The organism is Cupriavidus sp. 05N40 (genome assembly GCF_056397305.1).
The window spans coordinates 1-43,164 of record NZ_JBFTND010000035.1; the positions used below are offsets into that span (position 1 = coordinate 1).

The 43,164-nt window shown below is 67.4% G+C and carries 39 protein-coding genes and 1 tRNA gene; 21 read left to right on the forward strand and 19 right to left on the reverse strand.

Annotation, left to right across the window (positions count from 1 at the left end; all coding sequences use genetic code 11):
* The first annotated feature begins 2 nt into the window (after nucleotides 1-2).
* On the forward strand, nucleotides 3-263 hold the full coding sequence (locus AC1DO7_RS10600) for a hypothetical protein (RefSeq protein WP_477116075.1): 261 nt from the start codon (nucleotides 3-5) through the stop codon (nucleotides 261-263).
* Nucleotides 264-275: 12 nt separating this feature from the next.
* Here AC1DO7_RS10600 and pgeF read toward each other — a convergent pair whose 3' ends face one another.
* Nucleotides 276-1,070 carry a peptidoglycan editing factor PgeF gene (gene pgeF / locus AC1DO7_RS10605; RefSeq protein WP_441616038.1) on the reverse strand — a complete coding sequence of 265 codons (795 nt, stop codon included), beginning with the start codon at nucleotides 1,068-1,070 and terminating at the stop codon, nucleotides 276-278.
* Complete coding sequence (locus AC1DO7_RS10610) at nucleotides 1,060-2,277, reverse strand: RluA family pseudouridine synthase (RefSeq protein WP_477116076.1); 1,218 nt, start codon at nucleotides 2,275-2,277, stop codon at nucleotides 1,060-1,062. Before AC1DO7_RS10610 ends, pgeF begins: the two co-directional genes overlap by 11 nt.
* 16 nt (nucleotides 2,278-2,293) lie before the next feature.
* On the opposite strand from AC1DO7_RS10610, the gene AC1DO7_RS10615 reads away from it, so the two are divergent.
* A complete protein-coding gene (locus tag AC1DO7_RS10615) occupies nucleotides 2,294-3,124 on the forward strand; it encodes an outer membrane protein assembly factor BamD (protein WP_441616041.1) in 831 nt (276 codons plus the stop codon).
* 71 nt (nucleotides 3,125-3,195) lie between these two features.
* On the opposite strand, the gene AC1DO7_RS10620 is transcribed toward AC1DO7_RS10615, so the two are convergent.
* The 3 genes from AC1DO7_RS10620 to AC1DO7_RS10630 form a co-directional block, all read right to left on the reverse strand.
* A complete protein-coding gene (locus tag AC1DO7_RS10620) occupies nucleotides 3,196-5,403 on the reverse strand; it encodes an ATP-dependent DNA helicase (protein ID WP_477116077.1) in 2,208 nt (735 codons plus the stop codon).
* 67 nt (nucleotides 5,404-5,470) lie between these two features.
* Nucleotides 5,471-5,674 carry a YdcH family protein gene (locus AC1DO7_RS10625; protein ID WP_441616045.1) on the reverse strand — a complete coding sequence of 68 codons (204 nt, stop codon included), beginning with the start codon at nucleotides 5,672-5,674 and terminating at the stop codon, nucleotides 5,471-5,473.
* Between the two features lie 125 nt (nucleotides 5,675-5,799).
* Nucleotides 5,800-6,519 carry a hypothetical protein gene (locus AC1DO7_RS10630; RefSeq protein ID WP_441616047.1) on the reverse strand — a complete coding sequence of 240 codons (720 nt, stop codon included), beginning with the start codon at nucleotides 6,517-6,519 and terminating at the stop codon, nucleotides 5,800-5,802.
* A 260-nt stretch (nucleotides 6,520-6,779) separates the two neighbouring features.
* Between AC1DO7_RS10630 and AC1DO7_RS10635 the strand changes: the two genes are divergently transcribed.
* On the forward strand, nucleotides 6,780-9,131 hold the full coding sequence (locus tag AC1DO7_RS10635; RefSeq protein ID WP_477116078.1) for a Tex family protein: 2,352 nt from the start codon (nucleotides 6,780-6,782) through the stop codon (nucleotides 9,129-9,131).
* Between the two features lie 11 nt (nucleotides 9,132-9,142).
* Here the strand turns inward: AC1DO7_RS10635 and AC1DO7_RS10640 are convergent, their stop codons facing one another.
* The 10 genes from AC1DO7_RS10640 to AC1DO7_RS10685 form a co-directional block, all read right to left on the reverse strand.
* A complete protein-coding gene (locus AC1DO7_RS10640; protein WP_441616051.1) occupies nucleotides 9,143-10,486 on the reverse strand; it encodes a type II toxin-antitoxin system HipA family toxin in 1,344 nt (447 codons plus the stop codon).
* A 10-nt stretch (nucleotides 10,487-10,496) separates the two neighbouring features.
* Nucleotides 10,497-10,757 carry a helix-turn-helix domain-containing protein gene (locus AC1DO7_RS10645; RefSeq protein ID WP_441616053.1) on the reverse strand — a complete coding sequence of 87 codons (261 nt, stop codon included), beginning with the start codon at nucleotides 10,755-10,757 and terminating at the stop codon, nucleotides 10,497-10,499.
* Nucleotides 10,758-10,922: 165 nt separating this feature from the next.
* Complete coding sequence (locus AC1DO7_RS10650) at nucleotides 10,923-12,821, reverse strand: potassium transporter Kup (protein WP_441616055.1); 1,899 nt, start codon at nucleotides 12,819-12,821, stop codon at nucleotides 10,923-10,925.
* Nucleotides 12,822-13,181: 360 nt separating this feature from the next.
* Nucleotides 13,182-13,892: an ABC transporter ATP-binding protein gene (locus tag AC1DO7_RS10655; protein WP_441616057.1), complete on the reverse strand. Its 711-nt coding sequence runs from the start codon at nucleotides 13,890-13,892 to the stop codon at nucleotides 13,182-13,184.
* Nucleotides 13,889-14,698, reverse strand: a complete 810-nt coding sequence (locus tag AC1DO7_RS10660) for an ABC transporter ATP-binding protein (protein WP_441616059.1) — start codon at nucleotides 14,696-14,698, stop codon at nucleotides 13,889-13,891. The genes AC1DO7_RS10655 and AC1DO7_RS10660 overlap by 4 nt, the downstream gene beginning before the upstream one ends.
* Nucleotides 14,695-15,639 carry a branched-chain amino acid ABC transporter permease gene (locus tag AC1DO7_RS10665; RefSeq protein WP_441616506.1) on the reverse strand — a complete coding sequence of 315 codons (945 nt, stop codon included), beginning with the start codon at nucleotides 15,637-15,639 and terminating at the stop codon, nucleotides 14,695-14,697. The genes AC1DO7_RS10660 and AC1DO7_RS10665 overlap by 4 nt, the downstream gene beginning before the upstream one ends.
* Nucleotides 15,640-15,726: 87 nt before the next feature.
* On the reverse strand, nucleotides 15,727-16,593 hold the full coding sequence (locus tag AC1DO7_RS10670; RefSeq protein ID WP_477116079.1) for a branched-chain amino acid ABC transporter permease: 867 nt from the start codon (nucleotides 16,591-16,593) through the stop codon (nucleotides 15,727-15,729).
* 146 nt (nucleotides 16,594-16,739) lie between these two features.
* The gene (locus AC1DO7_RS10675) at nucleotides 16,740-17,921 is read right to left on the reverse strand and encodes an ABC transporter substrate-binding protein (RefSeq protein WP_441616062.1); all 1,182 of its coding nucleotides are present in this window, start codon (nucleotides 17,919-17,921) and stop codon (nucleotides 16,740-16,742) included.
* 154 nt (nucleotides 17,922-18,075) lie between these two features.
* Complete coding sequence (locus tag AC1DO7_RS10680) at nucleotides 18,076-18,891, reverse strand: alpha/beta fold hydrolase (RefSeq protein WP_441616064.1); 816 nt, start codon at nucleotides 18,889-18,891, stop codon at nucleotides 18,076-18,078.
* A 127-nt stretch (nucleotides 18,892-19,018) separates the two neighbouring features.
* Nucleotides 19,019-20,668, reverse strand: a complete 1,650-nt coding sequence (locus AC1DO7_RS10685) for a benzoate-CoA ligase family protein (RefSeq protein ID WP_441616066.1) — start codon at nucleotides 20,666-20,668, stop codon at nucleotides 19,019-19,021.
* A gap of 225 nt (nucleotides 20,669-20,893) precedes the next feature.
* On the opposite strand from AC1DO7_RS10685, the gene AC1DO7_RS10690 reads away from it, so the two are divergent.
* From AC1DO7_RS10690 to AC1DO7_RS10760, 15 genes are all read left to right on the forward strand, one after another.
* The gene (locus AC1DO7_RS10690) at nucleotides 20,894-21,832 is read left to right on the forward strand and encodes a helix-turn-helix transcriptional regulator (protein WP_441616068.1); all 939 of its coding nucleotides are present in this window, start codon (nucleotides 20,894-20,896) and stop codon (nucleotides 21,830-21,832) included.
* Nucleotides 21,833-21,945: 113 nt separating this feature from the next.
* Nucleotides 21,946-23,637: a 2,3-epoxybenzoyl-CoA dihydrolase gene (gene boxC, locus AC1DO7_RS10695; RefSeq protein WP_441616070.1), complete on the forward strand. Its 1,692-nt coding sequence runs from the start codon at nucleotides 21,946-21,948 to the stop codon at nucleotides 23,635-23,637.
* Between the two features lie 48 nt (nucleotides 23,638-23,685).
* Nucleotides 23,686-25,122: a benzoyl-CoA 2,3-epoxidase subunit BoxB gene (gene boxB / locus AC1DO7_RS10700; RefSeq protein ID WP_477116080.1), complete on the forward strand. Its 1,437-nt coding sequence runs from the start codon at nucleotides 23,686-23,688 to the stop codon at nucleotides 25,120-25,122.
* A gap of 95 nt (nucleotides 25,123-25,217) precedes the next feature.
* Nucleotides 25,218-26,465, forward strand: coding sequence for a benzoyl-CoA 2,3-epoxidase subunit BoxA (gene boxA, locus AC1DO7_RS10705; protein WP_477116081.1), 1,248 nt, complete (start codon nucleotides 25,218-25,220; stop codon nucleotides 26,463-26,465).
* Between the two features lie 134 nt (nucleotides 26,466-26,599).
* Nucleotides 26,600-27,013: an MbcA/ParS/Xre antitoxin family protein gene (locus AC1DO7_RS10710; protein ID WP_441616076.1), complete on the forward strand. Its 414-nt coding sequence runs from the start codon at nucleotides 26,600-26,602 to the stop codon at nucleotides 27,011-27,013.
* Nucleotides 26,973-27,725 carry an RES family NAD+ phosphorylase gene (locus AC1DO7_RS10715; RefSeq protein WP_477116082.1) on the forward strand — a complete coding sequence of 251 codons (753 nt, stop codon included), beginning with the start codon at nucleotides 26,973-26,975 and terminating at the stop codon, nucleotides 27,723-27,725. Before AC1DO7_RS10710 ends, AC1DO7_RS10715 begins: the two co-directional genes overlap by 41 nt.
* Before the next feature lie 127 nt (nucleotides 27,726-27,852).
* Nucleotides 27,853-27,928, forward strand: a tRNA-Met gene (locus tag AC1DO7_RS10720).
* A gap of 193 nt (nucleotides 27,929-28,121) precedes the next feature.
* Nucleotides 28,122-28,706 (forward strand): NUDIX hydrolase, encoded by a 585-nt coding sequence (locus tag AC1DO7_RS10725; protein WP_441616080.1) that lies wholly within the window; start codon nucleotides 28,122-28,124, stop codon nucleotides 28,704-28,706.
* A 58-nt stretch (nucleotides 28,707-28,764) separates the two neighbouring features.
* Entirely contained in the window at nucleotides 28,765-29,517 is a 753-nt protein-coding gene (gene aat, locus AC1DO7_RS10730; RefSeq protein WP_441616082.1) for a leucyl/phenylalanyl-tRNA--protein transferase, read from the forward strand.
* A gap of 91 nt (nucleotides 29,518-29,608) precedes the next feature.
* On the forward strand, nucleotides 29,609-30,451 hold the full coding sequence (locus AC1DO7_RS10735; protein WP_441616084.1) for an arginyltransferase: 843 nt from the start codon (nucleotides 29,609-29,611) through the stop codon (nucleotides 30,449-30,451).
* A 107-nt stretch (nucleotides 30,452-30,558) separates the two neighbouring features.
* Nucleotides 30,559-31,593: a quinone-dependent dihydroorotate dehydrogenase gene (locus tag AC1DO7_RS10740; protein ID WP_441616086.1), complete on the forward strand. Its 1,035-nt coding sequence runs from the start codon at nucleotides 30,559-30,561 to the stop codon at nucleotides 31,591-31,593.
* 90 nt (nucleotides 31,594-31,683) lie between these two features.
* Complete coding sequence (locus tag AC1DO7_RS10745) at nucleotides 31,684-32,742, forward strand: aldo/keto reductase (RefSeq protein ID WP_441616088.1); 1,059 nt, start codon at nucleotides 31,684-31,686, stop codon at nucleotides 32,740-32,742.
* 282 nt (nucleotides 32,743-33,024) lie between these two features.
* Nucleotides 33,025-33,996 (forward strand): ABC transporter substrate-binding protein, encoded by a 972-nt coding sequence (locus AC1DO7_RS10750; RefSeq protein WP_441616090.1) that lies wholly within the window; start codon nucleotides 33,025-33,027, stop codon nucleotides 33,994-33,996.
* Nucleotides 33,997-34,157: 161 nt separating this feature from the next.
* Nucleotides 34,158-35,051: an ABC transporter permease gene (locus tag AC1DO7_RS10755; protein ID WP_477116083.1), complete on the forward strand. Its 894-nt coding sequence runs from the start codon at nucleotides 34,158-34,160 to the stop codon at nucleotides 35,049-35,051.
* Nucleotide 35,052: 1 nt separating this feature from the next.
* Entirely contained in the window at nucleotides 35,053-35,847 is a 795-nt protein-coding gene (locus tag AC1DO7_RS10760) for an ABC transporter ATP-binding protein (RefSeq protein ID WP_441616094.1), read from the forward strand.
* Between the two features lie 102 nt (nucleotides 35,848-35,949).
* Here the strand turns inward: AC1DO7_RS10760 and AC1DO7_RS10765 are convergent, their stop codons facing one another.
* The 3 genes from AC1DO7_RS10765 to AC1DO7_RS10775 all read right to left on the reverse strand — a co-directional run bounded on the left by AC1DO7_RS10765 (nucleotide 35,950) and on the right by AC1DO7_RS10775 (nucleotide 38,433).
* Nucleotides 35,950-36,225: a hypothetical protein gene (locus AC1DO7_RS10765; RefSeq protein ID WP_441616095.1), complete on the reverse strand. Its 276-nt coding sequence runs from the start codon at nucleotides 36,223-36,225 to the stop codon at nucleotides 35,950-35,952.
* Nucleotides 36,222-37,634, reverse strand: a complete 1,413-nt coding sequence (locus AC1DO7_RS10770) for a LutB/LldF family L-lactate oxidation iron-sulfur protein (protein ID WP_441616097.1) — start codon at nucleotides 37,632-37,634, stop codon at nucleotides 36,222-36,224. Before AC1DO7_RS10770 ends, AC1DO7_RS10765 begins: the two co-directional genes overlap by 4 nt.
* Nucleotides 37,635-37,707: 73 nt before the next feature.
* A complete protein-coding gene (locus AC1DO7_RS10775) occupies nucleotides 37,708-38,433 on the reverse strand; it encodes a (Fe-S)-binding protein (RefSeq protein ID WP_441616099.1) in 726 nt (241 codons plus the stop codon).
* A 239-nt stretch (nucleotides 38,434-38,672) separates the two neighbouring features.
* On the opposite strand from AC1DO7_RS10775, the gene AC1DO7_RS10780 reads away from it, so the two are divergent.
* The 3 genes from AC1DO7_RS10780 to AC1DO7_RS10790 all read left to right on the forward strand — a co-directional run bounded on the left by AC1DO7_RS10780 (nucleotide 38,673) and on the right by AC1DO7_RS10790 (nucleotide 41,810).
* Entirely contained in the window at nucleotides 38,673-39,458 is a 786-nt protein-coding gene (locus AC1DO7_RS10780) for an IclR family transcriptional regulator (RefSeq protein ID WP_477116084.1), read from the forward strand.
* Between the two features lie 181 nt (nucleotides 39,459-39,639).
* Complete coding sequence (locus tag AC1DO7_RS10785; RefSeq protein ID WP_441616103.1) at nucleotides 39,640-40,368, forward strand: FadR/GntR family transcriptional regulator; 729 nt, start codon at nucleotides 39,640-39,642, stop codon at nucleotides 40,366-40,368.
* 29 nt (nucleotides 40,369-40,397) lie between these two features.
* Nucleotides 40,398-41,810, forward strand: a complete 1,413-nt coding sequence (locus AC1DO7_RS10790) for an FAD-binding oxidoreductase (protein ID WP_477116085.1) — start codon at nucleotides 40,398-40,400, stop codon at nucleotides 41,808-41,810.
* Nucleotides 41,811-41,931: 121 nt separating this feature from the next.
* Here AC1DO7_RS10790 and pbpG read toward each other — a convergent pair whose 3' ends face one another.
* A complete protein-coding gene (gene pbpG, locus AC1DO7_RS10795) occupies nucleotides 41,932-43,140 on the reverse strand; it encodes a D-alanyl-D-alanine endopeptidase (protein ID WP_441616107.1) in 1,209 nt (402 codons plus the stop codon).
* Nucleotides 43,141-43,164 lie beyond the last annotated feature (24 nt).

Sequence of the window (43,164 nt, forward strand, 5' to 3'; positions counted from 1 at the left end):
CCATTACCGAGCACACCGTGGTCGCGGGCGTGGCCACCTTCGTCTTTTACGGCCTGGGGCCGGTCGCCATCCTGATGTACATCATGGGCACGCCGGGCCGCCGGCGGCGGCGCAAGGCCGAAGAAGCGAGACAAGAGCAGGCGGCAGTGCAAGCGCAGGCGCGGCCCACGCCGCCGGCTGGCGAGGCAGCGGAGGCAGCGGAGGCAGCAGCAGGCGCGGCGCCGCCCGCCAGCGCAGAGGGCCGCCCCGCTGCCCGCGAGTAAACCCGGCAGGCCTCAGGCGGCCAGCCAGACAAGGCTGGCCATGCGGCCGGTGACGCCGTCCCGGCGGTAGGAATAGAAGCGCTGCGCGTCGGTGACGGTGCAGGTATCGCCGCCATGCACGTCGGCGCAGCCGGCACGGGCCAGCCGGGTCCGGGCCAGGCCATAGATGTCGGCAAAGTATTTCCCGGGCGCGCCGGGACGGAAAGCCGCCTCGACGGCAGCCATCTCCTGCGGCAGTGCCGCGGCCAGGAAAGCCTGGCGCACTTCCGCCCCCACCTCGAACGCTTGCGGCCCGATGGCCGGCCCAAGCCACGCCAGCCACCGCGCCTGCGGTCCGGCCCGGGTGCTCATGCCTGCCAGCGTGGCCTCGATCACGCCCGCGCACAGCCCGCGCCAGCCGGCATGCGCCGCGCCCACCACGGTGCCGGCACGGTCGCATAGCAGCACCGGCAGGCAGTCGGCGGTCATCACAGCGCAAACGCGGCCCGGCGTCGTGGCGATGCTTGCGTCAGCCTTCGGCACCACGGCATCGCCGCCGGCGAATTCGTCCCCGCTCGCGACGGCGCAGCCATGCACCTGCTCCAGCCATGCCGGCGCGCTGGGCAGCCGCGCCGCCAGGCGCGCACGGTTGCCGGCCACGGCCGCGGGGTCGTCGCCCACATGCGTGCCCAGGTTCAGCCCGCCCTGGCTGCCGTCCGCCAGGCCATAGGGGCTGACGCTCAGGCCACCCTGGCGCGTGGTCGACAGCGCGCGCACGCGCGCGGGCGCCGGCCAGTCRGGCACCAGCCAGGCGGGGTCAGTCGTCATCGCCGTACACCCACACGCCGTCTTCGCCCTCCACCCAGCCATCGTCCTCATCGTCGGCATCGTCGCCTTCGAAGTCGAGGACGTCGATAAGCGCCTGCAGGTCGTCGGGCGGCGGCGCCTCCCACGAAATGTCCTTGCCCGTGACTGGGTGCACCAGCCCGAGCCGGAATGCGTGCAGGGCCTGACGGCCCAGCGGCACGGGCAGCGGCGCCTTGATGGCCGGACGCTGGCCGCGCCGCGTGGCGGCGCGGTGATAGACCGTGTCGCCGAGCAGCGGGTGGCCGATGGATTCGAAATGCACGCGGATCTGGTGGGTACGTCCGGTCTCGAGCTGGCACATGACCATGGAGACATTGCCGCGTCCAAGCGGCACCGTGCCCAGCGTGCGGAAATGCGTGCGCGAAGGCTTGCCGCTGTTGGTCAATACCACGCCCATGCGTGTGCGCTCGCGCGGATCGCGGCCGATCGGCGCGTCGATGGTGCCGGAGTCGGGCGTCGTGCCCCACACCAGCGCCAGGTAGCGGCGCTTGACGGTGCGCGCCTGCAACTGCCGCACCAGGTCCGTCTGCGCGGTCAGCGTGCGCGCCACCACCATCAGCCCCGTGGTTTCCTTGTCGAGCCGGTGGACGATGCCCGCACGCGGCAGTCCCACCGCCTCGGGATAGCGATGCAGCAGGCCGTTGAGCACGGTCCCGCTCCAGTTGCCGGCAGCCGGATGGACAACCAGGCCGGCGGACTTGTTGATGACCAGCAGCGTGGCGTCTTCGTACACCACGTCCAGTTCGACGTCTTCCGGCACGAAGGCGCGCGATTCGGGCGCGACCTGGGGCCGGACCTCGATGCGCTCGCCCATCTGCACGGCATCGCGCGAACGGCGCGCGGTGCCGTTGACCAGCACCGAGCCGCCTTCGATCCATTGCTGCAGGCGGCTGCGCGAGAAGCCGCTGAGATGGCGGGCCAGCAGCTTGTCGAGGCGCTCTCCATGTGAGGCACTATCGACATCGAACGACACCGGCTGCATTTCGGTCTCGATCGGCGACAGCTGCGCGCCGGCCGGCAGGCCGTCCAGCGCGGCCACGTCGACCAGGTCTTCGAGATCCYCCACCTCGTTCAAGGTGTCGGCAAGATCCTCGGCTTGCTGTGTGGGGCCCTTGGCCGCGGTTTCGGGCAAGGGGCTTGGGCTATAATGCTTGATGCTATTTTTCATCCGGGATACGTTGCCCATGCAATTGATGAGCATGAAGCGCGCCAGCTGGCGCGCAAGAATTGGAGCGATTCTGCTCGCAGGCGGCTGCGTCATGCTGTCGGCATGCGGCCTGCTGTCGGATCAACCAGACGAGACTGCCGGCTGGTCGGCTAACAAATTATATTCTGAAGCCAAGGAAGCCCTCGATTCAGGTGACTTTACCCGCGCAGTCAAGCTGTACGAAAAGCTCGAAAGCCGCTACCCGTTCGGCCGTTTCGCGCAGCAGGCACAGATCGATACCGCCTATGCCAACTACAAGGATGGCGAGACCGCCGCGGCACTGGCTTCGGTCGATCGCTTCATCCAGCTGCACCCGAGCCACCCGAATATCGATTACGCCTACTACCTCAAGGGCCTGATCAACTTCAACGACAACCTGGGATGGCTGGGCCGCTTTTCCGGCCAGGATCTCAGCGAGCGCGACCCGAAGGCCGCGCGCGCCGCGTATGACGCGTTCAACACACTGGTCTCGCGCTTCCCGGAAAGCAAGTACACGCCCGACGCCGCGGCACGCATGCAGTACATCGTGAATTCGCTGGCACAGCATGAGGTCCATGCGGCACGCTACTACTACCGCCGCGGCGCCTACCTGGCCGCCGCCAACCGGGCCCAGCAGGCGCTCAAGGACTATGACGGCGCGCCGGCCAACGAGGAAGCGCTGTACATCATGATCCGCTCGTACGATTCGCTGGGCATGAAGGATCTGCGCGACGACACCGCCCGCGTGATGGAAAAGAACTTCCCGAACAGCGATTACATCAAGTACGGCGAGCGCCGCAAGGACAAGTCCTGGTGGGAAGTGTTCTGAAAGTCAGCCACCCGGCCGCAAAAAAGCCCGATTCCGATCGGGCTTTTTTATTTTCGTTGTCCCCGCCGGCCTCAGTCGGCGGGTGATGCATCGCCGTCACCGGCGCCGACCGCGTCTTCCACCGCCTGCGCGGGCTCGCCGCCATTGCGCAGCGTTTCCAGGAAATGGATCACCGTCTCGGCCTCGCGCGTGCGCTTGAACGGCGGCAGGCTTTGCCAGATTTGGCGGCCATAGGGCTTCTCCACCAGCCGCGTGTCGCAGATCACCAGCACGCCGCGATCCGTCTCCGAGCGGATCAGGCGCCCCGCGCCCTGCTTCAGCGTGATCACCGCGTGTGGCAGCTGATGCACGGCAAACGGACTCAGGCCCTTCTTCTGCAGCACTTCCATGCGCGCGGCCAGCACCGGATCGTCGGGTGGCGCAAATGGCAGCTTGTCGATGATCACCAGCGATAGCGCCTCGCCACGCACATCCACCCCCTCCCAGAAACTCTGGCTGCCAACCAGCACGGCATTGCCCAGTTCGCGGAAACGGTCGAGCAATTCGGTGCGGCTGGCCTGGCCCTGCACCAGCAGCGGCAGTTCGAGGCCACGCTCGGCGAAGGCGTCATAGAGCAGGTCCGAAGCACGCTGTACCGCGCGCAGCGTGGTACAGAGCAGGAAGGCCCGCCCTCCGGCCGCCTCGATCAGCGGCAGCGCGGCCTGCACCACGGCGTCGGTGAACTGCGGCGACTGCGGCGCCGGGAGATCGCGCGGCACGTAGAGCAGGCCCTGCTCCGCATAGTCGAAGGGGCTGGGCAGGGTCAGCGATTTGTCCTTGTCCAGGCCGAGCTGCGCGGCGTAATGGCTGAAATTGCCCTTCACCGACAGCGTAGCCGAGGTGAAGACCCAGGCCCGCGGATGCCCTTCGCGCTGGCGAGTGAAGATCGGCGCGATCGACAAGGGCGTGCGGTGCAGCTGCACGGTATGGGAGAACACCTCCACCCAGCGCACCGTGTCCGGCCCGAAGGCGGCTTCCGGCGCGGCAGCGGTTGCAGCCTCGTCGCCGGCCGGCGCGGGTTTCGGCGCGGCCTTGGCCTCGCTGCGCCAGGCAGCCAGGCGCTGCTCCAGCTCCACCGCGCGCCGATGGCACTGTTCGAGCGATTCGGCGCGCTCGGCCTGGCTCTCGAGCAAGGCCACGAATTCCCCCAGCGCGGCTTCCAGCGCGTCCAGCGTTTCGAAGAACGGCTTGCTGATGCGGGGGTCGGCCTCGATCTGGCTGACCGCCAGGCGCGCATTGTCCTTGGTGAAGGCCAGCCGCAGGTCGCGCGCGGCGCGCTCCAGCGGCGCGGCAATGCGCACCCAGTCGGCCGCGTCCCGCGCGTGCGAGAGGCCCTCGGCCACGGTGTCGCGCGCGATCTCCAGCAACTGGCTGGTCGACAGACTCTCGCCGAAGAACAGCGTGGCGGTTTCGGGCAGCTGATGGGCTTCGTCGAAGATCACCGTGTTGGCCGCCGGCAGCAACTCGGCCATGCCGGTATCGCGCAGCACCACATCGGCAAAGAACAGGTGATGGTTGACCACCACCATGTCCGCCTGTTGCGCCTCCTTGCGGGCACGCATGACGAAGCACTCTTTGTAGTTCGGGCACTCCGTGCCAAGGCAGTTGTCGCGCGTCGAGGTGACGAGCTGCCAGACCGGCGCATTCTCCGGCACCGAGGCCAGTTCGGCCTTGTCGCCCGAAGCGGTGACCTTGGCGAAGCGCGCGATCTCGCGCAGCCACGCCGCGTCCTGGCGCGATGCCAGCCGGCCCTGGGCCTCGGCGCGTTCCAGATGGTAGTGGCAGAGGTAGTTGGCCCGCCCCTTGAGCAGGGCGACCGACACGGGCACATTGAGCGCCCGCCGCACGGTGGGAATGTCGCGCAGGAAGAGCTGGTCCTGCAGGTTCTTGGTGCCGGTCGAAAGGATCACCTTGCCGCCCCACAGCATGGCGGGCACCAGGTAGGCAAAGGTCTTGCCGGTGCCCGTGCCGRCCTCGACGATGACGGTGTCGCTGGTTTCGATCGCACCTGCCACGGCCGCGGCCATGCGCTCCTGCGCATCGCGCGGACGATAGCCCTCGATGGCCTGCGCCAGCGTGCCGGTCTTGGCGAAGATGGTGGCAAGCTGGGCCGCCTGGGCGGCCGCGTTGCCGGCAGGCACGGCGGCGCCGGTGCCGCTGGCGGCACCGCCGTGCGCGTCGCTCGGCGCGGGCGTCAGGGCGGCGGCCGGCGCGTCTGGAATGTCTTCGGAAGCAGGCAAGGCAAGGCTTTCTGGCGAGCCGGCTCAGCGCCGGCCCGGGGATGAGAGGAATGGCAAGGTGATCAGGTCAGGCCGGCACGTCCGGCTCGAGCTGCAACTGGAGCAGCGTGATCGCATCCTTGAGCTTGAGACGGCGCTTTTTCAGGCGCCGCATCTGCAGTTCGTCATGGGTGGCGTCAGCCGCCATGCGGTCGATCAGGTAGTCGAGATCGCGATGTTCGATCTGCAACTCCATGATCTGTCGCTCCAGGGTATTCAGATTGCGGTCCATGGGCTCCCCCGCTCAATGCCGGCGCTGGCGCCGGCGGGCCGGCATGGTGTCGGGCACCGGCTGTTGTCGCCAATCAGGCTATTGTCGCCGGTATTGCCCCCGGCCGTGGGCGCGGCTCGCACCGCTCAGAAACCGAAGGGCCGCGGCGCGGACGCCGGCCCTTGCTGCTCCTTGGCCTTGGCGCGACGCTCGTCGACATCCTTCTGCCGTTGTTCGGCGTCGTGCTGCTTGGCCTCGAAGGCCTTTACGTTCTCTTGCCGCTGCTGCGCCTTCTGCGCGCCCTGCTCCTGCGCTTGCCTGACGCGGGCATCGAAGTCGGCCTGCTTCTTGTCATAGGCCTGCGCATTGGCTGCGCGCTGCGGGGCGCCCGCCTGGTGCTCGGCGTCGCGCAGCTGCTGCTCCTGCTGCTTGCGCTCGAAGCTCGCGCGGCTGGCCTGCTCGTTGGCCTGGCGCTTGGGTTGATCGGCCTCGTATTCGGCACGCCGGATGGCCTGTTCGCGATCGCGCTCGACCGCCTTGAACGCGCGCTCCGCATCGCCCACCTCGAGCTCGCGCTTGCGCAGCACCTGCAGTTCCGCGCGCTGCACGTCCTTGGCCTTGTCCACGCAGTGCGTGACGAAGAACTTGGCGTAGCAATCGTGCGCCGCCTGGCCGTAGCGGTAGTTGGTCCAGTCGCGCGAATCGTTGATGGCCTTGCGCTCGGCGGCGAAGTCCCGGGGCGGCGCCTGCGGCGCTGCAGCTTCGGCGGCAGGCGCAGCACTCTGCGCGGCGCCCGGCACCGGCGCCAGCAAGGCTGCCGCGCTGGCAACCAGCAGGATGAAGTGAGCCCGCAGCGAGCGAGGCATGCGGGTCGCCGCGCGGGTAGCGCGAAGGGCTGGGAACGCGGGCGCGCAAGCGGCCGGATGTGGCTTGACGATCATGCCCCGATTCTAACATCCGGCCTGCTTGTTGCCCCACTGGGGCCGCACCGGGGCCGCACCCGGGCCGCATTGATATCACGCCGGCCGCATGCCGGCGTGGCGGCACCACGCCGGCTTGCGCGCACCGCGTCTCGCCGCGTCGCGCTTGTGGCAAAATGCCCCGCTTTCGACTGACTGTTTTCCTGATGTCCAAACTGCCAGCTTCCGTCACGCAAAAGATCGTGTCGCTCATCGCGGCCGAACTGTCCGTCCAGCCCCGCCAGGTGGCGGCGGCCGTTGAACTGCTCGACGAAGGCGCGACCGTGCCTTTTATCGCCCGCTACCGCAAGGAAGTGACCGGCAACCTGGACGACACGCATCTGCGTACGCTGGAAGAGCGCCTGCTCTACCTGCGCGAGATGGAAGAGCGCCGCGCCGCCATCCTGGCCTCCATCGAGGAACAGGGCAAGCTCACGCCCGAGCTGCGCGCCGCCATCGAAGGCGCCGAGACCAAGCAGACGCTGGAAGACCTCTACCTGCCCTACAAGCCCAAGCGCCGCACGCGCGCCCAGATCGCACGCGAATGCGGGCTGGAGCCGCTGGCCCAGGCGCTGCTGGCCGACCCCACGCTGGATCCGCAGGCCGAGGCCRCCAAATACGTCAACGGCAACCCCACCGCCGACGGCGGCGTGCCCGACGTCAAGGCCGCGCTGGACGGCGCGCGCGACATCCTCTCCGAGCAGTTCGGCGAGACCGCCGAGTTGCTCGGCAAGCTGCGCGAGCACCTGTGGAGCAACGGCCTGGTCAGTTCTTCCGTGATGGAAGGCAAGGAAAACGCCGAAGAAGAAAAATTCCGCGACTACTACCAGTACAGCGAAACCATCCGCACCGTGCCGTCGCACCGCGCGCTGGCGCTGTTCCGTGGCCGCAATGCCGGCGTGCTGATGGTCAAGCTGGGCCTCGGCGAAGAACAGGACGCGCTGGTGCCGCATCCGTGCGAAGGCATGATCGCGCGCCATTTCGGCATCCAGAACCAGAACCGCCCGGCCGACAAGTGGCTCGGCGACGTCTGCCGCTGGTGCTGGCGCGTCAAGGTGCAGCCGCACCTGGAAACCGAACTGCTGACGCAGGTGCGCGAGAGCGCCGAGAACGAGGCCATCAAGGTGTTCGGCCGCAACCTGCATGAACTGTTGCTGGCCGCGCCGGCGGGCCCGAAGTCCGTGATGGGCATCGACCCGGGTATCCGCACCGGCTGCAAGATCGCCGTGGTCGACACCACCGGCAAGCTGATCGACACCGCCACCATCTACCCGCACGAGCCGCGCCGCGACTGGAACGGCTCGCTCGCCACGCTGGCGCGCCTGGCCCGCCAGCACAACGTGATGCTGGTCTCGATCGGCAACGGCACCGCCAGCCGCGAGACCGACAAGCTGGTGCAGGACCTCATGAAGCAATTGCCCGAAGCCAAGCTGACCAAGATCGTGGTCAGCGAGGCAGGCGCTTCGGTCTACTCGGCATCCGAGCTGGCGGCCAAGGAATTCCCCGACCTCGACGTGTCGATCCGCGGCGCGGTCTCGATCGCGCGCCGCCTGCAAGACCCGCTGGCGGAACTGGTGAAGATCGACCCCAAGTCGATTGGCGTGGGCCAGTACCAGCATGACGTCAACCAGCGCGAGCTGGCGCGCGCGCTGGACGCCGTGGTCGAGGATTGCGTGAACGCCGTGGGCGTGGACGTCAACACCGCCTCGGCCCCGCTGCTGGCGCGCGTGTCGGGCCTGAACACGGTGCTGGCGCGCAATATCGTCGACTACCGTGACGCCAACGGCGCCTTCCCCAACCGCGATGCCCTCAAGAAGGTGCCGCGCCTGGGCGACAAGACCTTCGAGCAGGCCGCCGGCTTCCTGCGCGTCAACGATGGCGACAACCCGCTGGACCGTTCCTCGGTCCACCCCGAAGCCTACCCGGTGGTCACGCGCATCCTCGAACACATCAAGAAGGGCCTGCCCGACGTGATGGGCAACCGCGAAGCCTTGCGCGGCCTGTCGCCGACGGCTTTCACCGACGAGACCTTCGGCCTGCCGACGGTGCGCGACATCCTGTCCGAGCTGGAAAAGCCCGGCCGCGATCCGCGCCCCGAGTTCAAGACCGCCACCTTCCAGGACGGCGTGGAAGACATCAAGGACCTGCAGCCGGGCATGGTGCTCGAAGGCGTGGTCACCAACGTGGCCGCCTTCGGCGCGTTCGTCGATATCGGCGTGCACCAGGATGGCCTGGTCCACATCTCGGCGCTGTCCACCAAGTTCATCAAGGATGCGCACGAGGCGGTCAAGGCCGGCCAGATCGTCAAGGTCAAGGTGATGGAGGTGGACGTCAAGCGCAACCGGATCGGGCTGAGCATGCGGCTCGACGACGAACCCGGCCAGGGCCCGGCGCGTGCCGGCCAGGGCGAGCGCGGCAACGCGCCGCGCCAGGGCCAGAACAAGGGCGCTGGCGGCGGACGCCGGGAAGCCGAGCCGAGCGGCGCGATGGCGGCCGCCTTCGCCAAGCTCAAGCGCTGAAAGGCGGGGGGCTACCGCCCCCCTCGCTTGCCCATCAGGCCGGACCGTCCGATCACGGTCCCCGTCTTGTGCGCCGGCTCCGGGTCAGAGAAACCGGCCGCCTCGATGGCCGGCGACAGTTGCCGCAAGCCGGCATTCCTGCGCGCGCTGCGCAGCGACTCCATGCCGTCGTTCCACGCGTGCAGCATCTGCTTGGCCACGTCTCGCCATTGCGGCTCGTTGCGCGACGCCGCGATGAGTTCATGGCCGACCGCCACCGCCGAATCGCACAACGCCTCGACCATGGCCGCATAGCGGCGCGGCGCGATGCCCATGCGTGTGTTCAGCAACCGCTCCAGCGCCTTGCCTGCCGCCCAGGTCTTGCGTCCGTCGATGAAGAGTCCGGGCGGGTTGCTGGCGTAGCGCGGGTAGGCCTGGGTCGTGACGATGTCGTAGACCGGGGTGAACCTCACATCGTCCACGCCCGAGTAGTACAGCGCGATGTTCTTCGCGTGGCAATCGGCATTGCGCACCACATAGTTGACCAGCAGATGCCAGGCCAGGTGTTCCATCTGTGCCTGCAAGGCATCGCGCGCCAGGTAGGAGCGGGCCGCCGCCAGCACCTTCTCCGTGGTGGCAGCGTACTTCTCGTGCGGCGGCAAGCCGAGCAGGCCGCACATGTCTTCCACGCCGTACACCGGCAGGCCCGCTTCATCCACGTCGAAACGCTCGACCACCAGCGCGCGGCCATCGTCCGACATGCGCGTGGCGGCCACCGGCACCACGCCCAGGCGCTCGAGCACGCGCATCGAATGGAACTCGTTGAAACCGAGGAACGGCGTGCTGTCGTCCGATCCCTTGACGATATAGCGGCTGGTGCGCAAGGTGGGCTTGCCAAGCGGCATCGCCTCCTCGTCACGCGCGTCCGGCGCGATGAATTTCGGCACCGCGCCGGAAATGGCCGCGCGGGCATATTCCCTGACCAGGGCCGCGAAATGCGCTTCGGTGTTGTCACCGTGCAGGATACGCTGCACGTCCAGCCCCTGCAGTTCCGTGCCGGGCGCCACGCCCTCCGGCGTGACCGTGACGCGGCCGATGCCCATGGCACCCACCACCGCCAGCAGCGACAGATCGGTGCCGTCGAGCAAAGGCCCGAACTGCTCGCGGATCAGGTTGAGCAGGAAGCCCTCGGGCAGGTTCTGGCGAAAGAAGGGATGCAGGTCGCGCGGCCAGCGCCAGGGCTCTTCGCGCACCGGCATGGCAAGCGAGACGAAGTCTTGCGGCTGTGCCTGCGCGAGATACTTGAGCACGTATTCGTCGCGCTCGCGGTAGAGCGTGGCGACGCGCCGCCGCATGACATGGACATCGAGCCTCATGGCAGCACCCTCATTGCGGCGTCTCGCGCTGCTCGGCCAGGATGTCGTCGAGGGTGCGGCCGTGGCCATGCCTGACCACCTTGAGGTCGTAGCCGGCCGATTCGAGCAGCCTGACCAGCGCGGAGACGCTCATATCGCCGCGGGCGAGGGTTTCCATGCGGGCGACGGTAGTGCGTGCCACCCCGGCGCGGTCGGCCAGTTCCTGCTGGGACAGGCCGGCTTCGCGGCGGACCTCGCGAAGCATCTCGCCGACATCGGCCATGGTTGTCATTCTGTAGCCCCCGAGCATCAAAACAGTTCGAAAACCGTTTTATTGTAGCCGGTGGGCGACAAAATAAAAGGTCAATCCTGATGCCTTCGGGCTACAAAATTGGGGGAAAGCCCGTATTCTGTAGCCCATGGGCATCAAATGCCGGGCTCCTGGCGCCGAACCGGATCAGATCTCTACCTTCGTCCCCAGCTCCACCACCCGATTGGCCGGGATCTGGAAGAAGTCAGACGGCTTGGCGCCGTTCTGATGCATCCAGGCAAACAGGCTTTCGCGCCACATCGACATGCCCGGCAGCTTCGAGGGAATCACCGATTCGCGGGCGATGAAGAAGGAAGTTTCCATCAACTCGAATTGCATATTGAGCTTGCGCTGCGCGAGATCCAGCACGCGCTGCACGTCCGGGGTCTCCTTGAAGCCGTACTCGGACTTGAGGACAAAGACGCCGCCGCCCAGATCCTTGCAGATCAGGCGGTGATCGTCGTCCACGAAGGGGATGTCGCGCGTGACAAAGCTCAGGAACACCACGCGCTCGTGCAGCACGCGGTTGTGCTTGAGATTGTGCAGCAGCGAAACCGGCACCGATTCGGTATTGCCGGTCAGGAACACGGCCGTGCCTTCGACGCGATGTGGCGGATGCGCCAGCAGCCCGCCGATGAACGGCTCGAGCGGGATGCCGTCTTCCAGGCTGCGGGCGCGCAGCAGCTTGCGGCCGCTGTGCCAGGTCATCAGCAGGAAGAAGGCGGTGCCGCCCATCAGCAGCGGGAACCAGCCGCCTTCGGCGACCTTGAGCAGGTTGGCCGCGAAGAAAGCCAGGTCGACCAGCAGGAAGGTCAGTCCGATCACCGTCACCAGGACGGGGTTCCACTTCCACACATTGCGCATCACCACGGCGGCCAGGAAGGTGGTGATCACCATCGTGGTCGTCACCGCGATGCCGTAGGCGGCGGCAAGGTTCTCCGACTTCTTGAATGCCAGCACCACGGCCACGACCAGGACCAGCAGGATCCAGTTGATCACCGGCAGGTAGATCTGGCCGATCTCGGCGGCGGAGGTGTAGCGGATGCGCATGCGCGGCACGAAACCAAGCTGGATGGCCTGGCTGGTCAGCGAGAATGCGCCCGAGATGACGGCCTGCGAGGCGATCACGGTGGCGCAGGTGGCCAGCAACACCATCGGCAGCAGCAGTGGCTCCGGGACCATCAGGTAGAAGGGATTCTGGATGGCCGCCGGGTTCTGCAGGAGCATCGCGCCCTGGCCGAAATAGTTGAGCATCAGGCAAGGCATCACCAGCACGAACCAGCCCAAGCTGATCGGGCGCCTGCCGAAATGCCCCATGTCCACATACAGGGCTTCCGCGCCGGTCAGCACCAGGAACACCGAGCCCAGCACCACGAAGGCCTGCAGCGAATGCTCCGTCAGGAAGCGCACGCCATAGAGCGGGTTGACGGCCAGCAGGACCGACGGCACGCCCACCAGGTTATACAGGCCAAGCGCGCCCAGGGCCAAGAACCAGACGATCATGATCGGCCCGAACAGCTTGCCCACCGCGCTGGTGCCGCTGCGCTGGATCATGAACAGCGCCACCAGGATCACCAGCGTGATCGGGATGACGAAATGCGACAGGCCTGGCGCCGCGATCTCCAGCCCCTCCACCGCGGAAAGCACGGAAATGGCGGGGGTGATGACCGCATCGCCATAGAACATGCAGGCGCCGAAGATGCCCAGCATCATCAGCATCTTGGCCGTCCTGGAGCGTGGCGCAGCCGTGCGCAGGGCCAGCGCCATCAGCGCCAGCACGCCGCCTTCGCCATCGTTGTCGGCCCGCATGACGAACATCACGTACTTGATGGACACCACGATGGTCATGGCCCAGAACAGCATCGAGATGATGCCCAGTACCGCGTCTGCGCTGAAGGGAATGCCGTGCTCGGCGCTGAAGCACTCTTTGAGCGAGTACAGCGGGCTGGTACCGATATCGCCAAAGACGACGCCGATCGCGCCGATCACCAGTGCACGCTTGCTAGGGCTTTCGACGAAATAATGACTGGTTGCGGTCTGGGTCATGGATATGGGTCTGGTTGAAAGGCTCGCGCAACGCTTCCGGCGCCTGGCCGGACCGCCATGACTGGCGGAACTGGCAAAGCGGCCGAAACAGGCGAAACGGGCGAAACGTGCGAAACGGGCAACAGAACCCCGTCACGCTATTGCATTGCACAAACGCGCGCCATTCTAGATGAAGTGCCGGGAGACGACCACTGGGGAGCATCCTGCCTTGAGAACCTGCCTCGAGCCGGTGACTGGTCAAGCATGCGAGGGAAGCCCCGCCCGGTCAAGCGCTTGCRCGCGCCAGCGCACCAATTCCTGGCAGGGCCGCGCGGGCATGCCGTTGCTGCGTCGCCACAAAACATGCCTCTTAATCCACATCTATACGCCGAGGTAGCGGTCCAGCACGCCTGGCTGCGCGGACAGCTCCGCCGCGGGCCCGTTCATGACCACCAGGCCCTTCTCCAGCACCACCACGCGGTCGGCATTGGCCAGCACGGTGCGGAAGTTGCGGTCCACCACGACCGAGGCGATGCCGGTAGCGCGCACGGTGGCGATCACCTGCCAGATTTCCGCCACGATGCGCGGTGCCAGGCCCTCGGTGGCTTCGTCGAGGATCAGGCAGTCGGGATTGGTCATGAGCGCGCGGCCGATCGAAAGCATCTGCTGCTCGCCGCCGGACAACTGCTGCCCACCGTGAGCGAGGCGCTCCTTGAGGCGGGGGAACAGATCAAGCACCCTGGCCTCGTCCCAGTCGAGCCGGCCGGACGGTCCCTTGCGGGCCGCCATCACCAGGTTCTCGCGCACCGAGAGATTGGGGAAGATACCGCGCCCCTCGGGCACGTAGGCCACCCCCAGCCGCGCCACCTCATACGGCTGGGCACGCGAGACATCGCGCCCGCCGGCGAAGACGGTGCCCTGGCGCTGCCGCACATGCCCGAGCAGGGTCCGCAGCAGCGTGCTCTTGCCCATGCCGTTGCGGCCGAGCAAGCCCACCGTTTCGCCCTTGCCGACGCTGAAATCGATGCCGCGCAGGACATGGCTGCTGCCGTACCAGGCGTTCACGCCGGTGGCTGCGATCATTTCGCTCATGCTGCCTGCTCCTTGCATGCCGCGCGCTGCTGCCCGCCTGCGTGGGCTCCCCCGTGGTCGTCCTCTTCCCCCAGGTATGCCTGTTGCACCTCCCGGTTGACGCGGATCGCGTCCGGCTCGCCGGAGGCGATCACGGTGCCGTTGACCATCACCGTGATCCGGTCGGCGACCGAGAACACCGCTTCCATGTCATGCTCGACGAGCAGCACCGCGTGGCCGTCGCGCAGCGAGCGCAGCAGTGCCAGCATGCGCGCCGACTCCTCCGCGCCCATGCCCGCCAGCGGCTCGTCCAGCAACAGCACGGTGGGCTGCGTGGCCAGGCACATGGCCACCTCCAGCTGGCGCTTCTGGCCGTGTGACAAGGCGGCGGCCAAGGTATCGGCACAGCCGGCCAGGCCGGCGCAATCCATCGCCTCGTCGCCCAGCGCCCGGCTGGTGCGGCAGCGCTGCGCGCCCTCCCACAGGCGCCATGCGCGCTGGGCGCGCGACTGCGCCGCGAGGCGGCAGTTCTCGCGCACCGTCAGCGGCAGGAAGATATTGTTGCGCTGGTAGCTGCGGCCAATGCCCTCGCGCGCCAGCCGCGGCTGCGCCCACCCGGTCACATCGCGCCCCTGCAGCCGCAGGGTGCCCGAGGACGGCGGCAGCTCGCCGGAAAGCATATTGATCAGCGTGGACTTGCCAGCGCCGTTGGTGCCGATCACGGCGTGGATCTCATGCAGGGCGAGGTCGATATCCACGTCGCCCACTGCCGTGAGTCCGCCGAAGCGGCGCGTCAGCTTGCGGGCCGACAAGACCGGTGCGTTCATCGCGATTCTCCTTGGCGGCGGCGCGCGAACACGCGCGCCAGGCTGATCAGCCCGTGCGGCAGCAAGGCCACCGCCACGATGATGAAGCCGCCCATCAGCAATTGCCAGTGCTTGGTCAGCGTGCTGAACCATTCCGCCAGCAAGACGAAGGAAAAGGCGCCCAGTACCGCGCCGGCCAGGCTGCCCGCCCCGCCCAGGATCACCATCAGCATGGCATTGCCAGACTGGTGCCAGGATGCGATTTCCGGGTTGACGAAGCCATACTGGATCGCATACAGGTAGCCTGCCAGCCCGGCGAAGGTCCCGGCCACCACGAAGGCGCCGAGCTGGTAGCGGTAGGTGGCATAGCCCGCCGCGCGCATGCGCTGCTCGTTGTGCCGGATGCCCACCAGCGCGTGGCCGAAGCGCGAGCGCAGCACCAGCGCCAGCCCCGCCACCGTCAGCACCAGCGCGCCGAGCACCAGCCAGTAGAAATGCGCGACGTCGTTGACGTCGAACGGACGCGCGCCCAGCAGATCGAACTCGGGCCGGAAATAGATATAGGTGCCGTCGCTGCCGCCTGCGATCTTGGTGTCGTGGAACACGAAGAACACCATCTGGGCGAAGGCCAGCGTGACCATGATGAAATAGATGCCGCGCGTGCGCAGCACCAGCGCGCCCACCACCAGCGCCAGCGCCGCCGCCGCGCCGAGCGCGCCTAGCAGCAGCAGCCAGCCGTTGCCGGGACCGGCCTGCGGCGCCAGTATCGCGGTAGCGTAGGCCGCCACCGCGAAATAGGCCGCGTGTCCCAGGCTGACCAGCCCGGTGTAGCCGATCAGCAGCTGCAGCGACAGCGCGAAGATCGCCATGATCATGACCTTGCTGAGCAGCTCGATATAGAAGCGCTGCCCTTCCGCGCCCAGCAGCAGCGGCATCACGGCCAGCGCCGCGAACACCGCCATCCAGCCCAGCCCGCCGCGCCAGGGCACGGCCCCGGCACGCACGCGCGGCGCGCCATCCAGTGCATTGATATCGCTCGGCATATCTTCCTACCCCGCCTTGAACAAGCCCTGGGGTTTCCAGAGCAGGATGAGTGCCATCAGCAGGTAGACCAGCACGCCCGAGGCCTCCTGCCAGAACACCTTGCCGAAGGTATCGACGAAACCCAGCAGCAGCGACGCCACCATGGCGCCCTTGACAGAGCCGATGCCGCCGATCACCACCACCACGAAGCACACGATCAGCACCTGGCCGCCCATGCCCGGGTAGACCGAGGACACCGGCGCGGCGATCATGCCGGCCAGCACCGCCAGCGCCACGCCGAGCGCGAACACGAACCGGTRCAGCACCGTCACGTTGATGCCGAGCGACTGCACCATCTCCCGGTTGGTGGCGCCGGCGCGGATCATCATGCCCAGGCGCGTGCGACGGATCACCACGTACATGGCGGCCGCCACCAGCAGGCAGATCGCCGAGATGAACAGGCGATAGACCGGATAGGTCATGTCGTTGCCGATCGGCAGCGCCCAGTCGAGGATGGGCGGCACGGTGACACCGTGGACGTCGTCGTCCACCAGGATGCTGCGCATTTCCTCGAAGACCAGGATCAGGCCGTAGGTCATCAGCACCTGCTGCAGGTGCTCGCGCTGATAGAGATAGCTGAAGAACACCCACTCAAGCACATAGCCGAATGCTACCGCCAGCACGATGCCCAGCGGGATGGCGACCAGCAGGTTGCCGGTCAGCCCGGCCAGCGTGAAGGCCAGGTAGGCGCCCAGCATGTAGAAGCTGCCATGGGCGAGGTTGATCACGCCCATGATGCCGAAGATCAGCGTCAGGCCGCTCGCCACGAGGAAGAGCAGCAAGCCGTACTGGATGCTGTTAAGGCACTGTATGAAGAAGGAAACGATATCCATGGATGCCCATGCGCCAAAGCGGCAACGCAGTTGCGGTATGCGACCGCGCCGTCCCGCGGCTGGCGCGGGGACGCGGCGCGGAGGAACTGACTTTGGCCCGCCACCGCGCGATCGGCGGGCCGCGGCGGTCAGCCGCCATCAGCCGCTCAGAGGCGGCAGCCGCGCGCCGGATCGGCCAGCGCCTTCACGGCGATGCCGCCGATCTTGTTCTCGCGGCCATCGACCTTGCGCAGGTAGAAGTCCTGCACCGGGTTATGCGCCTTCGACAGCGTAAAGGAGCCGCGCGGGCTGTCCACCCGGGTCTGCTCCATCGCCTTGATCACCTCGGCCTTCTTGCCCATGTCGCCCTTGACCGCGTTCGCCCCCGCGGCCAGCAGCTGGGCGGCGTCGTAGCCTTGCACCGCGTAGACGTCCGGCTGCAGCTTGTAGGTCTTGGCGTAGCCCAGGCGGAAGCTCTGGTCGCGCGGGTTGGCCAGGCCGTCGGCGTAGTGCAGCGTGGTTTCCAGGCCCTGCGCGGCCGGGCCCTGCGCCTCCAGCGTGCCGTCGGTGAGGAACCCCGAAGCGTACAGCGGGATCTTGTCCTTGAGGCCAGCCGCGGCCCAGTCCTTGACGAACTTCACGGCGCCGCCGCCGGCGAAGAACACGAACACGGCGTCCGGCTTGATCGACGCCACCTCGGTGATCAGCGCCTGGAACTCGACATTGGGGAACGGCAGGCTCAGCTCCTTCACCACCTTGCCGCCCTTGGCCTCGAAGGCCTCCTTGAAGCCCTTGACCGACTGCTCCCCGGCCGCGTACTTCCATGTCAGCGTGACCACCTTCTTCATGCCGCGATCGGCGAGCACATGGCCCATGGCATAGCCGGGCTGCCAGTTCGAGAACGAGGAGCGGAAGATGTTCGGGCCGCACAGCGGGCCGGTGGCTTCGTCCACGCCCGCGTTGGGAATGATCAGCAGCGTGTTGTTTTCCTTGGCCACCTTGACGATGCCCATCTGCACGCCCGAATGCACGGTGCCCACCACCACGTCGACCTGGTCGCGCTTGATCAGCTTGGTGGCATTCTCCGGCGCCTTGGCCGGATCGGACTCGTCGTCGACCTTGAAGTATTCGATTTCCCGGCCGCCGAGCTTGCCGCCCTGCTCCTGCACATACATCTTGAAGCCGTTCTCGATGGCATTGCCGAGCGACGCGTAGGTGCCCGTGTAGGGCAGCATGAACCCGACCTTGATCTTGCCGGTGCCCTGGGCGGCAGCGCCGCCGGCGAAGGCAAGGGATGCCGCGATGGCAAGGCAAGCGGGGGCCAGCCCGCGCGATGTAAAGCGATGCATGGATGTCTCCTCTGGTGGTCAAGCCGACTTCCGTCGCCGTGGCATGCATCGCCCGCCGGCAGGCTCCGCACCGTGACGGCCAGGCGTGCGCCGCAAAGGCGCCACGGATGACCGCAATGGCAGGAAACGCAGGCTGACGCGCAGGGGCGCGAAATTATTTTAGGTATGAAGTATGTGTCGTTATAAACCGGACTGCCGCCTGCGTCAACGGGTCCGGCTGGTCGCGATGTGGCGAGTGCCCGCACCGCGCGAGTTTAAGCAGCACGGTTTGCGGCGCATATCGATGGATACCCTCGATCTGTTCCATGGTCCCGTACTCGTCGTCCTCGCCCTGCACCGCCAGTACCGGGCAGCGCAGTTGTGCCAGCAGCGGGCGCAGGTCGAAGGCGCGGAAGGCGGGGTCGAGCCAGATGTCGTTCCAGCCCCAGAAGGCCGAATCCACATCGTCGTGGTAGCGCGCCAGCTTGCTGCGCAGGTCGGTCTGCAGGTAGGCCTCGCGCGTGGCCTGGATGCTGGTGACCGAGATGTCTTCCACGATGATGTGCGGCGCCAGCACGGTGATGCCATCCACCGCCTGGGGGAAGCTGGCCGCATGGATCAGCGCGATCGAGCCGCCGTCGCTATGGCCGAACAGCCAGGGCGCGCCCTGGCCGCGGCCAGGCCCGATGTCCAGCGCATCGAACAGCGCAGGCAAGGCCTCGCGCGCCTGGCGGTGCATGAAATCGACGCCCCACTTTTCCTCGGCCGGGCGCGGCGTCGCGCGGCCGTAGCCGTAGCGCGAGATCACGAGGCCGCGAAAATCGCCGGCCTCGCAGAGCGTGGCGGGATAGTCGCGCCACAAACCGACCGAACCGAGGCCTTCGTGCAGGAAGACCAGCAGCGGGCGTTCGCGCCGTTCGGGCCTGAGCCACTGCACCTCCACCCGGATACGGCGGCCGTCGAAGGGAATCTCAACCAACTCGCTTTGCATGCATCTGCCTGTTGTTGCTGTCTTGTCGCTGTCTCGTCGCTGTCTCGTCGCTGTCTCGTCGCTGTCTCGTCGCTGTCTCGTCGCTGTCTCGTCGCTGTCCTTGCCTTGCGCTGCCGATCCCGGCCCGTCAGCCCGCATCGGCCGGCGCCGGGCGGGTGGCTTCGGCGGCGCCGGCGGCTTCTTCGCGCTGGCGCAGGCGGAAGCGCTGGATTTTGCCGGTGGCGGTCTTCGGCAGCTCCGCCACGCACTCGATCTGGCGCGGGTATTTGTAGGGCGCCAGGCGCGACTTGACGAAGGCTTGCAGCTCCGCGGCCATCCCCTCGTGCCAGGGCTGGCCCGGCCGCGGCACGACGAAGGCCTTCGGCTTGACCAGCCCGTCGGCATCGCTCACGCCGATCACCGCGGCTTCGAGTATCGCCGGATGCTGGGCCAGCACGGCCTCCACCTCGAACGGCGAGACATAGATGCCGCCTACCTTGAGCATGTCGTCGCTGCGCCCCGCGTAGATGAAATAGCCATCGGCGTCCTGCAGGTACTTGTCGCCGCTGCGCGTCCATTCGCCCACGAAGGTGTCGCGGCTCTTGTCGCGGTTGCCCCAGTACATCAGCGCGGCGCTGGGTCCCTTGATGAAGAGGTCGCCGATCTCGCCCGGCGCGCACGGATGGCCCGCCTCGTCGAGCAGCTTGACCTCGTAGCCCGGGACCGGCTTGCCGGTGGTCCCGTAGCGCACCTCGCCGGGCCGGTTCGAGAGGAAAATGTGGAGCATCTCCGTCGAGCCGATGCCGTCGAGGATGTCGCAGCCGAAATGCGCCAGGAAGCGGTCGCCGATATCCCTGGGCAGCGCCTCGCCCGCCGAGGTACACACGCGCAGCGAGACCTGCGCGCGCGGCGGCAGCTCGGCCGCCGCCAGCATGCCGGCGTAGAGCGTGGGCACGCCGCAGAACACGGTCGGGCGCTGCTCGCACAGGCGGCGGAACACGGCCTGCGGCGTGGGCCGCTCGGCCATCAGCACGGTGGTGGCGCCCACGGAAAGCGGAAAGGTGAGCGCATTGCCAAGCCCATAGGCGAAGAACAGCTTGGCCGCCGAAAACACCACGTCGTCCTCGCGCAGGCCCAGCACCTGGCGCGCATAGAGATCGGCGGTATGGAACAGGTTGCCGTGGGTATGCACCGTGCCCTTCGGGCGTCCGGTGGAGCCGGATGAATAGAGCCAGAAGGCAATGTCGTCCTGGCGGGTGGCGGCCGCCTCGGCCAGGGCGATGCCCTGCTCCGCCATGCCGGCCACGCTCGGCGCGGCACGGTCATCATCGGCATCGGGCGCGGCGAGGACAAATGCGGGCGCGCAGCCCGCCCTGGCGGCGGCTTGGCGCAGCACGCCCGCCAGTGGCGCCGAAACCACCACGGCGCGCGCGCCGCTGTGCTCCAGCATATAGGCGTAGTCGTCGACGGTCAGCAACGTATTGACGGCCACCGGCACCACGCCGGCCAGCAGGCAGCCGAGGAACGCCGTGGGGAAATCGATGGTGTCGAGCGCGCACAGCAGCAAGCGCTCCTCCGGGCGTATGCCGCTGGCCAGCAGGGCCGACGCGAAGCGGCGGCAACGCTGCTCGAGTGCCGCGAAGCTCAGCGTACCGGTGTCGTCTATATAGGCGGTCTTGGCGCCGCGGCCGGCGGCAAGGTTGCGGCCGAGCAGGTCGGCTGCCGCGTTGTAGCGGGCCGGCAGCGCGGCCACGGCTGCTCCGGCCGGCGGTTGCGGGGATGCAACTGGGGGCGTCATGTCTCCACTCCTCGGTGCCGTTCCCGGGATGCGCATGGCGCCCGGGGATACGAAGTCGGTTTTTTTCGGCAGCGTGCTTGTCTGCTTCTTTTGACAATGCATTTTATTGCATATCGACTATTATGCAAGCAGAGAAATGCACTATATGACACGAGTAATGTGTCGCTTATAATCGCCACCCCGCCGCAACCGGCGGCCTTCCATCATCTCCTTTGCCGCCCCGCCATGCGCCGCGATCCTGACCCCCTGCTGGCCCCCGACCCCGCCGGCGCCCGCCACCCCGGCGAGCGCGACCCCTACCTGACCCAGCTGGGCGAGCGCATCCGCTCGCTGCGCGCTGCGCGCGGCATGTCGCGCAAGGACCTGGCGCGCGGCGCCGAGGTGTCGGAGCGCTACCTGGCGAACCTGGAAACCGGCACCGGCAACGCGTCTGTGCTGCTCCTGCGCCAGGTCGCGCGCGCGCTCGACGTGCCGCTGCCGGTGGTGCTGGCCGAGATCGACAACCGCCATGCACAGGACGGCCAGCCGGCCGCCGAGTTCGCGCAGATGGTGCAATGGCTGGCGCAACTGCCCGCGGGCGACCTGGCGCGCGTGCGCGAAGCCTGCCGCCACGCGCTGGCGCCATCCGAATCGCACGATGCGCGCCACCGCCGCATCACCCTGATCGGCCTGCGCGGCGCGGGCAAATCCACGCTGGGACGCGCCCTGGCCGAGGCCATGGAAGTGCCCTTCGTGGAACTCAACGGCGCCATCGAACAGGAAGCCGGCGCCAGCCTGGCGGAAATCCACTCGCTCTATGGCCAGGCCGCGTACCGCCGCTATGAAATGCGCGCGCTGGAACGCGTGCTGCGCGACAACGACCGCATGGTGCTCGCCACGCCTGGCAGCCTGGTCTCCGAGCCGTCGACGTTCAACCTGCTGCTGGCGCGCTGCTACACCGTGTGGGTAAGAACCTCGGCCGAGGAACACATGGCGCGCGTGGTGGCGCAGGGCGATATGCGGCCGATGGAAGGCAACCGCGAAGCCATGGCCGACCTGCGCCGCATCCTGCAGGCCCGCACGCCACTCTATTCCCGCGCCGACCTGACGATCGACACCAGCGGCCAGGATCCGGCCGCGTCCCTGCAAACGCTGCGCGCGCAACTCCGGCTGATCGGCGCCTGAGCATGCGCGTGCGCGGCCGGCCTAAGGCTGACCCGGGATTGCGCCGTGCGTCTCAATGCACTATATTTCATCGCACAAGGTGATCAAAAATATAATGCATACAGGAGACCACGATGTCCGACACCGCTGCGTCCGCATCCCCATCCGGTGACCAGGCAACACCGGTCACGTTCGAACGCGACCCGGCCCAGTATCGCCACTGGAAACTGACCTTCGACGGCCCGGTCGCCACGCTCGCCATGGACGTGGACGAGAACGCCGGGCTGCGCCCCGGCTACGCCTTAAAGCTGAATTCCTACGACCTCGGCGTCGACATCGAACTGCACGATGCCCTGCAGCGCATCCGCTTCGAACACCCCGAGGTGCGCACGGTGGTGCTCACCAGCGCGAAGGACCGCATCTTCTGCTCCGGCGCCAATATCTTCATGCTCGGCAAGTCGTCCCATGCGTGGAAGGTGAATTTCTGCAAGTTCACCAACGAGACCCGCAACGGCATCGAGGACGCCAGCCGCCACTCCGGCCTGAAGTTCATCGCCGCCTGCAATGGCACCACCGCGGGCGGCGGCTACGAGCTGGCGCTGGCCTGCGACGAGATCGTGCTGGTGGACGACCGTGCCTCGGCCGTCAGCCTGCCGGAGGTGCCGCTGCTGGGCGTGCTGCCCGGTACCGGCGGCCTGACGCGCGTCACCGACAAGCGCCGGGTGCGGCGCGATCATGCCGACATCTTCTGCACCACCACCGAAGGGGTGCGCGGGCAACGCGCGCGCGACTGGAAGCTGGTCGATGAAGTGGTCAAGCCGGCCCGCTTCGCCGAATACGTGCAGCAGCGCGCCCTGGCGCTCGCCGCCGGCAGCGACCGGCCCGCGAACCAGCGCGGCGTGCGGCTCACGCCGCTCTCGCGCAGCCAGGATGCCCACGGCTATCGCTACGACACCGTGCAGGTCCACCTGGACCCCGCCGCCCGCAAGGTGACGCTGACCGTGGCCGGGCCCGGCAAACACCAGCCGCAGACGATCGAAGCCATCGTCGCCGCGGGGGCCGACTGGTGGCCGCTGAAGATGGCGCGCGAACTGGACGACGCCATCCTCACGCTGCGCGCCAACCACCTGGACCTTGGCATCTGGATCCTCAAGACCGAAGGCGACCCGCGCCAGGTGCTGGCCAGCGACGCCCTGCTGGCGGCGCATGCCGGGCACTGGTTCGTGCGCGAGACCATCGGCATGCTGCGACGCACGCTGGCGCGCCTGGACGTCACCTCGCGCAGCCTGTTCGCCCTGATCGAGCCGGATTCCTGCTTTGCCGGCACATTGCTGGAGCTGGCGCTGGCCGCCGATCGCAGCTACATGCTGCATTTGCCCGACGCGCCCGACGACGCGCCGCGCCTGTTTGCCAGCGCCGCCAACTTCGGCAGCTATCCGATGCCCAACGGCCTCACGCGCCTGGCCGCGCGCTTCTACCAGGACGAAGCCGCCATCGAAGCCGTGCGCAGCCATGCCGGCGCGCCGCTCGACGCGCTCAGCGCGGCCTCGCTCGGGCTGGTCACCGCCACCCCGGACGACATCGACTGGGAAGACGAGATCCGCATCGCCATCGAGGAACGCGCAAGCCTGTCGCCCGATGCGCTGACCGGGCTCGAGGCCAACCTGCGCTTCGGCCCGGTGGAAACCATGGCGACCCGCGTCTTTGGCCGCCTGACGGCATGGCAGAACTGGATCTTCAACCGCCCCAACGCGGTCGGCGAGCAAGGCGCCCTCAAGGTATTCGGCACCGGCAACAAGGCCCGCTTCGACCGCGAGCGCGTGTAGGCCCGCACAGACATTACAAGCCGGCTCGCACAAGAAGCCGGCGCAGACATGGAGACCCCCGTGAGCATCGACTACAGCCAGAAGATCCCCAACAACGTCAACCTGTCCGACGACCGCGCCCTGCAGCGCGCACTCGAACACTGGCAACCGGCCTTTCTCGACTGGTGGCGCGACATGGGGCCGGAAGGCTCGCATCAGCACGACGTCTACCTGCGCACGGCCGTATCGGTGGATCCTGCGGGCTGGGCGCATTTCGAGCACGTCAAGATGCCGGACTACCGCTGGGGCATCTTCCTGCAGCCTGCGGACCCGGGGCGCCGCATCCATTTCGGCGAGCACAAGGGCGAGGCGGCCTGGCAGGAAGTCCCGGGCGAGCACCGCGCCAACCTGCGCCGCATCATCGTCACCCAGGGCGATACCGAGCCGGCCTCGGTGGAGCAGCAGCGTCACCTCGGCATGACCTGCCCTTCGCTCTACGACCTGCGCAACCTGTTCCAGGTCAATGTGGAGGAAGGGCGCCACCTGTGGGCCATGGTTTACCTGCTGCACCGCCATTTCGGCCGCGATGGCCGCGAAGAAGCCGAGGCCCTGCTGGGCCGCCGCTCCGGCGACGAAGACAACCCGCGCATCCTGGGCGCCTTCAACGAGCGCACCCCCGACTGGCTGGCCTTCTTCATGTTCACGTACTTCACCGACCGCGACGGCAAGTTCCAGCTATGCGCGCTGGCCGAGTCGAGCTTCGACCCGCTGGCGCGCACCACGCGCTTCATGCTGACCGAGGAGGCCCACCATATGTTCGTGGGCGAATCGGGTGTCTCGCGCGTGATCCAGCGCACCTGCGAAGTCATGCGCGAGCGCGATATCCGCGATCCGGCCGACGTGCGCGCCGCCGGCGTGATCGACCTGCAGACCATCCAGCGCTACCTCAACTTCCACTACAGCGTGACGATCGACCTGTTCGGCGCGGACCAGTCGTCCAACGCCGCCACCTTCTACAGCGCCGGGCTCAAGGGCCGCTTCGAGGAGGGCAAGCGCGACGACGACCATGTGCTGAAGAACGATGTCTACCGCATCCTCGACGTCAGGGACGGCCGCCTGGGCGAGCGCGAGGTGCCCATGCTCAACGCACTCAACGAAGTGCTGCGCGATGACTACATCAAGGATTCCGTGGGYGGCRTSKCGCGCTGGAACAAGGTGATCGAGAAGCACGGCATCGATTTCCGCCTGACCGTGCCGCACAAGGCCTTCAACCGCAAGATCGGCAGCTTCGCCAATGTCCATGTGTCGCCGTCCGGCGAACTGCTGACCGAGGCGCAATGGCAGGCCCGCGAGCGTGAATGGCTGGCCACGGAAGAAGACCGCGCCTTCGTGGCCTCGCTGATGGGGCGCGTGACCGAGCCCGGCAGGTACGCCAACTGGATCGCGCCGCCGATGGTGGGCGTCAACCGCCAGCCGGCGGACTTCGAGTACGTGCGCTTCAACTGACGGACCGGGCGACGACCCGGCCGGCGGTACAGGAAACGGGCGGTGCAGCGGCGGCAGCAGACCGGCCGCCGCCGCCAAACCGAGAGAGACAAGAGATGGGCGCCCCCGACATCATCAAGCAGCACCTGATCGACCCCGAGATCTGCATACGCTGCAATACCTGCGAAGACACCTGCCCGATCGACGCGATCACCCACGACGACCGCAACTACGTGGTCAGGGCCGACGTATGCAACGGCTGCGGCGCCTGCCTGCCGCCCTGCCCGACCGGCGCCATCGACAACTGGCGTTTGCTGCCCAAGCGTGACGCCTATCCCRTCGAAGCCCAGCTGCTGTGGGATGAACTGCCGGCAAGCGTCCCGTTGCCGGCGGACCTGGGCGCCCCCGCGGAGCCGGACGGGCCCGCGCCAGATGGCGTGCCGGTGGCGCCACCGGAGGCGCTGGCGCAGCAGGTAGAGACCAGCCGCCACGCCTCGCCGAGGGCGCCGTGGTCGGCCGCGCATCCCTATGTGAACCTGCACGGCGTGCGCGCGCCGGTCGCGGCTGTCGTGGCCGGCAATTACCGCCTGACCGCCGAGGACGCTTCCAGCGACGTCCACCACATCGTGCTGGATTTCGGGCAGCACTTTTTCCCCGTGCTCGAAGGCCAGGCCATCGGCATCGTGCCGCCCGGCACCGATGCGTCCGGCAAGCCGCACTACATCCGCATGTATTCCATCGCCAGCCCCCGCGACGGCGAGCGGCCCGGCTACAACAACCTGGCGCTCACCGTGAAGCGCGTGCTGCAGGATCACGAAGGGCGTCCGGTAGCCGGCGTGGCGTCAAACTTCCTGTGCGACCTGGCGCGTGGCGACGAAGTGCGCGTGGTGGGCCCGTTCGGCAGCACCTTCCTGATGCCGAACCACCGCGAAGCCAGCGTGATGATGATCTGCACCGGCACCGGCTCGGCCCCGATGCGCGCCATGACCGAGCGGATGCGCCGCAACCTGGACCATTTCGCCGGCCAGCGCATGCTGTTCTTCGGCGCGCGCAATGCGCGCGAATTGCCGTACTTCGGCCCGCTGATGAAGTTGCCGCCGAGCTTTCTCGATATCCATTTCGCCTTTTCGCGCGATCCCGGCCAGCCCCGCCGCTATGTGCAGGACGCCATCCGCGAGGCCAGCGCGCGCGTGTGCGAGTTGCTCAACGACCCGCACGGCCATGTCTACATCTGCGGGCTCAAGGGCATGGAGGAAGGCGTGCTGAACGCGTTCGCGCACGCCTGCGCCGCCACCGGCCTGCCCTGGCCGGAGCTGGAGGCGGCCATGAAGGCGGAGGGCCGCCTGCATATCGAGACCTATTGAGCGAATGACAGGGTACGCAAGAGACGCAGGGACCACGCCGGGACTTCCCGGGAGATTATCCGCAAGGTGTTGTTTAGTGCTTCCCTTGCGAAACGTGGCGCCTATAATGTTTCTCAAGAAACAGGAGCGAGGCGATGCAAACCAGGCAAGTTTCCGACCATGTATCCGAGCGTATTCCTGACCGTGGCTCAGCAGCCAGTCCGGATCCCGGCACCACCCTGACCAAGGCCGTCATGCGCGCGGCCGGCTTCCTGGGCATCAGCCAGGCAGGCGTGGCCAGCGTGCTGGGCATCAGCACGGCATCGGTGTCGCGCATGGCTTCGGGCGGCTACGTGCTCGATTCGCACCGCAAGGAGTGGGAGTTCGGCGTGCTGTTCGTGCGCCTGTTCCGCTCGCTCGACGCCATCCTGGGCCACAGCGACCAGGCCCGCCTCTGGCTGGCCAACGAAAACCTGGCTCTCGGCGGCAAGCCGAGCGATCTGATCCGCACTACCGAGGGCCTGGTACGTGTCGTCCACTATCTGGATGCAACCCGCGGTCGCGTCTGAGCGCCGGCCGTTCGYGCTGACGCTCTGGCGCGCGGTGGAGGCGCAGCACGTGGTCTCGACCATGCCGCTGGTCGACAGCCTGGAAGAACAGGCCGTGCTGGAGGCCGTGCTCGATGCCGGCAAGCCCGCCGTGCCGGCCGAGGCGCGCCACCTCCACTATCTCCTGTTCACGCCGTTCCGCTACCCGCCTTCGCTCTGGGGCTCGCGTTTTCGTGGAGAGCAGGATCCGGGCGTGTTCTATGGCGCGGAGCAGATCCGCACCGCCTGCGCCGAGCTTGGCTACTGGCGCTGGCGCTTCCTGCGCGACAGCCCCGCGCTGCCGCGCATCGACGCGCGTCCGCACACGTTGTTCCAGGTCAGCGTGCGCACCGACGGCATCGCACTCGATGCGCCCCCGTTCGCGGAAGACGCGGCCAGATGGACCGACCCCGACAACTACGATGCCTGCCATGCGCTGGCACGTTCAGCGCGCGAGGCCGGCCTCGGCATGATCCGCTATACCTCGGTGCGCGATCCCGGCCACGGCCCCTGCGCGGCACTCCTGACGCCACGCGCCTTTGCCGAACCACACCCGCTCGTGACGACCACCTGGATGCTGACCGTGCGGCCCGACCGCGTCATCTGGCAGCGCGACGACCTGTTGCAGCGCGACAGTTTCCAGTTCCCCGCCGACTCCTGGCTGCCGGCCGCGACAGCGCCCCGGCGCGAGTGAACGCCGCGCCGCGCCGCGCCATGCAGTCCAACCTGCATGGCGTTCCCGCTGCGCCCCCCGACACCAAATTGTGACTGGGGTGTTGCAATGCAAAAGGAATTACCATATAATCTTTTTCTTCGACGGACGCGGGGTGGAGCAGTTGGCAGCTCGTCGGGCTCATAACCCGAAGGTCGCAGGTTCAAGTCCTGCCCCCGCAACCAACGCCGTGCAGTTCGATGCAACGGTCGTCGAGACACAAGACAACGCCCATCACGGGCGTTTTTTGTTTTGTGCGCCGGACGATCTACATCGGCATCCGGACATTCCCGAATCCCCCCTGCCCCAGCGCATCCCACCGCCCGGCAGCGTCCGTCGGCGGTGATACACTTTCGCCATTCCTCCCGGACGCCCCTCATGAAATTCTGCTCGAACTGCGGCCATGCGGTCGTGCTGCGCATCCCCGAAGGCGACTCGCGCCCGCGCCACCTGTGCGAGAGCTGCGGCACCATCCATTACGTCAACCCGCGCAATGTGGTCGGCACCATTCCCGTGTGGGAGGACAAGGTCCTTCTGTGCAAGCGCGCGATCGAACCCCGCTATGGCTTCTGGACGCTGCCGGCCGGCTTCATGGAAATCGGCGAGACCACCGCGCAGGGCGCCGCGCGCGAGACACTGGAGGAAGCCGGCGCGCGCGTACAGGTCGGCGAACTGTTTTCGATCCTGAATGTGCCGCATGTCCATCAGGTGCACATGTTCTACCTGGCCACGCTGGAGGATCTCGATATCAGCGCGGGCGAGGAAAGCCTGGAAGTGAAGCTGGTGGAAGAGGCGGACGTTCCGTGGGACGAACTGGCCTTCCCCACCGTGATCCACTCGCTGCGATGCTTCTTCGCCGACCGTGCCGCGGGCCGGCTGGCCGACGGCAGCTTCCGCCTGCACAGCCTGGATATCGACAAGCCGATGCGCCCGCTTACCAGCCGCGCCACGGTCGAGCCCTGATTCCTGGTCCATCCATCCCGAGGCAAACCCCCGCTGCCCGCAAGCCCGTCAATCCTGCATGATCACCTGGCTGGATCCGCATGATCCGTTTCCGCCGGTCGAGCGTGCGCTCGGCCCGGGCACGGACGCGCCCGGCTTGCTCGCGGCCAGCCGCGAACTGTCGGCCCAGCGCCTGCTGCTGGCTTACCGGCAAGGCATCTTCCCCTGGTACGCCGAGGGCCAGCCGGTGCTGTGGTGGAGCACGGACCCCCGCATGGTGCTGGCGCCGCAGGCGCTGCGCGTCTCCGCCACCTTCCGCAAGACCCTCAAGCGCGTGCTGCGCGACCCGGACTGGGAAATCCGCATCGACGTCGATTTCGTCGAGGTAATGCAGGCCTGCGCCCTCACGCCCCGCGACGGACAGCACGGCACTTGGATCACCGAAGACATCATCGCCGCCTATGGTGCACTGCATCGCAACGGCCTGGCCCACTGCGTGGAAAGCTGGTACCGCGGCGAGCGCGTGGGCGGCCTGTACGGCGTGGCGCTGGGGCGCATGTTCTACGGTGAATCGATGTTTGCGCGGCGCACCGATGCGTCCAAGATCGCACTGGCCGCCTTATGCGCGTTCCTCGGCATGCACGGCGTGGCGATGATAGACTGCCAGCAGGAAACCGACCACCTGGCCTCGCTCGGCGCCAGCCCGATTCCCCGCGCGGAGTTCGCGGCGCATGTGCGCATCGCCACCCGCCAGCCGGAAATCGTGCCGTGGCGCTTCGACAAGACGGTGCTGCAGCATTGGACTCAGGCTGCGGATCCGGCCCAGGCCTAGCGGGTCGCCCGGCGCCTTGGCCGCAAGCCCGGCGGGCGCGGCGCGGACGGCTTCCCCGCCTTGCCGTTTCACCTCTGGCCGTTGCAGACACATGAGCAAGCTAAAGGAACTACCCCTTTCCGCGCTGCAGTTCTACGCCACTGCGCCCTACGCTTGCAGCTATCTCGACGGGCGCATGGCGCGCTCGCAGGTAGCCACCCCGGCCCACCTGATCAATGCCGACGTCTATTCGCGGCTGGTGCGTGCCGGCTTTCGCCGCAGCGGCATCTTCACCTACCGGCCCTACTGCGACGAATGCCACGCCTGCACGCCCTGCCGCGTGCTGGTGGACCGCTTCCAGCCGGACCGCAGCCAGCGCCGCGCCTGGCGGCAGCACCAGGACCTGCAGGCGCTGGTGGCGCCGCTGACCTACGTCGAAGAGCACTACGCGCTATATCTGCTGTACCAGTCGATGCGCCACGCCGGCGGCGGCATGGACCAGGACAGCCGCGACCAGTACGAGCAGTTCCTGCTGCAAAGCCGCGTCAACTCCCGCCTGGTGGAGTTCCGCGAGCCGCCGGGCTCGCCGCAGGCCGGGCGCCTGCGCATGGTCAGCATGATCGACGTGCTCGACGACGGACTGTCTTCGGTCTACACCTTCTACGATCCGCTGGAGACGGGCGCCAGCTATGGCACCTACAACATCCTGTGGCAGATCCGGCAGGCGCGGGAACTCGCCCTGCCCCATCTCTACCTTGGCTACTGGATCGCCGACAGCCGCAAGATGGCCTACAAGGCGCGCTACCAGCCGCTCCAGGTGCTGACCGGCAACCAGTGGCGCTCGTTCGACGCGCCGCCCGTCCCTGCGCCACCGGGCTCGCCGACGGCGGCACCCGTGATCCCGTCGCAGCCCGGCGACGAGGACGGCGCAAGCGAGAACCTGCCCGGCCGGTAGCCAGGCGCCGGCCTGCGGCGTTGTGCAAACCCGGCAGGCCCGGCAGGCCTGGTGGCGGCTCAACCGTTACAATGCCGGCCTGGTCCCGACTTCCAAGCTGACTCCCCGTGCTGAACGCGCTCTACCCCCTGTTTCGCCCCGCCCTGTTTTCGATGGATGCGGAGGATGCCCACCACTTCACCCTGAACAACCTGCGGCGCGCCAAACGCCTGGGGCTGGCGGGCTGCCTCGGCAACACCATCGCCGACGACCCGCGCACCGTGATGGGCGTGCGCTTCCCCAACCCTGTCGGCCTGGCCGCCGGGCTGGACAAGGATGGCGCCTATATCGACGGGCTGTCCGCCTTCGGCTTCGGCTTTATCGAGGTGGGCACCGTGACGCCGCGCGCGCAGGCCGGCAATCCGCGCCCGCGCATGTTCCGCCTGCCGCAGGCCGATGCGCTGATCAACCGCATGGGCTTCAACAACGGCGGCGTGGACGCCTTCATCGCCAACGTCAATGCGTCCGAATGGAAAGCCAGGGGCGGTGTGCTGGGCCTGAACATCGGCAAGAACGCCGACACCCCGATCGAGCGTGCGGTGGACGACTACCTGCACTGCCTGGAGCGCGTCTATCCGCACGCCAGCTACGTCACGGTCAACATCTCCTCGCCCAATACCAAGAACCTGCGCCAGCTGCAGGGCGCGAGCGAGCTGGACAGCCTGCTCTCCACGCTCAAGGACGCGCAGCAGCGCCTGGCCGACCAGCACAAGCGCTATGTGCCGCTGGCGCTCAAGATCGCCCCCGATCTCGATGCCGACCAGATCGGCAATATCGGCGACGCCCTGGTCCGCCACCGCATCGACGGCGTGATCGCCACCAACACCACCATCGCGCGCGACGCGGTCAAGGGCATGCCGCACGGCGAGGAAGCCGGCGGCCTGTCCGGCCGGCCGGTGTTCGCGGCTTCCACGCGCGTGGTGGAAGGCCTGCGCGCGGTGGTCGGCGACGCGGTACCCATCGTGGGCGTGGGCGGCATCTTCAGCGGCGCCGACGCACGCGCCAAGATCGCCGCCGGCGCGCAACTGGTGCAGGTGTACAGCGGACTGATCTACCGCGGGCCGGCACTGGTCAAGGAATGCGCGGACGCGCTGCGCGCCTGACGCGCACGGCCGCACGCCGGCATACTGCCGTAGCCGTATCGTCTGCGCCTCGCACTCGTCCACCCCACCCTCAGCGTGACAAGGAACGCCATGGAAACCATCCGTCTGGGCCGCAGTGACCTGCAGGTCTCGCGCATCTGCCTCGGCACCATGACCTTCGGCGAGCAGAACACCGAAGCCGAAGGCCACGACCAGCTCGATTACGCCGTGTCGCGCGGCATCAACTTCATCGATACCGCCGAGATGTACCCGGTCAAGCCGCGCGCCGAGACCTACGGCAGCACCGAGCGCATCGTCGGAAGCTGGCTCAAGCGCCAGCAGCGCGACCGCATCGTGCTGGCCACCAAGGTCGCCGGCCCGGCGCGCATGCCGTGGATCCGCAATGGCGGCGACCTGACGCCGGAGAGCATCCGCGCCGCCGTGGACGCCTCGCTGGCGCGCCTGCAGACCGACTACATCGATCTCTACCAGATCCACTGGCCGGCCCGCAACGCGCCGATCTTCGGGCAAAAGCAGTTCGACCCGGCCAAGGAGCGCGAATGCGCGTCGGTCCAGGCCCAGCTCGAAGCCATGGGCGAGCTGGTGCGCGCCGGCAAGATCCGCTACGTGGGGGTGTCCAACGAGACGCCGTGGGGCGTGGCGGAGTTCGTCAAGCAGGCCGAGCTGCACGGCCTGCCGCGCATCGCCACCGTCCAGAATCCGTACAACCTGCTCAATCGCAGCTTCGAGCAAGGCACGGACGAGGCCTGCTTCCGCACCGACGTGAGCCTGCTGGTGTACAGCCCGCTGGCCTTCGGCCAGCTGACCGGCAAATACATCGGCGGCACGCCCGAGCAGCCGGTGTTCGACACGCAGGCCCAGGGACGCCTGACGCGCTTCCCGCCCGAGTGGAGCCCGCGCTACCTGCGCCCGGACAGCCTGGCCGCCTCGGCCCGCTACGTGAAGCTGGCGCGCGAACACGGCATCTCGCCGGCCACGCTGGCGCTGGCCTGGACCTACTCGCGCTGGTTCGCGGCGAGCACGATCGTCGGCGCCACTTCGGTGGAACAACTGCGCGAGAACATCGATGCCTGGCAGGTGCCGCTTTCGGCAGACATCGCCGCGGGTATCGAGCGCATCCACGCCGCGATCCACAACCCTGCCCAGTAAGCCCCTGCCGCGCCCGGCTTGCTCCCCACCGACGCACTAGAACGGGGCAAACCGGGCAAATCGCGCGGCGAAAATGGTATCCTCGCAGGCTTATCGCCGTCGCAACCGTGGCGCCGCAGCGAGGCGCCTGCCCGCCGCCAGGCGGCTCGCCACGCCACGGAGCGGCTGGCCCGTGCCGACCGGATCCGGTCGGCGGCCAGTCAGGACGGCGGACCGAGCCTGATCGGCAACAACGAACAGCGGCTTACCACCCAGAACCCATATCCGGGGGAGAACAAGACCATGAAGTGCCTGAAGACATCGACCAAGACCATCCTGGGCAGCGCCGTCGCCCTCGCGCTGCTGTACGGCGGCGCCGTGCAGGCCCAGACCGTCAAGGTGCTTTCGATCGTCGACCACCCCGCGCTCGACGCCATCCGTGATGGCGTGCGCGACGAACTGAAGACCGCCGGCTACGACGCCGACAAGAACCTGAAGTGGGAATACCAGAGCGCGCAGGGCAACACCGGCACCGCCGCCCAGATCGCCCGCAAGTTCGTCGGCGACCAGCCCAGCGTGATCGTTGCCATCGCGACGCCGTCGGCCCAGTCCGTGGTTGCCGCCACCAAGTCGGTGCCGGTGGTGTATTCCGGCGTGACCGATCCGGTCGCTGCCCAGCTGGTGAAGGGCTGGGGCGCTTCGGGCACCAACGTGACCGGCGTGTCGGACAAGCTGCCGCTGGACCGCCAGGTTGCGCTGATCAAGCGCGTGGTGCCCAAGGTCAAGACCGTGGGCATGGTCTACAACCCGGGCGAAGCCAACTCGGTGGTGGTGGTCAAGGAACTGAAGGCCTTGCTGGCCAAGGACGGCCTGGCGCTCAAGGAAGCCGCCGCACCGCGCACGGTTGACATCGGCGCCGCCGCCAAGAGCCTGATCGGCAAGGTCGACGTGATCTACACCAACACCGACAACAATGTGGTGTCGGCGTACGAAGCCCTGGTCAAGGTCGCCAACGAATCGAAGATCCCGCTGGTGGCGGCTGACACCGACAGCGTGAAGCGCGGCGCCATCGCGGCCCTGGGCATCAACTACGGCGACCTCGGCCACCAGACCGGCAAGGTGGTGGTGCGCATCCTGAAGGGCGAGAAGCCCGGCGCGATCGCCTCCGAGACCAGCGACAAGCTCGAACTGTTCGTGAACACCGGCGCGGCCGAAAAGCAAGGCGTGACGCTGTCGCCCGAGCTGATCAAGGAAGCGAAGACCGTCATCAAGTAATACGGCACGCTGACCCCGCGCGCCCTGGCGCGCGGTTGGCCCCGCCGCCGGCCTTACCCGGGCCCGCCCCGGAACGCCCGTGGCGCGCCGCCTGATCCGGGCGGCGCGCCAGGCGTTTCAGATCCGGCCCCCCGTGCCGGAAACAGCAACTGGATTTCCCCATGTCCCTCTTTTCCATCCTGGGTGCACTGGAGATCGGCCTGATCTTCAGCCTCGTCGCCCTGGGGGTGCTGATTTCCTTCCGCATCCTCAACTTTCCCGACCTGACCGTCGACGGCAGCTTCCCGCTGGGCGGCGCCGTGGCGGCCACGCTGATTGCCGCGGGCCAGGATCCCTTCGTGGCCACCGCGCTGGCGATCGTGGCGGGCGCCTTTGCCGGCTTCGTCACCGGCTGGCTCAATGTGCGCCTCAAGATCATGGACCTGCTGGCCAGTATCCTGATGATGATCGCGCTGTACTCGGTCAACCTGCGCATCATGGGCAAGCCCAATGTGCCGCTGATCACCGAATCCACCATCTTCACCATCCTGCAGCCTGACTGGCTGCCGGATTACATGTTGCGCCCCGCACTGCTGCTGGTCGTGGTGATCGTGGCCAAGCTCGGCCTCGACTGGTTCTTCTCCTCGCAGCTCGGCCTGGCCATGCGCGCCACCGGCGCCAACCCGCGCATGGCGCGCTCCCAGGGCATCGCCACCGGCCGCGCCACGCTGGCCGGCATGGCGCTGTCCAACGGCCTGGTGGCACTGGCGGGCGCGCTGTTCGCGCAGACCCAGGGCGGCTCCGACATCTCCATGGGCATAGGCACTATCGTGATCGGCCTGGCCGCGGTGATCATCGGCGAAAGCATCCTGCCGGCGCGCCGGCTGGTGTACACCACGCTGGCCGTGGTGCTGGGCGCCATCCTGTACCGCTTCWTCATCGCGCTCGCGCTCAACAGCGAGTTCATCGGCCTCAAGGCGCAAGACCTGAACCTGGTCACCGCCGTGCTGGTCACCGGCGCCCTGGTGCTGCCGGGCACCCGCAAGAAGCTGTTCGGCCGCAAGGGAGGTGCCTGAGATGCTGCGCGCACAAGACCTGAAACTCACCTTCAATCCCGGCACCCCGATCGAGACGCGCGCCCTGCGCGGCCTCAGCCTGGATATCCCGACCGGCCAGTTCGTGGCCGTGATCGGCTCCAACGGCGCCGGCAAGTCGACCTTCCTCAACGCCATCAGTGGCGACCAGATGGTGGACACGGGGCGCATCACCATCGATGACGTCGATGTCACCCGCAAGCCGGCCTGGGACCGCGCTCCCCTGGTGGCGCGCGTGTTCCAGGACCCGATGGCGGGCACCTGCGAGGCGCTGACGATCGAGGAAAACATGGCGCTGGCCATGGCGCGCGGCAGCCGCCGCGGCTTCCGCGCAGCGCTCAACAAGCCCTCGCGCGAGCTGTTCCGCGACAAGCTGCGCCTGCTCAACCTGGGCCTGGAAAACCGCCTGACGGACCGTATCGGCCTGCTCTCGGGCGGCCAGCGCCAGGCGGTCAGCCTGCTGATGGCCTCGTTGCAGCCCTCGCGCATCCTGCTGCTCGACGAGCACACCGCCGCGCTGGATCCCAAGACCGCCGCCTTCGTGCTGGAGCTGACCGCCAAGATCGTGGAAGAGAGCAAGCTCACCACCATGATGGTCACGCACAGCATGCGACAGGCGCTGGACTACGGCCAGCGCACGGTGATGCTGCACCAGGGACAAGTGGTGCTCGACGTCTCCGGCGAACAGCGTGCCGGGCTCGACGTGCCGGATCTGCTGCGCATGTTCGAGCAGACGCGGCATGAGCAGCTCGATGACGATGCGTTGCTGCTGAGCTGATCCCCGCTCCGGCACGAATGCAAAAGGCCCCCGCCATTCCCGGCGGGGGCCTTTTGCTTTTTCCCTTCCGGTGCGCGATGGCAGGGTCGGCGACGCCGATGCTCAGACGGTAGCCGCCTTGTCCAGCCACCGCTTCATCTGGTCGGTCACCGCCGAACTCGAGAATGAGCAGCTGTCCTGCGCGAACACGGCCGACATCTCCAGCCTGCGCAGCAGTTCTTCCATCGCCTGCCCGAACACGGGCGGCAGCGTCAGCGCGGGCGCGGCTTCGCGCCAGGCGCGCACCAGTGCGTCGGCGCCCAGCGAGCCGCCCAGATGCTGCTCCAGCGCCGCGCGCATGCCCGCCAGTGCTGTCGAATTTCCTGTAGAAGCACTCATCGGCGCGCCCTCCTTTCCTTGTAGAGTTCGCGGAACGTGCGGCCGCCGGGGGCCGGCATGTCGCGGGTTTCGGTCCAGCCGCGGCCAGCCATCGGCAGGCTGGCGATCAGCTTGTTGCTGCCGCCCATGCGCGCCAGCAAGCGCGCGCCGATGCGGGTGGCGAAAGCATAGAGGCCTGGCCGGCTGGCCACGTAGCCCCAGGCCTTCAGGCCGAGCCGCTCCTGCCAGGGCCGCAGGCCGCGCTCCATCTGTTTTTCGCGCAGCTTGCGCAGCAGRTCCGAGAGCGGGATCGAGGCCGGGCAAACGCGGTTGCATTCGCCGCACAGCGTAGCCGCCTGCGGAAGGTCCAGCGCATTGTTCAGCCCGACATAGCTAGGCGTCAGCACGCTGCCCATCGGCCCGGGGTAGACCCAGCCGTAGGCATGCCCGCCGATCTTCTGGTAGACCGGGCAGTGGTTCATGCAGGCGCCGCAGCGGATGCAGCGCAGCATCTCCTGGAACTCGCCGCCGATCAGGCCACTGCGCCCGCCGTCGACCAGCACGAAGTACATATGCTCCGGGCCGTCGCGCTCGCCTTCGGCGCGCGGGCCGGTGAGCAGCGAGAAATAGTTGGAGATCGCCTGGCCGGTGGCCGAGCGCGGCAGCAGGCGCATCACGGTGGCCAGGTCTTCCAGCGTGGGCAGCACCTTCTCGATGCCGGTCACGGCCACGTGCACGCGCGGCATCACCGTGCACATGCCTTCGTTGCCCTCGTTGGTCACCACGGCCACCGAGCCGGTCTCGGCGATGATGAAATTGCCGCCGGTCACGCCCATGTCGGCCGAGAGGAATTCCGGGCGCAGCACTTCGCGCGCCTCTCGCGTCATCTCGGGAATATCGGTCAGGCGTGGCTTGTGGTGGACCCGGGCGAACAGGTCGGCGATCTCTTCCTTGTCCTTGTGCACCACCGGCGCAATGATGTGCGAGGGCGGCTCGGCATCGTTGATCTGCAGGATGTACTCGCCAAGATCGGTCTCGATGCTCTGCACGCCCATCTCGCCGAGCACCTGGTTCAGGCGCATCTCCTCGGTCACCATCGACTTGCTCTTGATGACCTTCTTCACGCCGTGCTTCTGCGCGATCTCCGCGACCAGCCGCGCGGCGTCGGCGGTGGTCTCGGCAAACAGCACGGTAGCGCCGCGGCGGGTGGCGTTTTCCTCGAAGGTGGCGAGCCACACGTCGAGGTTGTCCAGCGCGCGGTTGCGGCGCTCCTTGAGCGCTTCGCGCGTGGCATCGAAGTCGATGTCGCGGATCGCGTCGGCGCGCGCCGTGACGAACTTGGTGGAGAGCTTCTTGAGGTTCTGCTGCAGGCGCTGGTCGGCCAGCTTCTGGCCCGCGCGCGCCTTGAATTCCATGCTGCGAACTTGCATAGCGGGGATCTCGCTGAAGTCTGTCTGAGGTCGGTCTGAGGTCGGTCTGAGGTCTGTCGTCAGGCGGCGGCGCTCAGGCGTCGCCGGCCAGCACCTGCGCGATATGCAGGACCTGGGTACGCGTATCGCCCGTGCGGCGCAGGCGGCCTTCGATATTCAGGATGCAGCCCAGGTCGCCCAGCACCACGGCATCGGCGCCGCTGGCCTTGATATTGGCGCACTTCTCGTCGACGATGGCGGTCGAGATGTTGCCGTACTTGACCGAGAAGGTGCCACCGAACCCGCAGCACGCCTCGCAGTCCTTCATCTCGCTGAGCTGCACGCCGGGCAGTTGCGCCAGCAAGGCGCGCGGCTGGCTCTTGACGCCCAGCTCCCGCAGCCCGGAGCAGGAATCGTGGTAAGTGATGTGGCCGGCGAACTTCGAATCGAACTCGCCCAGCCGGGCGACGTTGACGAGGAAGTCGGTCAGCTCGAACACGCGGGCGCGCAGGGTTTCGTAGCGGCCGTTGAGCTCCGGGTCGTCGCGCAGCAGGTCGGCATAGTGATGCAGCACCATGCCGCCGCACGAGCCGGACGGGATCACCACGTAGTCGAACATCTCGAACTCGCGCAGGAATTTCTCCGCCAGGTCACGCGCCACGGCGCGCTCGCCAGAATTGTAGGCAGGCTGCCCGCAGCAGGTCTGTGCCTCGGGGACCATCACTTCGTATCCCGCCTTCTCCAGCAGCTTCAGCACCGAAAAGCCGATCTCCGGACGCATGAGGTCCACCAGACAGGTGGCGAACAGGCCAACTCGCATTGTTTCCCTTTTTTCCAGACCCCGAAACGTCGCAATTATGCGCTTTCGCGCACCGCGGCGCATCCCTCGGCTGGATGGCACGCGGGTAAATTTGCCAGCTTGCGCAAACGTCTGCGGCGATGCGCGCCGGCCGCGGAATGCGAGGTTTCGTGCGGCAATCGCATTTCACCTATTGAAATTTTCACAATGCGAGATAGAATCAGGCAACCGCTTAATTTGCCGCACGGCAACATTTCCCCATGGCAGAAGCAGAGAAAGAACCCGGCAAGACGTCCATCCAGGTCATCGAGCGCATGATGACCCTGCTGGACTCGCTGGCGCAGCATGCCGATCCCGTGAGCCTGAAGGAGCTGTCGCTGGCCACTGGCCTGCATCCCTCCACCGCGCACCGCATCCTCAACGATATGGTGGCCTGCCGCTTCGTCGATCGCTCCGATCCCGGCAGCTACCGGCTCGGCATGCGGCTGCTGGAACTTGGCAACCTGGTCAAGGCACGCCTGTCGGTACGTGACGCGGCGCTGGCACCGATGCGCGCGCTGCATCGCGTGACGGGACAGACCGTCAACCTGTCGGTGCGCCAGGGCGACGAGATCGTGTACATCGAGCGCGCCTACAGCGAACGCTCCGGCATGCAGGTGGTGCGCGCCATTGGCGGACGCGCGCCGCTGCACCTGACTTCGGTCGGCAAGCTGTTCCTGGCGGCCGACRAGGTTAGCCGGGTGCGCAACTATGCCACCCGTACTGGCCTGGCCGGCCATACGCGTACCTCCATCACCGACCCGGTCAAGCTCGAGCGCGAGCTCAACTGGGTGCGCACCAACGGCTACGCACGCGACAACGAGGAACTCGAGCTCGGCGTGCGTTGCATCGCAGCCGGCATCTATGACGATTCGCGCCGGCTGGTCGCCGGCCTGTCGCTGTCGGCCCCCGCCGACCGCCTGCAGGACAGCTGGCTGCAGAACCTGAAGGACACCGCGCTGCAGATCTCGCGCGGCATGGGCTACGCAACCGACGTGGCAGCCTGATCCCGGGCGGCGCGAGCTTTCTCCCGAAGCTATCCTCGCTTCCTCCCTTTCCCTGCCTTCTTCCCCGCTCGCCGTCGCGCGCCTTGCGTACCGGATTCGCCGGCTGTCTGCGACTGCCTCGCGTCTTTAAAGGGTTTACCCGTGGTTTTCAGATAACCTGAATAGCCGTATGCTGCGGGGCATGCGAACCAAGGCCATTACGCTTACCGAACAGGTCACCCAGCAATTGCGCGCGGAGATCGCGGACGGAATCCATCCCGTCGGCGCCCGCCTGCCCTCGGGCAAGCAGCTCGCAGAGCGCTACGGCGTCAGCCCCGCCGTGATTCGCGAAGTCACGGAGCACCTGCGCTCGCAGGGACTGGTGGAAAGCCGTCAGGGGCTCGGCAGCACGGTGTTGTCCCGTGTCGGCAACGCCGGCTTCCGGCTGCCGCAGGAAATCGGCATGGACCGCGACGAGCTTGCCAGCATCTACGAGCTGCGGCTCGACCTGGAGAGCGCCGCCGCGGCCCTGGCCGCGCAGCGGCGCACCGCGGCAGACTTGACGCACATGCAGGCGCTGCTCGACCAGCTTGCCACGCAGTTGCACGACCCGCACCGCAGCGTAGAAGCCGATACGGCCTTCCATGTGGCAATCGCGGCGGCCACGCACAATCCCTACTACCTGCAGCTGCTGCAATACCTGAACCTCCAATTGCACCAGGCCGTGCACGCGGCGCGGCTCAATACGCGCCAGCAGGAAGGCTTGTCGGAGCAGGTCCACCAGGAACACCTGGCCATCTTCCATGCCATCCGCGCAGGCGACGCCGGGCGCGCGTGCGCGGCCGCGGTATCGCACCTGCAAGGCGCGGCCGTACGGCTGGGCCTGCCGATCGCATCGCGCATCCCGAATCCATCCCATCCAGCGGCCTGAGCCGCGCCGTCCTACCGGATTGAACCACCATGCAAAATCCCGCTTTCCTGCCCCGCCTGGTCGAAGCCCTGGGCCCCGACGTGGTCGCCACCGAGCCTGACCAGGTAGCGCCCTGGCTTGCCGACTGGCGCGGCCTCTACCGTGGCAACGCTCAGGCCGTGGTACGGCCGCGCTCGGCGGATGACGTGGCGCGCTGCCTGGCACTGTGCCAGCAGGCGGCGGTGCCGGTGGTGCCGCGCGGCGGCAATACCGGGCTGTGCGGAGGCGCCGCGCCGGACAGCAGCCCCGCCAACGTCGTGCTGAGCCTGGACCGCATGAATGCAATCCGCTCGATCGACACCATCGCCAACACGATGGTGGCCGAAGCCGGCTGCATTCTCGGCAACCTGCGGCGCGCGGCGGCCGAGGCCCATCGCCTGCTGCCGCTCAGCCTGGCGGCCGAGGACTCCTGCCAGATCGGCGGCAACCTCGCGACCAACGCCGGCGGCGTCAACGTGGTGCGCTACGGCATGACGCGCGAGCTGGTGCTGGGCGTGGAAGCCGTGCTGCCGAACGGCGAGATCTTCCATGGGCTGCGCGCCTTGCGCAAGGACAACACCGGCTATGACCTCAAGCAATTGCTGATTGGTTCGGAAGGCACGCTCGGCGTGATCACGGCCGCCGCGCTGCGACTGTTCCCGCGCACCGATGCACGCTCAGTGGTGCTGGCCGCGGTGGCGTCGCCGCAGCAGTCGCTCGCGCTGTTCGAGCTGCTCTTTGAACAATGCGGCGCGCGCCTGCAGGCGTTCGAGTTCTTCACCGGCGATTGCGTCGACCTGGTCCTCAGGCATGCCGAAGGCGTCCAGGAACCGTTCGGCCAGCGCTATCCGGCCTACGTGCTGGTGGAACTGGCGGACACCACCGACGAGGAGGCGCTCARCGCGCTGCTCGAACGCGTGATTGGCGAAGCGCTGGAGCGCGAACTGTGCCTGGACGCGGCGGTTTCGGCCTCGCTCGCGCAGCTGCAAGGCTTGTGGAAACTGCGCGAGGAAATCTCGGAGGCGCAGCGTGCCGACGGCCCGCACCTGAAGCACGATGTCTCGCTGCCGATCGAACAGATCCCGGCGTTCATGGTGTCGATGGAGACGCGCCTGAAGGCGCTCAGCCCCAGCATCCGCCCGTTTATCTTCGGCCACTTCGGCGACGGCAACCTCCACTACAACCTGTCGCGTCCCGCCGGCGCCGAGCGCGACTGGGCGGCCGTGCACGGCAAGGCGCTGAGCGCCGAGGTGCTGGACGAAGTGGCGCGCTACGGCGGCAGCATCAGCGCCGAGCACGGCATCGGCCAGCTCAAGCGCGATGATTTCCTGCGCCTCAAGGATCCGCTGGAGCTGCGCCTGATGCAGGGCATCAAGCAGTTGCTCGATCCGGCCGGCATCATGAATCCCGGCAAGCTGCTCTGAGCGCCCTGCCCGCGTGCGCTACCCAACAAAAAACGCGCCGTCACCGGCGCGTTTTTTGTTCTTCGAATTGCGCGGACCGATGGCCAGGCTCGCCGCCTGGCCGCTCACTCCGGGGCCGCCATCAGATGCCACGAGGCTGCTGGGCGGCCAGAACCGCCTGGGGGCTGTTGGGCGTCCCTTGCGTCAGGTTGGGCGAGGTTGGGAAAGGGCGGGCCGGGCTGGAGGGCGAATGCTCCAGCCAGTCCTTCACGCGGGTTGCGTCGGCGAAACGCGAGAGCTTGCCCACCGAATCGAGGAACACCATCACCACGTTGCGGCCGTTCACGCGCGCCTGCATCACCAGGCACTGGCCAGCCTCGGAGATAAAACCGGTCTTCTGCAGGCCGATCTCCCAGTTGCCGCCTCGCACCAGGCGGTTGGTGCTGACGTAGTGCTGGGTGCGGCCAAGCACATTGACTTCATGCTCGGTCTGCGTGGAGTACTCGCGGATGGTGGGATTGCGGTAGGCCGCGTTGACCATGCGCACCAGGTCTACCGCGCTCGAGACATTGCTGCTCGACAGACCGCTGGAATCGACGAAGTGGCTGTCGTTCATGCCCAGCTCGCGCGCCTTGCGGTTCATCGCCTGCACGAAGGCCGGCAAGCCGCCCGGGTAGCTGCGGCCCAGCACGGATGCAGCACGGTTCTCGGAAGACATCAGCGCCAGCAGCAGTAGTTCCTGGCGGCTGAGCTGCGTGCCGAAACGCAGGCGCGAGCTGCTGTGCTTCTCGTTGTCGCGATCGTCTTCGCTGATGGTGAGGACTTCATCCATCGGCAGGTGCGAGTCCATCACGACCAGTGCCGTCATCAGCTTGGTGATGGAGGCGATGGGCAGGACCGCAGCGGAATTCTTCTGGAACAGCACCTCGTTGGTGCTCTGGTCCATCACCAGCGCCACGCTGGAACGCAGCGCCAGCGCATCTTCCGTGTTGCGCAGGCCGAGCGCCTCGCCGAGCGACGGCTTGGCCGGCGTGAACGCCGCATGCACCGGCATCGCCTGGCGTTGTGCGATCACATGGCGCTTGCCGTTCCTGAGCACGACCACCTTGCGCGTGGTAACGCGCTCGGCAGTGCTGGCAGCCTGCTTGGATTTAGAGGAATTTGCCGATTTTTTTTCGGACTTGGAGACTTTTGTCGACTTTTTGCTGGATTGTGCCGTTTCCGATTTGGTGGCGGCATCGACCGTGGGGGCGGCCAGCATGGAGACGGTCAGCAGCATGGAAGCCGCTACCGTCGTCAGAGGGACAGAGCCGAAGAATCTGGAGAATAGGGTGGAATCAGACCGGAACATGATTCATTCAGCGCGCAGCTAGGA

Bases quoted from the DNA above. Each gene is read 5' to 3' on its own strand.
- AC1DO7_RS10785 (WP_441616103.1), top strand. From the start codon at position 39,640: ATGCGAACCAAGGCCATTACGCTTACCGAACAGGTCACCCAGCAATTG.
- AC1DO7_RS10765 (WP_441616095.1), bottom strand. From the start codon at position 36,225: ATGAGTGCTTCTACAGGAAATTCGACAGCACTGGCGGGCATGCGCGCG.
- AC1DO7_RS10710 (WP_441616076.1), top strand. From the start codon at position 26,600: ATGCAAACCAGGCAAGTTTCCGACCATGTATCCGAGCGTATTCCTGAC.
- AC1DO7_RS10750 (WP_441616090.1), top strand. From the start codon at position 33,025: ATGAAGTGCCTGAAGACATCGACCAAGACCATCCTGGGCAGCGCCGTC.
- AC1DO7_RS10760 (WP_441616094.1), top strand. From the start codon at position 35,053: ATGCTGCGCGCACAAGACCTGAAACTCACCTTCAATCCCGGCACCCCG.
- AC1DO7_RS10625 (WP_441616045.1), bottom strand. From the start codon at position 5,674: ATGGACCGCAATCTGAATACCCTGGAGCGACAGATCATGGAGTTGCAG.
- AC1DO7_RS10725 (WP_441616080.1), top strand. From the start codon at position 28,122: ATGAAATTCTGCTCGAACTGCGGCCATGCGGTCGTGCTGCGCATCCCC.
- AC1DO7_RS10775 (WP_441616099.1), bottom strand. From the start codon at position 38,433: ATGCGAGTTGGCCTGTTCGCCACCTGTCTGGTGGACCTCATGCGTCCG.
- AC1DO7_RS10615 (WP_441616041.1), top strand. From the start codon at position 2,294: ATGCAATTGATGAGCATGAAGCGCGCCAGCTGGCGCGCAAGAATTGGA.
- AC1DO7_RS10645 (WP_441616053.1), bottom strand. From the start codon at position 10,757: ATGACAACCATGGCCGATGTCGGCGAGATGCTTCGCGAGGTCCGCCGC.
- AC1DO7_RS10650 (WP_441616055.1), bottom strand. From the start codon at position 12,821: ATGACCCAGACCGCAACCAGTCATTATTTCGTCGAAAGCCCTAGCAAG.
- AC1DO7_RS10735 (WP_441616084.1), top strand. From the start codon at position 29,609: ATGAGCAAGCTAAAGGAACTACCCCTTTCCGCGCTGCAGTTCTACGCC.
- AC1DO7_RS10665 (WP_441616506.1), bottom strand. From the start codon at position 15,639: ATGGCGGTGTTCGCGGCGCTGGCCGTGATGCCGCTGCTGCTGGGCGCG.
- AC1DO7_RS10660 (WP_441616059.1), bottom strand. From the start codon at position 14,698: ATGAACGCACCGGTCTTGTCGGCCCGCAAGCTGACGCGCCGCTTCGGC.
- aat (WP_441616082.1), top strand. From the start codon at position 28,765: ATGATCACCTGGCTGGATCCGCATGATCCGTTTCCGCCGGTCGAGCGT.
- AC1DO7_RS10685 (WP_441616066.1), bottom strand. From the start codon at position 20,668: ATGACGCCCCCAGTTGCATCCCCGCAACCGCCGGCCGGAGCAGCCGTG.
- boxC (WP_441616070.1), top strand. From the start codon at position 21,946: ATGTCCGACACCGCTGCGTCCGCATCCCCATCCGGTGACCAGGCAACA.
- AC1DO7_RS10690 (WP_441616068.1), top strand. From the start codon at position 20,894: ATGCGCCGCGATCCTGACCCCCTGCTGGCCCCCGACCCCGCCGGCGCC.
- AC1DO7_RS10655 (WP_441616057.1), bottom strand. From the start codon at position 13,892: ATGAGCGAAATGATCGCAGCCACCGGCGTGAACGCCTGGTACGGCAGC.
- AC1DO7_RS10640 (WP_441616051.1), bottom strand. From the start codon at position 10,486: ATGAGGCTCGATGTCCATGTCATGCGGCGGCGCGTCGCCACGCTCTAC.
- AC1DO7_RS10745 (WP_441616088.1), top strand. From the start codon at position 31,684: ATGGAAACCATCCGTCTGGGCCGCAGTGACCTGCAGGTCTCGCGCATC.
- AC1DO7_RS10675 (WP_441616062.1), bottom strand. From the start codon at position 17,921: ATGCATCGCTTTACATCGCGCGGGCTGGCCCCCGCTTGCCTTGCCATC.
- AC1DO7_RS10680 (WP_441616064.1), bottom strand. From the start codon at position 18,891: ATGCAAAGCGAGTTGGTTGAGATTCCCTTCGACGGCCGCCGTATCCGG.
- pbpG (WP_441616107.1), bottom strand. From the start codon at position 43,140: ATGTTCCGGTCTGATTCCACCCTATTCTCCAGATTCTTCGGCTCTGTC.
- AC1DO7_RS10630 (WP_441616047.1), bottom strand. From the start codon at position 6,519: ATGCCTCGCTCGCTGCGGGCTCACTTCATCCTGCTGGTTGCCAGCGCG.